General features: G+C 44.3%; 62 protein-coding genes (2 of these 62 only partly in view). 27 read left to right on the top strand and 35 right to left on the bottom strand.

Features of this window, described 5'->3' with window-relative positions; genetic code table 11:
- A protein-coding gene (lldD, locus tag J4N40_RS23645; protein WP_115386802.1) for an FMN-dependent L-lactate dehydrogenase LldD crosses the window boundary here: on the top strand, positions 1–428 show its final stretch. The gene continues 712 nt to the left of window position 1, outside the view; only the last 428 of its 1,140 coding nucleotides appear in the window; the start codon falls outside the window, past its left edge; the stop codon is at positions 426–428.
- 90 nt (positions 429–518) lie between these two features.
- Here the strand turns inward: lldD and J4N40_RS23640 are convergent, their stop codons facing one another.
- Positions 519–866, bottom strand: a complete 348-nt coding sequence (locus J4N40_RS23640) for a helix-turn-helix domain-containing protein (RefSeq protein WP_005375109.1) — start codon at positions 864–866, stop codon at positions 519–521.
- A gap of 301 nt (positions 867–1,167) precedes the next feature.
- Between J4N40_RS23640 and J4N40_RS23635 the strand changes: the two genes are divergently transcribed.
- Positions 1,168–2,271: a mechanosensitive ion channel family protein gene (locus tag J4N40_RS23635; protein ID WP_005375107.1), complete on the top strand. Its 1,104-nt coding sequence runs from the start codon at positions 1,168–1,170 to the stop codon at positions 2,269–2,271.
- A 72-nt stretch (positions 2,272–2,343) separates the two neighbouring features.
- Here the strand turns inward: J4N40_RS23635 and J4N40_RS23630 are convergent, their stop codons facing one another.
- The 11 genes from J4N40_RS23630 to J4N40_RS23580 form a co-directional block, all read right to left on the bottom strand.
- Positions 2,344–3,063, bottom strand: a complete 720-nt coding sequence (locus tag J4N40_RS23630) for a carbonic anhydrase (protein WP_115386803.1) — start codon at positions 3,061–3,063, stop codon at positions 2,344–2,346.
- 141 nt (positions 3,064–3,204) lie between these two features.
- Positions 3,205–4,173: a Csu type fimbrial protein gene (locus J4N40_RS23625; RefSeq protein ID WP_115386804.1), complete on the bottom strand. Its 969-nt coding sequence runs from the start codon at positions 4,171–4,173 to the stop codon at positions 3,205–3,207.
- Entirely contained in the window at positions 4,170–6,596 is a 2,427-nt protein-coding gene (locus tag J4N40_RS23620) for a fimbria/pilus outer membrane usher protein (protein ID WP_372051726.1), read from the bottom strand. The genes J4N40_RS23625 and J4N40_RS23620 overlap by 4 nt, the downstream gene beginning before the upstream one ends.
- Positions 6,596–7,351 carry a fimbrial biogenesis chaperone gene (locus tag J4N40_RS23615; RefSeq protein WP_064369625.1) on the bottom strand — a complete coding sequence of 252 codons (756 nt, stop codon included), beginning with the start codon at positions 7,349–7,351 and terminating at the stop codon, positions 6,596–6,598. The genes J4N40_RS23620 and J4N40_RS23615 overlap by 1 nt, the downstream gene beginning before the upstream one ends.
- Positions 7,352–7,371: 20 nt before the next feature.
- Positions 7,372–7,905: a Csu type fimbrial protein gene (locus J4N40_RS23610; RefSeq protein WP_005375102.1), complete on the bottom strand. Its 534-nt coding sequence runs from the start codon at positions 7,903–7,905 to the stop codon at positions 7,372–7,374.
- 3 nt (positions 7,906–7,908) lie between these two features.
- The gene (locus J4N40_RS23605; protein ID WP_017635494.1) at positions 7,909–8,442 is read right to left on the bottom strand and encodes a Csu type fimbrial protein; all 534 of its coding nucleotides are present in this window, start codon (positions 8,440–8,442) and stop codon (positions 7,909–7,911) included.
- 401 nt (positions 8,443–8,843) lie between these two features.
- On the bottom strand, positions 8,844–9,875 hold the full coding sequence (gene tdh / locus J4N40_RS23600) for an L-threonine 3-dehydrogenase (RefSeq protein WP_005383983.1): 1,032 nt from the start codon (positions 9,873–9,875) through the stop codon (positions 8,844–8,846).
- A 44-nt stretch (positions 9,876–9,919) separates the two neighbouring features.
- Complete coding sequence (locus J4N40_RS23595; protein ID WP_115386805.1) at positions 9,920–11,113, bottom strand: glycine C-acetyltransferase; 1,194 nt, start codon at positions 11,111–11,113, stop codon at positions 9,920–9,922.
- A 212-nt stretch (positions 11,114–11,325) separates the two neighbouring features.
- Positions 11,326–13,656: a putative bifunctional diguanylate cyclase/phosphodiesterase gene (locus tag J4N40_RS23590; RefSeq protein WP_064354925.1), complete on the bottom strand. Its 2,331-nt coding sequence runs from the start codon at positions 13,654–13,656 to the stop codon at positions 11,326–11,328.
- Positions 13,653–14,585 carry a transporter substrate-binding domain-containing protein gene (locus tag J4N40_RS23585; RefSeq protein ID WP_005375093.1) on the bottom strand — a complete coding sequence of 311 codons (933 nt, stop codon included), beginning with the start codon at positions 14,583–14,585 and terminating at the stop codon, positions 13,653–13,655. Before J4N40_RS23585 ends, J4N40_RS23590 begins: the two co-directional genes overlap by 4 nt.
- Positions 14,586–14,647: 62 nt before the next feature.
- The gene (locus tag J4N40_RS23580) at positions 14,648–16,057 is read right to left on the bottom strand and encodes an aminotransferase class V-fold PLP-dependent enzyme (protein ID WP_005375092.1); all 1,410 of its coding nucleotides are present in this window, start codon (positions 16,055–16,057) and stop codon (positions 14,648–14,650) included.
- Between the two features lie 541 nt (positions 16,058–16,598).
- On the opposite strand from J4N40_RS23580, the gene J4N40_RS23575 reads away from it, so the two are divergent.
- Entirely contained in the window at positions 16,599–17,114 is a 516-nt protein-coding gene (locus J4N40_RS23575) for a superoxide dismutase family protein (RefSeq protein WP_115386807.1), read from the top strand.
- Positions 17,115–17,141: 27 nt separating this feature from the next.
- Here J4N40_RS23575 and J4N40_RS23570 read toward each other — a convergent pair whose 3' ends face one another.
- The 4 genes from J4N40_RS23570 to J4N40_RS23555 all read right to left on the bottom strand — a co-directional run bounded on the left by J4N40_RS23570 (position 17,142) and on the right by J4N40_RS23555 (position 20,896).
- On the bottom strand, positions 17,142–18,515 hold the full coding sequence (locus tag J4N40_RS23570; protein ID WP_005383993.1) for a sensor histidine kinase: 1,374 nt from the start codon (positions 18,513–18,515) through the stop codon (positions 17,142–17,144).
- Positions 18,516–18,629: 114 nt separating this feature from the next.
- A complete protein-coding gene (locus J4N40_RS23565; RefSeq protein WP_181881326.1) occupies positions 18,630–19,361 on the bottom strand; it encodes a response regulator transcription factor in 732 nt (243 codons plus the stop codon).
- Positions 19,362–19,507: 146 nt separating this feature from the next.
- Positions 19,508–20,203, bottom strand: a complete 696-nt coding sequence (locus J4N40_RS23560; RefSeq protein WP_115386808.1) for a spondin domain-containing protein — start codon at positions 20,201–20,203, stop codon at positions 19,508–19,510.
- 9 nt (positions 20,204–20,212) lie between these two features.
- Positions 20,213–20,896 carry a spondin domain-containing protein gene (locus J4N40_RS23555; RefSeq protein WP_005384002.1) on the bottom strand — a complete coding sequence of 228 codons (684 nt, stop codon included), beginning with the start codon at positions 20,894–20,896 and terminating at the stop codon, positions 20,213–20,215.
- Between the two features lie 551 nt (positions 20,897–21,447).
- Here J4N40_RS23555 and J4N40_RS23550 point away from each other — a divergent pair.
- From J4N40_RS23550 to gloA2, 3 genes are all read left to right on the top strand, one after another.
- A complete protein-coding gene (locus J4N40_RS23550) occupies positions 21,448–21,921 on the top strand; it encodes a hypothetical protein (protein WP_170889970.1) in 474 nt (157 codons plus the stop codon).
- A 77-nt stretch (positions 21,922–21,998) separates the two neighbouring features.
- The gene (locus J4N40_RS23545; protein ID WP_170889969.1) at positions 21,999–22,928 is read left to right on the top strand and encodes a LysR family transcriptional regulator; all 930 of its coding nucleotides are present in this window, start codon (positions 21,999–22,001) and stop codon (positions 22,926–22,928) included.
- Complete coding sequence (gloA2, locus tag J4N40_RS23540) at positions 22,921–23,304, top strand: SMU1112c/YaeR family gloxylase I-like metalloprotein (protein WP_005375080.1); 384 nt, start codon at positions 22,921–22,923, stop codon at positions 23,302–23,304. Before J4N40_RS23545 ends, gloA2 begins: the two co-directional genes overlap by 8 nt.
- A gap of 51 nt (positions 23,305–23,355) precedes the next feature.
- On the opposite strand, the gene J4N40_RS23535 is transcribed toward gloA2, so the two are convergent.
- The 6 genes from J4N40_RS23535 to J4N40_RS23510 all read right to left on the bottom strand — a co-directional run bounded on the left by J4N40_RS23535 (position 23,356) and on the right by J4N40_RS23510 (position 28,376).
- A complete protein-coding gene (locus tag J4N40_RS23535; RefSeq protein ID WP_250654556.1) occupies positions 23,356–24,795 on the bottom strand; it encodes a PepSY-associated TM helix domain-containing protein in 1,440 nt (479 codons plus the stop codon).
- 151 nt (positions 24,796–24,946) lie between these two features.
- Positions 24,947–25,306: a hypothetical protein gene (locus tag J4N40_RS23530; protein WP_063344780.1), complete on the bottom strand. Its 360-nt coding sequence runs from the start codon at positions 25,304–25,306 to the stop codon at positions 24,947–24,949.
- 218 nt (positions 25,307–25,524) lie between these two features.
- On the bottom strand, positions 25,525–25,914 hold the full coding sequence (locus J4N40_RS23525; protein WP_053307932.1) for a cytochrome b562: 390 nt from the start codon (positions 25,912–25,914) through the stop codon (positions 25,525–25,527).
- 156 nt (positions 25,915–26,070) lie between these two features.
- Positions 26,071–26,823: a phosphatase gene (locus J4N40_RS23520; protein ID WP_005375066.1), complete on the bottom strand. Its 753-nt coding sequence runs from the start codon at positions 26,821–26,823 to the stop codon at positions 26,071–26,073.
- Positions 26,824–26,906: 83 nt separating this feature from the next.
- Positions 26,907–27,353, bottom strand: a complete 447-nt coding sequence (locus J4N40_RS23515) for an SRPBCC family protein (RefSeq protein WP_170889967.1) — start codon at positions 27,351–27,353, stop codon at positions 26,907–26,909.
- 99 nt (positions 27,354–27,452) lie between these two features.
- Complete coding sequence (locus tag J4N40_RS23510; RefSeq protein WP_033906700.1) at positions 27,453–28,376, bottom strand: DMT family transporter; 924 nt, start codon at positions 28,374–28,376, stop codon at positions 27,453–27,455.
- A gap of 128 nt (positions 28,377–28,504) precedes the next feature.
- On the opposite strand from J4N40_RS23510, the gene J4N40_RS23505 reads away from it, so the two are divergent.
- Both J4N40_RS23505 and J4N40_RS23500 read left to right on the top strand, forming a co-directional pair.
- Positions 28,505–29,398, top strand: coding sequence for a LysR substrate-binding domain-containing protein (locus J4N40_RS23505; protein WP_033906699.1), 894 nt, complete (start codon positions 28,505–28,507; stop codon positions 29,396–29,398).
- Between the two features lie 73 nt (positions 29,399–29,471).
- A complete protein-coding gene (locus J4N40_RS23500) occupies positions 29,472–30,530 on the top strand; it encodes a S1 family peptidase (RefSeq protein WP_025768593.1) in 1,059 nt (352 codons plus the stop codon).
- A 16-nt stretch (positions 30,531–30,546) separates the two neighbouring features.
- On the opposite strand, the gene fliJ is transcribed toward J4N40_RS23500, so the two are convergent.
- Genes fliJ through J4N40_RS23460 form a run of 8 tightly spaced genes read right to left on the bottom strand, consistent with a single transcriptional unit; the run spans position 30,547 to position 38,570 of the window.
- Complete coding sequence (gene fliJ / locus J4N40_RS23495) at positions 30,547–30,987, bottom strand: flagellar export protein FliJ (RefSeq protein WP_005384016.1); 441 nt, start codon at positions 30,985–30,987, stop codon at positions 30,547–30,549.
- A 24-nt stretch (positions 30,988–31,011) separates the two neighbouring features.
- Complete coding sequence (gene fliI, locus J4N40_RS23490; RefSeq protein ID WP_005375057.1) at positions 31,012–32,358, bottom strand: flagellar protein export ATPase FliI; 1,347 nt, start codon at positions 32,356–32,358, stop codon at positions 31,012–31,014.
- Positions 32,351–33,106: a flagellar assembly protein FliH gene (gene fliH / locus J4N40_RS23485; RefSeq protein ID WP_005375050.1), complete on the bottom strand. Its 756-nt coding sequence runs from the start codon at positions 33,104–33,106 to the stop codon at positions 32,351–32,353. Before fliH ends, fliI begins: the two co-directional genes overlap by 8 nt.
- Positions 33,107–33,110: 4 nt before the next feature.
- Complete coding sequence (locus J4N40_RS23480; RefSeq protein ID WP_005375048.1) at positions 33,111–34,124, bottom strand: flagellar motor switch protein FliG; 1,014 nt, start codon at positions 34,122–34,124, stop codon at positions 33,111–33,113.
- Complete coding sequence (gene fliF / locus J4N40_RS23475; RefSeq protein WP_005384024.1) at positions 34,093–35,844, bottom strand: flagellar basal-body MS-ring/collar protein FliF; 1,752 nt, start codon at positions 35,842–35,844, stop codon at positions 34,093–34,095. The genes J4N40_RS23480 and fliF overlap by 32 nt, the downstream gene beginning before the upstream one ends.
- Before the next feature lie 3 nt (positions 35,845–35,847).
- Positions 35,848–36,204, bottom strand: a complete 357-nt coding sequence (fliE, locus tag J4N40_RS23470; protein ID WP_005375045.1) for a flagellar hook-basal body complex protein FliE — start codon at positions 36,202–36,204, stop codon at positions 35,848–35,850.
- Positions 36,205–36,219: 15 nt separating this feature from the next.
- Entirely contained in the window at positions 36,220–37,551 is a 1,332-nt protein-coding gene (locus tag J4N40_RS23465) for a sigma-54 interaction domain-containing protein (RefSeq protein WP_017820535.1), read from the bottom strand.
- On the bottom strand, positions 37,551–38,570 hold the full coding sequence (locus J4N40_RS23460; RefSeq protein ID WP_170889966.1) for a MotY family protein: 1,020 nt from the start codon (positions 38,568–38,570) through the stop codon (positions 37,551–37,553). The genes J4N40_RS23465 and J4N40_RS23460 overlap by 1 nt, the downstream gene beginning before the upstream one ends.
- A 379-nt stretch (positions 38,571–38,949) precedes the next feature.
- On the opposite strand from J4N40_RS23460, the gene J4N40_RS23455 reads away from it, so the two are divergent.
- The 9 genes from J4N40_RS23455 (at position 38,950) to lafA (ending at position 47,160) form a co-directional block, all read left to right on the top strand.
- The gene (locus tag J4N40_RS23455) at positions 38,950–39,768 is read left to right on the top strand and encodes a FliM/FliN family flagellar motor switch protein (protein WP_005375039.1); all 819 of its coding nucleotides are present in this window, start codon (positions 38,950–38,952) and stop codon (positions 39,766–39,768) included.
- A complete protein-coding gene (fliN, locus tag J4N40_RS23450; protein WP_005375038.1) occupies positions 39,765–40,136 on the top strand; it encodes a flagellar motor switch protein FliN in 372 nt (123 codons plus the stop codon). Before J4N40_RS23455 ends, fliN begins: the two co-directional genes overlap by 4 nt.
- Before the next feature lie 18 nt (positions 40,137–40,154).
- A complete protein-coding gene (gene fliP / locus J4N40_RS23445) occupies positions 40,155–40,913 on the top strand; it encodes a flagellar type III secretion system pore protein FliP (RefSeq protein ID WP_005375037.1) in 759 nt (252 codons plus the stop codon).
- Positions 40,914–40,925: 12 nt separating this feature from the next.
- The gene (gene fliQ, locus J4N40_RS23440; protein WP_005375036.1) at positions 40,926–41,195 is read left to right on the top strand and encodes a flagellar biosynthesis protein FliQ; all 270 of its coding nucleotides are present in this window, start codon (positions 40,926–40,928) and stop codon (positions 41,193–41,195) included.
- Complete coding sequence (fliR, locus tag J4N40_RS23435) at positions 41,195–41,971, top strand: flagellar biosynthetic protein FliR (RefSeq protein ID WP_005375027.1); 777 nt, start codon at positions 41,195–41,197, stop codon at positions 41,969–41,971. The genes fliQ and fliR overlap by 1 nt, the downstream gene beginning before the upstream one ends.
- Positions 41,968–43,095 carry a flagellar biosynthesis protein FlhB gene (flhB, locus tag J4N40_RS23430; protein WP_005375025.1) on the top strand — a complete coding sequence of 376 codons (1,128 nt, stop codon included), beginning with the start codon at positions 41,968–41,970 and terminating at the stop codon, positions 43,093–43,095. Before fliR ends, flhB begins: the two co-directional genes overlap by 4 nt.
- Positions 43,096–43,126: 31 nt before the next feature.
- Complete coding sequence (gene flhA / locus J4N40_RS23425; RefSeq protein ID WP_005375024.1) at positions 43,127–45,217, top strand: flagellar biosynthesis protein FlhA; 2,091 nt, start codon at positions 43,127–43,129, stop codon at positions 45,215–45,217.
- A gap of 19 nt (positions 45,218–45,236) precedes the next feature.
- Complete coding sequence (locus J4N40_RS23420; protein ID WP_005375023.1) at positions 45,237–46,007, top strand: EAL domain-containing protein; 771 nt, start codon at positions 45,237–45,239, stop codon at positions 46,005–46,007.
- A gap of 301 nt (positions 46,008–46,308) precedes the next feature.
- On the top strand, positions 46,309–47,160 hold the full coding sequence (gene lafA / locus J4N40_RS23415) for a lateral flagellin LafA (RefSeq protein WP_005375019.1): 852 nt from the start codon (positions 46,309–46,311) through the stop codon (positions 47,158–47,160).
- A gap of 70 nt (positions 47,161–47,230) precedes the next feature.
- Here the strand turns inward: lafA and J4N40_RS23410 are convergent, their stop codons facing one another.
- Entirely contained in the window at positions 47,231–47,518 is a 288-nt protein-coding gene (locus J4N40_RS23410; protein ID WP_250654555.1) for a hypothetical protein, read from the bottom strand.
- A 416-nt stretch (positions 47,519–47,934) separates the two neighbouring features.
- Between J4N40_RS23410 and fliD the strand changes: the two genes are divergently transcribed.
- The 9 genes from fliD (at position 47,935) to J4N40_RS23365 (ending at position 54,566) form a co-directional block, all read left to right on the top strand.
- Positions 47,935–49,281, top strand: coding sequence for a flagellar filament capping protein FliD (gene fliD / locus J4N40_RS23405; protein ID WP_250654554.1), 1,347 nt, complete (start codon positions 47,935–47,937; stop codon positions 49,279–49,281).
- Positions 49,282–49,313: 32 nt separating this feature from the next.
- Positions 49,314–49,700 carry a flagellar export chaperone FliS gene (gene fliS / locus J4N40_RS23400; protein ID WP_005375014.1) on the top strand — a complete coding sequence of 129 codons (387 nt, stop codon included), beginning with the start codon at positions 49,314–49,316 and terminating at the stop codon, positions 49,698–49,700.
- Entirely contained in the window at positions 49,684–50,004 is a 321-nt protein-coding gene (locus J4N40_RS23395) for a hypothetical protein (protein WP_005375013.1), read from the top strand. Before fliS ends, J4N40_RS23395 begins: the two co-directional genes overlap by 17 nt.
- Positions 50,001–51,074 (top strand): flagellar hook-length control protein FliK, encoded by a 1,074-nt coding sequence (locus tag J4N40_RS23390; protein WP_017634432.1) that lies wholly within the window; start codon positions 50,001–50,003, stop codon positions 51,072–51,074. Before J4N40_RS23395 ends, J4N40_RS23390 begins: the two co-directional genes overlap by 4 nt.
- 22 nt (positions 51,075–51,096) lie before the next feature.
- On the top strand, positions 51,097–51,597 hold the full coding sequence (locus J4N40_RS23385; protein ID WP_005375011.1) for a flagellar basal body-associated FliL family protein: 501 nt from the start codon (positions 51,097–51,099) through the stop codon (positions 51,595–51,597).
- Positions 51,598–51,609: 12 nt separating this feature from the next.
- On the top strand, positions 51,610–52,338 hold the full coding sequence (locus J4N40_RS23380) for a FliA/WhiG family RNA polymerase sigma factor (protein WP_005375008.1): 729 nt from the start codon (positions 51,610–51,612) through the stop codon (positions 52,336–52,338).
- Between the two features lie 10 nt (positions 52,339–52,348).
- Positions 52,349–53,206 carry a flagellar motor stator protein MotA gene (gene motA, locus J4N40_RS23375; RefSeq protein WP_005375006.1) on the top strand — a complete coding sequence of 286 codons (858 nt, stop codon included), beginning with the start codon at positions 52,349–52,351 and terminating at the stop codon, positions 53,204–53,206.
- Positions 53,206–54,201 (top strand): flagellar motor protein MotB, encoded by a 996-nt coding sequence (locus tag J4N40_RS23370; protein ID WP_115386813.1) that lies wholly within the window; start codon positions 53,206–53,208, stop codon positions 54,199–54,201. The genes motA and J4N40_RS23370 overlap by 1 nt, the downstream gene beginning before the upstream one ends.
- A gap of 77 nt (positions 54,202–54,278) precedes the next feature.
- The gene (locus J4N40_RS23365) at positions 54,279–54,566 is read left to right on the top strand and encodes a hypothetical protein (protein WP_250654553.1); all 288 of its coding nucleotides are present in this window, start codon (positions 54,279–54,281) and stop codon (positions 54,564–54,566) included.
- Here J4N40_RS23365 and J4N40_RS23360 read toward each other — a convergent pair.
- The 4 genes from J4N40_RS23360 to J4N40_RS23345 form a co-directional block, all read right to left on the bottom strand.
- Positions 54,563–54,733 (bottom strand): DUF6500 family protein, encoded by a 171-nt coding sequence (locus J4N40_RS23360; protein ID WP_250654691.1) that lies wholly within the window; start codon positions 54,731–54,733, stop codon positions 54,563–54,565. The genes J4N40_RS23365 and J4N40_RS23360 overlap by 4 nt on opposite strands.
- A 58-nt stretch (positions 54,734–54,791) precedes the next feature.
- Positions 54,792–55,169 (bottom strand): PH domain-containing protein, encoded by a 378-nt coding sequence (locus tag J4N40_RS23355; protein WP_005386881.1) that lies wholly within the window; start codon positions 55,167–55,169, stop codon positions 54,792–54,794.
- A gap of 112 nt (positions 55,170–55,281) precedes the next feature.
- The gene (locus J4N40_RS23350) at positions 55,282–55,497 is read right to left on the bottom strand and encodes a TIGR02450 family Trp-rich protein (protein WP_005374999.1); all 216 of its coding nucleotides are present in this window, start codon (positions 55,495–55,497) and stop codon (positions 55,282–55,284) included.
- A 138-nt stretch (positions 55,498–55,635) separates the two neighbouring features.
- Positions 55,636–56,109: an HPP family protein gene (locus J4N40_RS23345; protein WP_115386814.1), complete on the bottom strand. Its 474-nt coding sequence runs from the start codon at positions 56,107–56,109 to the stop codon at positions 55,636–55,638.
- A gap of 98 nt (positions 56,110–56,207) precedes the next feature.
- On the opposite strand from J4N40_RS23345, the gene J4N40_RS23340 reads away from it, so the two are divergent.
- Positions 56,208–56,734 carry the 5' portion of a TetR/AcrR family transcriptional regulator gene (locus J4N40_RS23340; protein WP_115386815.1) on the top strand. 19 nt of this gene lie beyond the right edge of the window, so the window shows 527 of its 546 coding nt (coding positions 1–527); the start codon lies at positions 56,208–56,210; its stop codon lies off the right edge, out of view.

Below are 56,734 nucleotides of genomic sequence, written 5' to 3'. Positions count from 1 at the left end.
AGTGGATTCGTGATTTTTGGGATGGCCCAATGGTTATCAAAGGCATTCTAGATGAAGAAGACGCGAAAGATGCGGTACGTTTCGGCGCAGATGGCATTGTGGTATCTAACCATGGTGGCCGTCAGTTAGATGGCGTACTTTCAAGTGCTAAAGCACTGCCAAGCATTGCGGATACGGTAAAAGGTGATCTTAAGATCTTCGTAGACTCTGGTATTCGTACTGGTCTTGATGTCGTTCGTATGCTCGCACTTGGTGCAGACTGTACGCTTCTTGGCCGTTCATTTGTGTACGCATTGGCAGCACAAGGCGGAGCAGGCGTTGAAAACCTACTGGATCTGTACGATAAAGAAATGCGTGTAGCAATGACGCTGACTGGCGCTAAGTCTATCGCGGATCTTTCACGCGATTCGCTAGTGAAAATCCCATAATCTTTGCAAGCGAGCAAAACAGAAACGAAAAAACGAGCCAACAGTGGCTCGTTTTTTATTGCTCTTCAACCCGATAATTTGACGAGCAAGCTAGCTAACTTGGTGGACGTACTCGATCACGACTTGGTTTCCGTCGATAAACACGTTACTGATATCGCCATCCACCGTCACACGATTTTGTAAATAAACGGTACCAGATGCAGATAGGTCACGCTCCGTCAAAGACGGAATCACCTGACCAGGACGTACATGTAGCTGCTCGCATAGCTGTTTTACAAAACCTAGCGTCAGTGGAGAATTACCACGTAACAAGCCAGAAAACTCGTGTAGACTCAAACCAAGGCGCTTCGCCATTTCCATTTGAGTGATGTGCATTTTGGCTTTTTGTGACATCCAGATGTCGTAGAGCGCGTTTCGATCCAGCTCTGTAAATTCCATATCTGCCTCCGCTAATTCAAGAGCCAATACACTCTCACACTTACTTAAGATAAATGTTAGCGATAAGTCAGAGAAGTTATAATTGATCGTCCAAATATCAACCCTCAATCATTGGTAGCGTACCTCTGAACATGCATGAGGCGGTCGCTCAACAGAACATTGAGGTGACTCTCTTGTCATCGGAAGGAAAAGTCCATCTCGGACGGTTTAGACATAAGTAAATGATTTAAAGGAAATCACTGGGGTGAAGGAGTAATATCTGCTACCTTTCCTTCCATGGTTCACTAGAAATAAGTTACATATGCCACAGTGGTTTACCGAATTACAAAGCTACATTGAAACGTCTCATCAAAATTGGAGTGGGAGCGTCCTTTTCATTACGCTCGCTAGCTTTATAGCTTGGATAGCTTGGCGACTGATCCGCTCTCGCCTCGCTGCGCTCGTAGAGAAAACGCCCTTCCACTGGGATGACATGTTGCTTGATGCGCTAAAAGCGCCAGTCAGTACACTCATTTGGTGTTGGCCAGCAACCGTCTCTATCGGCATCATATTAGAGAGCGAGCTCAACGATAAAATAAACTGGTTAAGTACGCTGAAACTGATTTTAATCATCAGCATCTTCGTATGGACCGTTATGCGGCTCATTACCAATGTTGAAGAGCATGTTCTCGAACAAAAGAACCGAGATGAAACAACAGTACAAGCGATAGCTAAGGTCGCGCGCCTGTTCTTTATTACCGTCGGAATTCTAACCGTAATGCAGGCATTTGGTCTGTCACTATCGGGCCTACTTACCTTCGGTGGTGTTGGTGGTTTGATCGTCGGTTTAGCGGCGAAGGATTTGCTGTCTAACTTTTTTGGAGGTCTTATGATCTACTTCGATCGTCCATTTAAAGTTGGCGATTGGATCCGTTCTCCAGACCGACAAATAGAGGGGACGGTAGAACGCATTGGCTGGCGTATGACCATTATCCGAACTTTCGATAAGCGTCCACTGTATGTGCCAAACTCAGTGTTTAGCAGCATTGTCGTAGAAAACCCATCTCGCATGCTGAACCGACGTATCTACGAAAAAATTGGACTTCGTTACGACGATGCTGAAAAAATGCCGCAAATTATCACCGCGGTAAAAGAAATGCTGAAAAATCACAAAGACATTGATGCACGCCAAACACTTATCGTCAACTTCGATACATTCGGTCCATCATCATTGCACTTCTTTATCTATACCTTTACTAAAACCGTGAATTGGGTGAGATACCATGAGGTTAAGCAGGACATACTGCTTAAGGTAATCAACATCATTAAAGAACACGATGCAGATATCGCGTTCCCTACTCAGACGCTTAAGCTTGATCCTATACAAATGGTAAAAGCGGAAGAGCAAGAAGATCACGGCTTCTAGTTCTCACCAATACCCAAATAATCAAGCCCGCTGTGTTTAAGCGGGCTTTTTATTTTTCTTCGCATGAAGTGGTTATTGTTGCGTTAACACTATACGTGCATTCAGCGGTTGGATTGGGCGATTGTTTTTCCCCATTACTTCCGAAAAAGATTTTATCTGCTCAGGAGAAATAGTTTGTGCTTCTTTCATCACGAACCAACGTACACCTTCAGAGCATGGCGGTGTCGTTAGTGAGCCGTTAAAGCGGTAGTAGTCTTTATCACTTGGGATAAGGGCATCAGCATCAAATGGAACCTTGATGGTAACATCTTGATCTTTAGTTGGAATGTTAGCTAGCATCTTAGCTAGATCTGGGTTCGCGTCACCCAGTTTAAAGAACACCGCGACAACAGCTAGATGACCTACTTTGTCGGCATGCACAAAGTGTGCTTCTAGAGGGTATTCTTTACCGTCCACATGGTTTTCAGATGGCGTATGGAAGTGGAACTGTTTCAACGTAAACTCTTTACCATCAATGGTGAGTGTGTTTTTACCTTCTAAACCAGTCTGTAAAGTGTGACCGTTGTTCAGCAGTGTGATTGCCTTACCTTCGTAGTCGAAATTCAATTTTTCTAGCTTCGCTTCGGTCGCCGATTCAATGTTGATTGGGCTCTGGTTTTGACCTTTTGCGCACTCAGATGCAAACTCACCCCAATGAGCTGGCCCATGGTTTCCCTCGTAGCCCCAGCTTGCTGCATAAGCTGTTCCTGTAAATACCAGTGCCAAACCTAGTGTTGTTAGTGACTTCTTCATCATTTTCCTTATTTCTGAAAGTTAAATTCCGTGAGAATAAAGCCATACTAATCTCACAAAATTAAGCAGTGACAGAGTGAAAACTATGATTACAAAAGATTTTTGGAATAGAAGCCTCTAATGATGTAATTGACATGATGCTCAAAATTGAACGTCAACGATTATTGAATCGGTGTAAGTACCTGCAGGAGGGGTCGTTTGGCTGGTTAGTATCTGCGCGCGATAATTATAATTCTGTGGAGTGATACCATCCGGAATGGAGCCGCCAGTATCGACGTCACCGTGTTCACGACGTTCAGAACTGGTGCCTCCCCAGCGCTCCATCGTTGATGACTTATAGATTTCATACTCCAAATAGTGACCACTAGAAATCATTCGCCGCTGACCGCCGGACGCATTTAGGCCGTCATTCAAGCCAATGGAGAAGGAACTATTCTTGGTACAAGTTAACGATATAACCTGACTGACTGGTTCAAAACCGGCCACTAATGGGGACGAACCAAAATCAATATCTGGCGCTGTGATCATACAATCAGGGGTCACTTGCAACTCAACCGTAATCACGCTTTGAGCGCTGCCATTGGCGCGGCCAATGCATACCCCTAGAACCCCGATACCCTTACAGTAATCCCAAATCCAGGATACGGTGATTTGGTCTTTATAAGTCCCAGCGGAAAGATTACTACCCACTCCCGTCCGAGCATAGAGCGGAAACTCGGCTTGAGTGCCAAACAACCCGAGTAAATCGAGTAACCCGATTTCAAAAAAATTGTAAGTTTGGCCGAATACATACTCTTGTGAAAGCCCTGGATCGCCAAAAATCTGATAGCTGAGCTCCGAACTCGGATCATCCTCATTTAATAGCAAACCATTATTTATACTGTTAAACGTTGCTGATACGTAGTCGCCACTTAACAAAGACACAAGTGTAGAAAAGTCACACGTAATCCCCGCATGAGGCTGAGCTGAGCTTTGCTGCTGAGAGCTTGAAACAGTAAACGAAGAAACATTGCCAAACAAGATTAAAGGTGCTGCCGCCGTGAGCTGACAAGCCATTGTCGAGCACGAGAAAAAGAGAAGTAGGCTAGCAAACCAGCTGCGCAAAATCATAGTGCGGTCTCTTCTTCGGCTTTGATACAAACCTGCTCAGGCAATGTTTGTATTTTTTGACTGTCACGCTGATACAACCCCTCAATAAACACTTTACATGGCGACTGTCCTTGAGGATAAAACTGAATATAGCGGCCTGGGTCAACGCCTTCAAAGTACGTAAAACCATCCCAACCAATTTGGCTTGTTAAGCCCGTTTCTGAGCGGCCATATGTACCAATCGGAAGGAACAAATGATTTTCGTCTACCACCGTCATGCTCAGTGCAATTTGTAGCTCTATTGGGAACTCTAACAGGTAGCCGTAGCCCGAATGTATCGAAGCAAACTGCTCTGTTGCAGAAAACGCAGCATTGGCAGGTAAATTAAGTGGATCGATTTCATATTTGGCGGTGTAATACGCCGTAGCCCAAGGAACAAGTAAGTAACCTTCATCATCTGTCACTCCGACAATTTGATTTTCATATTTAACCGGAATACCTTCAAAACCACTGGTGCTCACCACAGCGAAGCTGTCATACACTTCATTCGCTGGGAATATTTCTCCATCCAACGTAGAGACCGAACCTGCCATTTCCGCAAAATAATCATAGTCGCCACTGGTGCCATTTAACCCCGCTCTGAACTGCGCCCATGACGCACGGTAGGTCAAATCAGCCTGTTTACGGTTTTCTGGGTGTTCGTTAATATCATGCGCTAAATTGACGCCCCATCCACCTCGTATTGGCGCAAGGCGGCTGTAACCCACTCGCCCTCGCACATCGCCATCATCCTCTCTTTTCAGCGTTAGCCCCGAACTTCCCCCCAAAGAACTGAAAGGTAGAGAGAATTGCGCCAACGTAACACTCTGACCACCAATACTATGGTTGTAAGACAGGGACATATTGATATTAAAAGGCAGAGCGTAGCTATAAGTAAGATTTAGGGTACGTGAATCTGAGTCGGATTGTTGAATATCAAAGTACCCACCAGAAAGTGAGCCCCAATCTCCCAAACGGACTCCCATATTGATTTGTGATAGATGGCGCGACGCGAGTGAAGCGTCCTTGCCGTCATCGAGCATTTCGTAATTTGGTAAATGAGATAAGGTATAAAAGTCGGCTTGTTCTACTTGAGTTCGAGCAGCGAAGCTAAACCGCCGAGACTGATAACTATAACCTAGCGCATATGAGGTAGATTGATCCTGAAAATTACTCACACGAAACGAGGCATCCACCGTACCTAAATTGACAGCATTGGTGACAAAGCCCAGCCCCGCAACGATCAGGTCATCTTTTGCTTCGGCTTGAGCTTCTAATGTTAACCAATCAGTCATGCCATGACGCAGAGCGGTAACCACGCCACCGTCTCCATAGTCGTTAGATGCATTACCGAAATTTTCTCTGATCGCACCAATACTCGCACTGTAAGATGTAAATCCGGTCTTGAGTAGATCGGAAGAGAGAAAAAATGGGCTGGTCATGACCGTTTGCTTACCTTGAGCATCCGTTGCAATTACCGTTGCTTCCCCAGCACCAGAGAGCATTGGAATATCGTTAATAATGAAAGGACCGGGCCCAACATTCATTGAGTCAGTTTTAAAGCCATTGATAAACAAATCTAACGTAGTGGGCGCTGTGACCTCACCGTAAAATGCAGGTAACGGCGTCGTCACGACATCCGGACGCATAGAGAAATCATGCGACAACTGAATACCCGCCAGTCTTACTGGTTGGCTCCAAGATAAAGGGCGAACAATATAGTCCCCTACCTCTATACGAATTCGCTTCTCTTGATTGACGTACTCGTAACTCGTATCAAAACGAGTGTACTGGCTGCTTTGCTGGGACTGAACATCGCGATGAAAGTTAGATTTAAATATCCCGGTAGTAGAAAAAACGCCAAACTCAGAAAAGGCTCTGACTTCATGATTGATAGAAACCTCCTTTTGTCGGCTTTCGTTCTCGTACACACCAAATACGTTGTAGTTAAGCAGGCCACCACGCCCAAACTGAGCCGGGGAAAATCGCCCCATATCCTGCGCTGATAAATTCTGCATCGGTAACCAATTAGGCGGTACGTCAATTGCGAGTTGCAATGACGATTGCAAGTAACGCACGTTAACACCTGGGATAGACGTAACCTCAAGTCTCTCTTCGGTTCCAGGCAACGACTTGGCGGTAACCCCAACTGAAATGAGGTCCTCCCGGAGCAAAAAGAACTGATCGCCAACTCGCTCAACTTTCGCAACAAGCCCGGTTGCTCTTTGATTGATCACCAACTCCAGATTGAGGCTAATATTCTCAAACTTTTCTAATGAGAAATTTTCAGGACTCGGTAGCTCAGAGAAGTGGTTTGCTGAATTTGCACAAAGACCAATACTGCTCCACGTTACGCTAAGTAATACCAACCAAAAGAAAGCATTCATTGTATTAAATCTATTCATTATTGCTTCAATGGTATTTGGTAACGTTTACCTCCAATATTCGCGCTCAAACTCAAGGGTCTGACATTACTATGGGGAATAGACCAAACCTTATACTGTTCAGGAAGAATATAGCCAGCTAGTCCATCGGAAATAACGACAGGATCTTTATTTGGTAGGTTCAATTGTAAATTCACTAAGCGAACATGGTGTTTTCCTGAATTTTTAATGTGAACAAAACGCTGATTATTTTTCTTAATAAACTGTGCCTGTAAATCACCCCATAATTCACTGTCACGGTTTGGTTTTTGAGTATCAGTCAGCCCTTTCCCGTAAATAAACAAAGGTATCGAGTAACGCATTCGGACTTTTACAGCGAGTTCATTTTCCGTCAATTCTGTTTGAGGGTTTTGAGTTGGCGGTAATTCATCTATGATCACTCGGTATGCATACTCCTTACCTGCAGAGGCCTCATCTTGGTTGATGATGCGGATTAACTGCTTTTCACCTGGTTCAATTTTGACAAACGGAGGGGTTGCAATTAACTGGCTTTGACTTGAATAACTATCTTCTCCTTCGTTTTGTTCCCACTTAAAAATTCTCACCTGTAAATAAGAATCAACACTGCCTTTATTTACCATCCAAAGTGATGTTGCATTACTCTCCTCTGATATTTTGGGGTAAATTGGCCAAATTAATAATGAGTTAGCGTTGGCATTTGAGAAAAAAACAAAAAGGAAGGCTATTAATAATAGTTTTTTGAGTATGAATTCCATTTCACCCCTCCAAAGTTCACTTACCACTCTAATGTCAGCGTAAGCGTATCCATATAAATTCCAGCCATTTCATTCCCATTTATTGTCGCCTTTGCCCAGATAGGAAACTGAATATTATCTGGGTCTTGGTCAGTATCGACGGAATATTGCGTGTCAATATCAAGCACCTGCGTGTAATTTAGATCCTGGAACAAAAAGTAATCTACCGTTGTCGCTTCTTCACTGTGCTTTAGCTTACGTACACCATCCGATGCATTCATCCCGCCATTTACGGAAACATTCATCGTAATACCCGGAGTACAGCTTAATGTGAGTGATGAACTGTAAGTGATGCTGCCTTGTACTTCCGTCGCGTAAACTGAAGAATGCTCACCAAAATCTAACGTGCCTATTTGCCCGGCTTGGGTTGCGCTTTCTTCTTGTACTGCGCCGTTAATCAAACAACCTGTATCTACGGTGGCAGACACCTGAAAAGTTTGTGTCGCATCAGCCAGCACAGTTAAAGAGCACAAACTCATCGCGACAAGTGAAAAGCCCCTAACAACCAGCGTCACGTTTTACCAGCTTAGCGTCACACTGATGGTATCGGAGTATGTGCCGGCAATGCTGCTCGTACCGTAAGCTTTCGCAAAAAGCTCAATAGTTTGCGATGTTGCACTAGTAAATTCAGACAGAGCTACCGTCCCACCTTGTATAATTTGTGTGCTTCGGTCTGAGTCGGTAAACAACGTATAATCAATAAATTGCGCGCCATTTGACATCGCGTAGGTACCAACGGTCGCACTTGCATCATACAATCCGGTGCCCAATGTAAACGTCGGTGTCACACCGTTACTACAAAGCACTTCAATACCCGTCGCACTACCACCATTTACCACACCATCTTGTTCACTGAAGATTGCAGGCACGTCTCCAAAGGCAAGTGAGCCAAAGCCAACGCCAGAAGCTGCATCTACCGCATTATTTCCATTAATCACACAACCTTGTACAAGGTTAATTGAAACATCAATCGTACCGCTCACTGACGCTCCATTCGCTTGCCAACTAAATGAGGTTAAGAGCAGAGGCATCATCAGATAAAATCTTTTCATATAAAGCTCCATTTTTACATTCCACTGTATATCGGTAACCTTTTTATTAGTTATAGCTCAATTATGACAAACCAAATGCATATAAAATGTAAAACAATAAAAAGAAGCAGGATAAGGATAAAGACGAACGGAAAATAAAAACATTAAACTTAAAAATGACGATTTTTAAGCATGTAATGCTAAAAAATAACCACTAAAAACAAATGGTTATTATCTTATTCCAAATACAGAATCGACAATGAGTTAGAAGGTAGGGTGAAGTTGAGTGGAAAAAATCTAAAAAAAGTAGCAGAACGATACGAGAAGTTTAGAAAAGATTGGCGACCATTTCTTCCCGAAACAAAAATCTTCATGAAACAAAAATGCGCCCCAAAAAGGAGCGCATTTCTTACTTGAATAAGTTATTCCCAATCAAGAATAACTTTGCCTGACATACCGCTGCGCATTACGTCGAAGCCTTCTTGGAAATCGTCAATCTTGTAGTGGTGCGTGATGATTGGCGATAGATCCAGACCAGATTGGATCAGTGAAGCCATCTTGTACCAAGTTTCGAACATTTCACGGCCGTAGATACCTTTGATCACCAAGCCTTTGAAGATAACTTGGTTCCAGTCGATACCCATGTCTGATGGTGGAATACCTAGTAGTGCAATACGACCACCGTGGTTCATTGTGGTTAGCATTGAGTTGAATGCTGCTGGGTTACCAGACATTTCTAGACCTACATCGAAGCCTTCTGTCATGCCTAGCTCAGCCATTACGTCTTCTAGCTTCTCTTCTGCAACGTTTACTGCGCGTGTTACGCCCATCTTACGAGCAAGTTCTAGACGGTATTCGTTCACGTCTGTGATCACTACGTGGCGAGCACCAACGTGTTTTGCTACTGCAGCTGCCATGATACCGATTGGGCCAGCACCTGTGATAAGCACGTCTTCGCCTACTAGGTCGAAAGAAAGCGCGGTGTGTACTGCGTTACCAAACGGGTCAAAGATAGACGCTAGATCGTCAGAGATGCCTTCAGGGATCTTGAACGCGTTGAACGCTGGGATCACTAGGTATTCTGCGAATGCACCTTCGCGGTTAACGCCCACACCAATCGTGTTACGACATAGGTGAGTACGGCCGCCACGACAGTTACGACAATGACCACACGTGATGTGACCTTCGCCAGATACGCGGTCACCGATTTCAAAGCCACGGACTTCCTGACCAATCGCAACCACTTCACCCACGTATTCGTGACCGACAACCATAGGCACTGGAATGGTTTTTTGTGACCATTCGTCCCAGTTATAGATGTGTACGTCTGTACCACAGATAGCGGTTTTCTTAATTTTGATCAGAATATCGTTATGGCCGACTTCAGGTTTATCAACCTCAGTCATCCAGATGCCTTCTTCAGGCTTTAGCTTTGATAATGCTTTAATTTTCATAATGTAACCTTAATTAAAGGCCCTATTGTCTAAGGCCTAGAATCTTAAATAAGACCCATGTCCTTACCAACTTGGATGAACGCGTCGATTGCACGGTCTAGTTGCTCGCGAGAGTGCGCCGCAGACATTTGAGTACGGATACGTGCTTGACCTTTTGGTACTACAGGGAATGAGAAGCCGATTACGTAGATGCCTTTCTCCAGCGCACGCTCTGCAAATTCTGCTGCTACTTTTGCGTCGCCAAGCATGATTGGGATGATTGCGTGGTCAGCACCACCCATTGTGAAACCAGCGTCCTCCATACGAGTACGGAAGTGTGCTGCGTTTTCCCATAGACGATCACGTAGGTCACCGCTCTCTTCTAGTAGATCTAGAACGCGGATAGAAGCGCTTACGATTGCTGGTGCAACAGAGTTAGAGAATAGGTATGGACGAGAACGCTGACGTAGCCAGTCAATCACTTCCGCTTTACCAGATGTGTAACCGCCTGAAGCGCCGCCCATTGCTTTGCCTAGCGTACCAGTGATGATGTCGATACGGTCAACCACGTTGTGGTGCTCGTGCGTACCTGCACCTGTTTTGCCCATGAAGCCAACAGCGTGAGAGTCATCAACCATAGTCAATGCGCCGTACTTCTCTGCTAGGTCACAGATAACCGGAAGGTTTGCTACTACGCCGTCCATTGAGAACACACCGTCCGTTACGATAAGAATGTGGCGAGCACCTGCTTCTTTCGCAGCGATCAGTTGTTGCTCTAGCTCTTCCATGTTGTTGTTTGAGTAGCGGAAACGCATCGCTTTACATAGACGAACACCATCGATGATTGACGCGTGGTTTAAAGCGTCAGAGATGATTGCGTCTTCTTTGCCTAGAATAGTTTCAAATAGGCCCGCGTTTGCGTCGAAACATGATGTGTAAAGAATCGTATCTTCTTTACCTAGGAACTTAGAAAGCTTCTGCTCAAGCTCTTTGTGGATGTCTTGCGTACCACAGATAAAACGTACTGAAGCCATACCAAAGCCGTGCTCGTCCATGCCTGCTTTACCCGCTTCGATAAGTGCCGGGTGGTTAGCAAGACCAAGGTAGTTGTTCGCACAGAAGTTTAGTACTTCTTCACCAGTAGAGATTTTAACAGCCGCTTGCTGTTGAGACGTAATGACACGCTCTGATTTGTAAAGGCCTTCCGCCTTTACTTCTTCGATTTGCTGCTGAATCTGTTGGTAGAATGCAGAAGACATTTGAAATTCCTTCCTAGTTATTTTGGCGAGTATTTACTCGTTTAGAATTAGGCTTAGCCTTTATGTGACGGGCGTCACGGGCTATCACTCATCAATTAATTGTAGTGTAATTCAAGGAAGGAGGAAGGATTATACCTTAAGGTGGAAAAGCATTAATGAATCCTAGGCATAAATTCAATTAATGCTTTTCTATGAGGTTGTTATAAAAGGAATTATAGCCAGGTAGGCTTAGCCAAAAGTGCTTCAAAGTCCTTAGCAGGTAATGGTCGGCTATAGTGGAAACCTTGTCCGAACTCACAGTTTAGGTTTTTCAGGTAATCCACATGACGCTGTTCTTCGATGCCTTCTGCGACGATCTTAAGATCCAGCGCTTTCGCCATTGCTATGATTACGTTCACAAGCTCGCGGTCTGAGTCGTTCTCGAACATATTTTGCATAAAGCTACGATCAATCTTTAAGCGGTCGAACGGAAACTTCTGCAAGTAACTCAGCGCAGAATAACCAGTACCAAAATCATCAATAGTAAGTTTGGTGCCTAACGCTCGTAAGTTATTAAGCATGTCTAATAGCTCAGAATCGTGATTGAAGAGGAGACTTTCTGTCACTTCAATATCGAACTTATCTGACGGAAGACCAGACTCCTCAAGGCTGTGTTTAATAAACGTAAGTAAGCGCTCGCAATACCTAAATTGAACACTAGAAAAGTTTACAGAAACAAACAACGGAGTCAGACTTTGCCATTGTGCCGCTTGTCGACACGCTTGTTGAATAGCAAACTCACCAATTTGATGAATTAAACCATTTTTCTCTGCAATAGAGATAAACTCTTCAGGGTTTACGAATCCGTACTTGTCATCATTCCAACGCATTAGCGCTTCTGCCCCTACGATTTTACCACTACTCAGCTCAATAATTGGCTGATAATACAGTTCTAACAACTGATTGGAGATCGCACTTCTCAGACGATTTTCCAGATCCAAATAGCGTTGCAAATCTTGGTTCATATTATGGTTATAAAAACAAAAGCCATCACGCCCATCTTGTTTCGCCCGATACATTGCCATATCTGCACATGCAAGAAGCTGCTCAGCGTTGTCTCCGTCATCCGGGAACACAGACATTCCGACGCTACTACTCAAGAAGAATTCATGGTTGTTCCAAACAAACGGATCGTTAAACGCCGAAAGTACACTTGAAGCAACTCGCTTTGCAGTATCATTATCAGGCAAATCAGGGATGACGAGTAAAAACTCATCCCCACCAATTCTCGCCAATAAGTCTGTTTTTCTTGCGACTTGATACAGTCGCTGAGCACTGAGTTTAAGGATTTCATCCCCAACAAAGTGTCCCATTGAATCGTTAATCTGCTTAAAGTGGTCTAAGTCGATGAACATCACCAAAACTTTAGACCCACTACGCGATGCCCTAATTAACTCCAAAGCCAATCGCTCGGAACCATAACTACGATTAGGTAAATTGGTTAATGTGTCATATTTAGCTTGGAAGGCGAGTTCTTTTTCAGACGCTTTTCGACGTTCAATTTCGTTCGTTAATTTTTTATTCTGTTTAGAAAGAATATCTTTACGCTTTTTTTCTTCCTCAAGCTTAATTTTCAATTCAATCCTATTATTGTTCGTGATGAATGCATAACATAAAGCAATGACGATCATAACGGCGAGAATACTCAAACCAATAATAAAGAGCCGTGATGTAAATATATCTCGTTCACTCAAAGGCTCGAACCACGCCATCAATTTGAAGTGATGTTTATCCACAGGCACTTCAAAGTAAATTTTTCCGTCTATAGCCTCAGAAACGAAATAGTTCTCATCCTTATTGTGAGAAGGTGTTTTATTTATGGTATCCCATACAACCATTTCCACGTCTTTTATTTTTAGCACCATTCGGCTATAACTATCTTCATGTTCTTGGTTAGTAAGTTGGTCAATAACAATATTCTTATTAAGATCGGCAATTAAAAAGGCAACAGGCTTTCCGGAGAACTTAACTTGCTTAATGACTTGAATGCGAACGTCATCATTGTATCGCGTCGCACAAACCTCTTCGGGATGCCCGTGTTGAGTCATTAAGGTTTGTATGTCCATTTTGTGCTCGGCAAGGTTTTCAGATCCAGTGGTGACAATGGTGACTCCATCACTGCCTACCAGCGTGAGCTTCTTATAGATTTGGCTGCTATTAATTAGCTTACTGTCTATCTTCTCATCGAAGCGACGCTTTAAATTAATTAAACTTGCACCTAACCCATACTCCATTGACATGCCAGAAGCTAAATTACCAAAGAATGTTTGTATTGTTTTATCTGTAGCTAGATTATCAACATCTTCACTCGCTATGGTAAATAAATTATCGAGTGTGCTTGCATAACTTTTTACTTTTAAATCTAGTTCTCTGTATTGAGATTCTTTTAACTTATTTTGACCTACGCTAGTCACAGTAATAAGCATAGCTAAGTAAATTGAAACTAATATTGCGCTTATTGTAATAAATCTTTTACTGGAAAATTTTTTAACGGCCTTATTCATCGGACTTTCTTTTTATCTTCTATAAAGTAATCGTTATAAAAGTAGTAAATAGATGGATAGTATTTTTTTACTAGTTTTTCGTATGAACCGTCTTTTTTTATCGAGTCTAAATAACGATCAAATGCTTTGCGTAATTCAGGGGAATTTTTACGGAATGCAACAGCCATTTTTTGATTTTCAGATATAGGGCCAATGACTTTTATTTCACCCGGCCATTTTTCGAGGGCAATTAGCGTATCCGCAACATCTAATAATGTGCTTTCCGCATCATTTTTCATTATCGCTGGAACCATCTCATTAAGGAGACGCGCCCCATCAGGTAATATAACTTTTGCACCTGTGTCATATAAGTCATAAAGGTTAGGATCCAAGCAAGAATGTTCTAAAGCTAACACTTCGCGACCATCGATCAGCTGCTTGACGTTTTTAACATCTTCATCGACTGACCCACTTGGTTTAATCGGGCTCAGACTAGAGTCGGATCTGGAAACCAACCATACACCTGAAGGAAAATAATCTTGTGAAAAATCGACAACCTCAGAACGCCAATCAAGAATAGTAACGCCATTTGCGATCAAATCGCCTTCAATTGGAACACTTTCTCCGACAACAGCCTGCTTGTTGTGATATTGCACATTTTGCCCTGTCAACTTACCAACCACGTCGCTCCACTGTGCTGGAACATACTGGTACTGAACACCTAACGACTTGGCAAAACCTTTTATTATCTCTACATCCAAGCCAGTCAAAGTTTCCACTTCACCTTGTTCAATATAGGAGACAAAGTTAGCGTACGGGACACCAATGTGACGCAGTACACCGCGTTCACGGATTTGTTGTAAATCGTCTGACCAAGCGGCAGACGACGCAACAGAGGTAACCATGAGCGCCACCGTCGCTAAAGTTCTTTTGAATGTTATGACTGACATAATAATATCCTTACCTTTCACAAAGCGCCCAATAATGGGCGCTTGAGTGATAAACAACGATGTTAGAACGACGAGTAATACAAATTCGTCATCGCCACTACGAGCCCTTCCACATCTTGTTCGTCATGGAACAAATGCGTAGAGATACGCAGCGCGTAAGTATCAAAGTCATCATCCTTATGCAGCTTAAAGCTAGTCGTACGGATGATGTAACCATACTCTTCACGTAAACGATCTCGGAATTCCGTCAGTATCTCTTCATTAGTTACATCGGAGAACGGGTTAACCGTCGTTAAGCCACTGGTTAAGCCTTCCACGTTTGGTGAATACATTTTGGCTTGTGGCAAGTACTCTTGAAGCAAGGTTTTACATAAACTACCAAGGCTTACAACTCGCTCTTCGATACGGTCTCGACCAATCTCATCCCACATTTTGCAACTATCAACTAGTGCTTGTTTCGCAGGATAGTTATCGTTACCAATGTATTGCATTTGCAGCTGTTTACCTAGGTAATCAGCATGAGAAAGTGAGGAGTTGATCAACCATAACGGGTTCTCTCGGTCACTCCAATACTCATTCAAACGGTTACCGTTATCACGAACATACAGAATACCTGTCGCGCCCGGACCACACTGCCACTTATGACCAGATCCTGCATAGAAATCACAATCCATATCGTGGAAATCAAGGTCAAACATACCGACCGTATGCGCGCCATCAACAAGAGTAGGTACACCATACTCTTTTGCTAAAGCACAAATGGCTTTTGCTGGTAGCGCGGTTCCTGTTTTGTATGTGATATGAGAGAAAACAATTAGGCGAACGTTTTGATTCGCATCAAGCGCGTCTCGGAACGCTTGAATGTAATCTTGCTCAGAAACGTTTTCGGTACCAGTAAATACTGGTAGTTGAATTTCTACCACATCCACACCAAAACGATGTTTCGCTACGTTCATAGGTGATGTTGCAGCAATATGTTCATGGTGTGTCGTTAGAATCACATCACCTGGTTCAAAGTGTAAGCCATTAATGATCGAGCATAAGCCATCAGTAGTGTTGCGGCTGAGAATGATCTCTTCTGGGTTAGCACCAAAACCTGGCGCGACGTCTTTAACCATCTCTGAAACATAAGGCCAAGAGCCAAATTTGCCTTTCATATCCCAAGGGTATTTAGCCACCAGCTTGTTGTTATGCTCGTAATCTTCAAGAACATGTTTTGGCATTGAACCTGTTGTACCAATGTTCATGTAAGTGGTTCGTTTGTCCAAAACGAACTGTCTTCGCACTTTACGCCAGAAGCGCTTATCGTGTTTTCTACCTAGCCCGCGGCTGCTCCAATCAATTTTCTGTTCTCGTGCTTGAGCTACGCCTGAGAAAGCGGAAGCACTCACACCAGCAACAACAGCTCCTGTTGCGCCTTTCAGAAAATTACGGCGGCTGCTATTAGTCTGAATAGATTCCTTGTCTTTCATCTTTTTCAATCCTTGTCGGAAATTAGCCATATTATTAATTTTAAGTGCGTAACTATCTGTTACTAAAACATTATTACCCATTACAATCAGAGTTTAATTTTTTCCTCTGCCATTAAGTGACTTTAGTTCCAATTTTTTATCTTATTTGATGATATAAGCAACAGTTTGACCACAAATCTATAAACAACAATGTTCACATTAATATATTCGTTAATTTGATTATTCTTTATTGCGGACAATTCCACCAAATTCTTTATAAAACAATTATGAGCTTTGTTATAAAGTCATTAAAAATTTAACTTTGCGTTAATTTAAAAATATTCAGGCTATTTTAAGATTGGCGTCTATTCTTTTTATATCTTAACGATCTCAACATGTTAAGACTAAATAAAAGAAAGCTGATTTCGGATCGAGATATCAGTTTAAGACCATAAAGTGATACACATCACTCTATGACATAAACTCACCGCTCAACATACATAAGTAAAACAGGTTTTCACTAATATGTGCTTGAGCGTACACCCTAAAAGAAGGAGGTCCCATGTTAAAAGGATTGCTATGCATTTCAGTTGCATCCGCTCTTGTCGCCGCACCTAACGTGCTAGCAAAAACGGTAGAAATGACTGCTCTCAACACCAATGAGAGTGCGGGTACCATTGAGATTTCACAAAGTGATTTTGGCGTTGTTTTTACGCCTCAATTATCAGGTTTGTCAGCAGGTGTGCACGGTTTCCATGTTCACACTAATCCATCTTGCGATAGCATAGAAAAGGATGACAAAACCGTATTAGGCGGCGCAGCAGGTGGCCATTATGATCCTAACAACACAGGGAAGCATGGCTATCCTTGGACCGATGACAATCATTTAGGCGACTTGCCTCCACTCTATGTGGACATGGACGGCAATGCCAATCAGCCCGTTGTCGCGCCTCGCCTAAAATTATCGGATTTAAAAGGTCGAGCGTTAATGATCCATGCTGGTGGTGACAATCACTCCGATCACCCAAGTAAGCTAGGTGGTGGCGGCGCTCGCGTCGTATGTGGTGTTATTGAATAAACATTAACTTATGTCTCACACTTCTCTTTAGATTGCGAGAAGTGTGAACTTCTGTTGATACTGAGAGGATGTCGCATTGGTCTCAAGGTAGCTGTGGTGAAGCATTAAGATCGATTGGACAATCTTCGTCCCGATCCCCAAAGAACCGCCCTCCGCTTCTTCCTCAATGTGATTGACGAAGGTAAAGTGGATACGCGACTTATCCTCACTCAAATGCGCTTGGCAATGCACTTCTGAGCCGATTGGGCTGTGGCGCAATGCATTTTCAAGCAGGTTCAATACCAACCGCTCTAAGAGTCCTTTATCACCCACGGTTTGGATTTCACTATCGATATCCACTTTCAACACCACTTCTTTACGAGAAAACTGGCTCTGCATCGTTTCAGCACATTCTGCCATCAACGCTCCCAAATCCACGGGGCGGTACTCGTAGTTTGGCATTGGTGCTTCTTTGCGCGCGGCGTCTAATAAAGAATGCAGTTGAGTTGAGAGCTTCTCACAATTTCGGAAAGCGACGTCAATCAAAGGATCGGATTCCGGATGTTGCAAACGCCAGGTTTCCAAATAGCCCAGCACGCTCGATAACGGCGTTTTTAAATCATGACTAAGCTGCAACAAGCTTTGACGACGATGAGACGATTGATACTCCAACTGTAAAAATTGCTGCTGAATATGCTTCGCCATCATCTGATAAGAGTGCGCAATCGGTACGAGCTCCGGCACTTGGTGAGTAAAATCAGGTTGCAGGCGGAAATCATGTTCAGCTTGCTGTTGAAGTTGTTTGGTCACACGCTCAATCGGGTTCAACAGACTACGTTTGACCAGCACATAAGCCCCAAGAGCAAAACCTAAAATGGATACTAAGACCAATCCTGCCAGCGCGATATAAGGAGTATCGACTTGAGCATTGGCAATGGCGTCATGTCGGGTACTGCCAATCACCACGTAGAGATAACCGACCGTAGAGCCTAATTCCTCTATCGCCGCAACAGAAAAGACTTTGTGCTCACCACGATTACGTGGGTCTTCACCCAAAATAGGAAAGGGTTGGTCATTTAAGAATTGCTTAATGGGATTGAGATCCACCTTACCCATGATCTCCGCCCCTTCTGGTGCTGCATGGGTGGTGATATTGCCTTGGCTATCGAGGAAGTAGATTTCAAAATCAGGGCCGATCAGCATGAGCGTGTGAAAGATCGACTTGAGTGCTTTAGGGTTGTAATCCGTGCCGATCATTAGCGGATTATCGTCACGCATATGGCTAGCTAGCTCTTTATGCAGGCTTTGCTTAGTGCGTAACTCAATGGTTTCTTTTTGCCAATTGTAAGTCAGTGCAATCACCACCGCCGCGAGGCAGAACCACAAGCTAGTAAATACTACCAAGCGAGATTTGAAGCTCATCCTATCGCCTCCTTAAACAGCGGTGTTTTTGAAACACCCGTGATGATTAAAAAATGACGGTGAAAACAACTGCCGACTTACTGTTGGCTTGATGTTTTGACTTACTTTCTTGCATTAGTGTCTTGGCTGAAACTTATATCCAACACCCCACACGGTTTGAATGAAGTGATGATCAGAATCAGACAACGACAATTTGCTGCGTAAACGGTTAATGGTGCTACACACCGTATGGTGATAACCAGAATGACTGGTGTTCCAAACGTGATCGAGCAGTTCATCTTTACTGTAGACTCTGCCCGGACGAGTCGCGAGAAACTGCAGCAAAGTAAACTCTGTCGCGGTAAGAGTGACGTCTTTGTCGTTTAAGGATACTTGGTGCAACTCCGGGATGATTCTCAGCGGACCAAAATCCATCGCATCGTCTAGGACTTCATCTGCTACTTTGACTTCTGCGGTTTGGCTGACTCTGCGTAGCACGTTTCGCACTCGTGCTTGGAATTCTAATACGCTAAATGGCTTAGTGATGTAGTCATCAACGCCCGCTTCTAAACCGTCAACCTTGTCCATTTCACCGTCTCTGGCTGTCAGCATGAGCACTGGGCTCCAATCTTGTTGCTGACGCAAATAATGGCAGATGTCTAGACCATCACCATCTGGCAAACCTCGGTCAAGGATCAATAAATCAAAGGGTTGTTGCTGATATTGCGCTTTAGCATCGGCGACATTTGTGGCTCGCGACACTTGGTGTCCTTGAAACTTGAGATGCATCTGAACCAGTTCTGCCAAATCATCGTCATCTTCCACCAACAAGATGTTCGCGACTAAATTGATTGCCTGTTGTTCCATGGTCCTTTCCTTGCCTTCGAGTATCCTCACTTTGCACATGACCGGAACAAATTAGAAATTCTTTCAAAAAAGGTTCCGATGACGCCATGAGGGATAAAGCGCTCGGCTACAAGCGCTTTGGAAAGGAGACGTCATCGGAGCCTGTGTTACTCGACTCGAGTGATGGTGACTTTCGCACCTGGGTTCAAGAAACGATGGTTCGCAGAAAGTGCTGAGTTTGTTAATCCATCATCTTGGCTAACTACCCCCGCATGAAAAGCAACAACGTCATTGCTGTCATTACGAGCGGCATTGAAACCCTCACCGCCACCTGCTGGGCCCGGAATGGTTGCGGCAAGCTCATCGTTTAGCTCTGTACCGGAATCCCAAACGTTCATGCTCATTTCATAGCTTTCACCTACTGCGAGCGATTTGAGCGATAACCCCGTTTCGCCAACAAAGGCATCATTGGTATTCACAAACATAGACGCCACAGACAAGTAACCGTAACGACTAGGGTCAACCGTGATGGTGACTTCGTCCGATGCACCCGGCAACACCAATCCATTACCCGAAATACCTTGGTAAACACTGTCATTGCTGTTCATCAACTCAATCAGCTCAGCGTTACTACCGCCTTCGGCAAGATGCTCAAGTTCAACAGATGCAGCTTGGCCAATTTCAAACAGTTGGTAGTCACCATTGTGAGTGAGTACCGCAAGCGGAGACATAGGTTGATTCGCAGTCAAGTTCGCAACGTTGACGGTGTAGCGGTACGATTTCACTACATCGTTATCATCATCGCTTGGACAACCGGCGAGCAAGCCGACTGAAGCTGCTACTAGTAAGATTCTGTATTTCATACATCCCCCTTACTTCACAACGATTGTGATGGTTGCGACTGGGTTTAACCAACGATGGCTGCTGCTGTCTAAGTCACTGATGCCGCCAGTTGGATCGCTATCACCAAGGTTACCCGGATGCACGTGAACTTTATCGTTAGTTACTGTTGCTTCAACGCCTGTGCCGCCAGTACCAAAGGTAATGAAAGGTGGGTTTGGCATGCTAGACGCAAGTTCATCGTTCGCTTCTGTACCGGCATCGTAACTTCTTAGCGTTGCTCGGTATGTACCCGCTTCCGTTGGAATCTTCCAGCTATCTAGACCGACGAAACCGTCATTGGTTGGCAGCAGCATCGCGCTCAAAGAAAGATAACCGTGGTCGCCACTGTCCAAGGTGAAGGTGGTTGCAACACCCGGATTCAAAATGCCGCCAGCAGGATTCTCAACCACCGCACCACCAGCGTTACCAATCACACTAGCAAGCCCAGAGATATCACCACCTTCTGCCATTGCTTCTAGTTCTGGCGTTGCTGCTTGACCCGTTCTAAACATTTGAAGATCAGAGCCATGCGCCGCAACAATAAGTGGCGTAAAGTAGATGCCTTTGGTTGCGTTTGTCACGGTGATTTCCAATTCCGCCGCATTCACTGATGCAGAGCCTAGTGCCATAGCGACTGAAGTCATGACGAGTCCGAGTTGGGTACGTTTTTTCATTGTGATTCCATCCTTTAATGAGGGTTGAACTACCCAAGCCCATCTGTACGGCTTTACTTCTTTGTTCGTGACTTGAGTAGGTTAAGCATTACGTTTCGAACGTTTTGCGTTCTTGCCTCTAAGAATGACGAGCAAATCTATCAGCAACTTCATCGAATTCTCATAAAATTCTCACAAGTTCTGTTCGAATTCTGTCAGCAGCACTTTTTTATTTATACTCAAGTAACCTCGAGATGCTTGGTTCAGCGAGGATGACTTGGTTTGAAGGCGAGGCAACAATTTGAAAATCTAGTGGTTCTAAATCGAAAATTGTTAACGAAGCATGCGAACCAAGGCAACTCGCCCTTCGGGAGCGTGCCACTGAAGCAATTTCTTCGTCAAACAACTTGGAAAGAGCTCGCTATTCCGCTTCGTTGTTTTCCTTGAACTTGAATCAGTGACAACGCTCTGAACCATGTATCTTGAAGTCACTTGAGTATATTCAGATATTTACACTTCGCGCTTTCCCCTCCTACAATGCGGTATTCTCTGTTTAAATCACGATTCTCACCATGATTCATAACGTTCTGTCTGCCTACTATGGCGAAATCTACGGCATCGCTTTTTTCAACCACTACTTGAGCCATTACGCCCAAAGTGAACAACAAACGCTGTGGCAAACCTTGATTGAAGTGGAAGAACTCACCGCAGAAAAGCTCAAACCTGTACTGCTGACAAATGGCATGGATATCGAAAGTCGACACCAAGAGATGTTGGATAAAGGCTTGGCAGATGCAACCAAGTGGATTGGTTTACCATGGCAAGAGTTGGTGGCGACTCTTCTGAAGTGGGTGGAGCCTTATGAGGTTAAGTATCGAGAGTGGCATGAAGAAGTGAACGCTTCACAACAATATTCAATCGCTGAGCGAGAAGCTATCGAGTTAATTGCAGACCATGAAACGGCCATTTATCACTGTTGGCAGCAATACCATACTGGTGAATCTGGCTTGCCTGTACTCAATGCATTTTTGGCAAAATATCGTTAAAGCGAGACGGTGACACTTGAACCTCGTGAAACCGTACCAGACAATATCGTTATTCCGCTGCGAAGAACTGAACAATTATGGTTAATCCAAAACTCATAGCCCTACTTCCTGATCTTGCTTCGTTTATCTTGGTGGTAAACGAAGGCAGTTTTACCGCTGCTGCTAAACAACTCGGCGTAACGCCATCGGCTTTAAGTAAGTTGATCACACGGTTGGAACAAGCCCTCTCGGTCAAACTGTTTGAGCGCACGACCCGTAAGTTGATCATCACTCAAGCTGGGCAAAAGGTTTACGACCAAAGCATCGCAATGGTGAATGCCGCGCAGCAAGCCGTTGAGCTATCTGCGGAAGATCATGCTGAGCCAACAGGCGCACTCACAGTAGCAGCCCCTGAAGCATTTCTTAATTCGGTGCTTCAACCGTTTGTGTTGCCATTCCTAGAACGTTATCCAAATATTCAGCTTAAGCTGCGTGCAGCAGATGGTGAGATCGATCTGTTCCGCCAAGGAATTGATGTCGCATTTAAGCTCACCGACAAACCCGATGAGAATCTGGTACTCAAAGAGATCAGCAAGACCAATCTCGTTTTATGTGCCTCTCCAGATTACCTCACCAAACACGGTATGCCTGAGCACCCAACCGAGCTTGAGCAGCACGACTGCATTTACCTTGCCGAGAACGACAAAGACAACATCTGGTCGTTCTTTAAAGAGGAAGCCTTTCATTCGATTGCAGTAAGTGGACGCTACGCCGTCAACCACTCTCAAATGCGCTTGAACGGGGTTAAGTCTGGCTTGGGAGTTGGGATCTTCCATGACTTCGTGATCAAAGACGCGTTAGAGCAAGGGGAAGTGGTGGAAGTATTGCCGGATTGGATGATCAAGAGTAACTACCACGGCGCTATCGCGATGCAGTATGCGCAAACCAAATACATGCCTGCTCGTCTGCGCGTGTTCATCGACTTCGTTAAGGAGCATTTAGTCTCCGAGGACACTAACCATGTTTAATGCCATTCATCACGTCGCGATCATTTGCAGCGATTACCCAAGGTCAAAACGCTTTTACACTGAAGTGTTGGGGTTAAAAGTCATTGCTGAAAACTATCGTGAAGCCAGAGACTCATACAAGCTTGACCTCGCTTTACCTGACGGCAGCCAAGTTGAACTGTTTAGCTTTCCGGGCGCACCAGAGAGACCGAGCTTTCCTGAAGCACAAGGGCTACGACATCTCGCGTTTTTGGTTGATAATGTTGAGCAAATAAAAGCCTACCTAGAATCGAATGACGTTGAAGTTGAGCCAATTCGTATTGACGAATTCACAGGCAAAGCCTTTACCTTCTTCCAAGATCCAGATGGCTTACCGCTGGAGATTTACCAGAAATAAAAAGAGCCAGCACGTCGCTGGCTCTTTTACTATTCCATTCTTTGTCTGTTACTAATTCAACGCCGTTTTCAGCTTCTCGACGCGGTTAAACAACAACCAATCCAGTGCGAGAACCGTAACAATTGCCAAACCACCCATCGGAAACGCCAGACACAATATCACCAACGTTACTAAGCCTAGCTTCCAAATACCGTCTTGCTGAAACTTAGGTGGCGCACCCAATGCAGCACTGCGACTTGGTCTACGAATCCACCACATCACCACACCTGTGATTGAGATTAAGATGAACGCCAAACAGAACACTACGTTGAGTACTTTGTTTAATATACTCACATCACCTTGATGCAATGACACACCTGCCGCCATAAACTTGGCAAATAGACTGTAATCTTGCCACGTTACATCCACCAACAAGCGACCGGAATACTGGTCAAAGTGGCTGGTGCGATCTTGTCTTGGGTCGGGAATATCGCCGCCCATAGAGTTAGCTGCAACGGTGTAAACGCCCGTCTCAGAGCGTGGCAAAAACAGCTTATAGCCAGCGAAGCCCAACATTTCAGCCTTGAGGATGATATCATCAATGGAGAGCGCATCATGGTTGCCTGCGTATGCCATCTCTTCCTTCATATTGGCATGATCATGAGCGGGTTTGTCTTTCGATTCAGGCACAGCAGCAAGCTCTAAGTTCCATGGCATCTCTTCTGATGCACCATGATTCAGGTCTTTGTGTGTCAGTGTCGACTCTGGTTTCTCACCCCATGTGTAATAGGTCGGGAAGGTATTCCAAGCTTGCACCATTTTCGCGCCCCATATCCCAGCCCAAGACAGACCTGAAATCAAAAAGAACAACAGAACAATTGATAGCACACCGCCTAAATTCGCATGCAGGTCACGCATCAAAATTCGAGGGCCATTGTTAAGGCGAATTTTCAAAAAGCCGGCGCGGCTGGCGTTGTCTCTAGGTAGCCAAAGGTACAAACCAGACACCAACAGCAAAATCCCCAGACTTGCGGCGATTTCAATCAAACGGTCGCCTAGGTCGCCGATGAGCAACGTGCCGTGAATGCTGTTCATCAGTTCATAGATGCTATCACTACGGTTAATTGTGCCTTGTACGTCTCCTGTGTAAGGATTTACTGCAACAATCAGCGAGCTGCCCTCTTGGTTTTGAATCGAGAATCGGTTAGCAATATCGGCCGTTTTAGCAGGTACAAATTGAGTGACATTAAAATCGGGATACGCCTGCTTTACGGTTTCTAATTGTACAGAGACAGGAACCATTTGCTCTTGTGGTGAAACTTGTAATGTCGCTTCGTATCGAGTCAGTTCGATTTCGTCATCAAACAACATCACCAATCCCGTGAGGGAAAGCATCAGCATAAATGGAATGACGAACAAACCTGCGTAGAAGTGCCATCGCCACGTCATAAAGTAGATGGATTTTGCGCGTGAGGCTTCCTTGAGTTGAGGCTTTGCCGAGTTTCTCAACATGTGTATTTTCCTTTTTTCATTGTTGAACACCCAAATTCAGTCAAACGCATCCTGCACATACACATTCGTATGCGGCGCTAATTGACTTAGATTCGGGAGTACCACTGCTCGAAGTGGCAGTGCTATGTGACTTTACTTGTTATGGTTTTTGTTATGAGAAAAGGGAAACTGGCGGCGCTCGAGGAACTGGTGTTTCAAATCGCACACTTAGAGCCAAATAAGCGTAGCTGTCAGAAATCACCAAGCTCAGTCTTGAGAGTATTGGTGTCGTTGGAAGTGTATCGTGATGAAAAGTCGAGAAGTGGCTAAAAGGACAAGGCTTACCTTTGTGGCTGACAGAATTGTCGCCCTCTTCTATTTGAACCAACTCAAAACCGTTAAGCGTACATAACGTCGCCCACACGCCCATGCTGTTACCATGAGCATTGATAACAGGCATCAGCGTCACTAGCACCCAACTGAGAGCACTAGCAAATAACATCGAGCGGTAAAAAGGAATTAATCTACGCATAACGGTGACTTAACAAATTTCACACAGCGTAACCAATTCTGAGTGGTAGCTCAAAAACAGGATCAATAAGTGGTTGCTACCTCACAAGTTTTCTTGAATGCATCGATTGACAGGCGCAAAAAAGCCCGCCGAAATGGCAGGCTGATAATGTGTTCATTCATTACTTAGAGATAACGCGTAATCCACTGCCACGAGCAAATGCTCCGCTCAGTAGATAATTAGCCGAACAACTTGCTCCAAATGCTTGGATTGCGCTTGCCGTGGTACTCTTCACGAAGACTATCGATTTCACGCAGTTGAGCTTTTGCTTCTTGTAGCTTGCCTGCATCAAGATCCGCTTCAATCTTATCTAGCGTTACCGTCAGCTTGTTAAAGCCTTCTAAGTAAGTATCAAACTTCTCTGGTGGGTAATTACCACGCTTAGATTGTTCAACAATCGCTTGCAAGCTATCAATCGCAGATTTCATGGTTTCAACATCAGACGCTTCCGCCGCCTGTTTGAATTCCATCTTCATCTGTTTCATGTTTTGTTTTAAATCAACCGCTTCTGCCATTGCGTATGTTGAGCCAAACGCAATCGCACACCCTAGGACTAAAGGACGTAACATTTTTCACTTCTCCATTTATAGTGCCGAATTCTGTGTCGGCTTTATTCACCCAAATAACCTACGCCATAAGAGGCGAAAAACTAGCTTAGTTGAGTATTTCCGGGTCGCAGTGTAAAGCAATCTGGCGTCGGGTGCATACCTTAAATGTAATCAAGTTTATGCGTTGAGAATGCTGTCATATTCTGCAATTGGTTTACGGCCTCTCAAAGCTAAGAAAGACAAAAACTGCTGAGCGGTGTGAGTAATCACTTTCTTGCTATCAATACCCACTTTGTCCATTAACTCTCCAACCAAATCCAGATTACCAACATCGTGACAGAAATGCGCGTCACTGCCCGTGGTGAAGAAAACACCGAGATCTTTCCCGATTTGTGCAATCTCGTGGCAACGGTCTACGCTGCCTACTCGGCTGTTGCCTTTCAGCGTGGTGTTATTAATTTCAATCGCGACATTGTGCTCTTTCGCGCACGCTAAAACGGTCTGAAAATCAAAGTCGAAATTTGGATTACCAAGATGACCGAGCGCATCAATACGACCACTCTGAATGACATTAACAAGTGCTTCCGTGTGAGTTTGCTTGTTTGCAGGACGAAAAACGGGTTCATGAAAACTCGCGATCACCCAATCTAAGTTGCGGTCCACACTCAGTGGAATATCAATGTCGCCTTCGGTATTCATAATGTTAGATTCAACGCCACGAATAATCGCAACGCCTTCAAGAAAGCGAGGCAGAATTTTCTGGTTCGAGAAGAACCAGTAATGAGGCGCACCCGGCATTGATTCTGCGTGATCGGTCGTGCAGAACATATCCAGCCCGTTCTCTTTTGCCAACTTTGCATTTTCAATCAAGGTACTGTACGCGTGACCACTGGCGTACGTATGTGTATGGGTATCAACTTTAAATTCCATCATCCACTCTCTTAGGTGCGCTATCTTGCGTGCTATTGTATACCTTCAGGCAACGCATCGTCAGCCCAAGATAAGCAAGAACCCTAAGCTTGCTCTTCACAAATGGCTTTTATCAAGGGTAAGGCTTTTTCCCATCCGTGATTAAACATAGAAACAAAGTCATTGTGAGTATGAATGGTAACATTGAGTAGTAAACGATCGTTGTTGGTATCGATCTGGTAGATCTCTCGCGATCCGATCCACCTAGATGCTAGGTCAGCATCGAGTTGTTGACGATTATCCGGATTAAAAATGGCAACATGATGAAATTCAAGTTTTTGAAGGGGTAGCACCGTATCTATGATCGCCCTTGTCCCGCCCATATCTGGATCAAAAAAAGTGATGCCACCTCCTTCTTCCCAAGCTCCTTCAAATTGAGACTGCGGTGAAAAGGCTTGCGCCCAACGTTTATACAACTCAACATCGGTTAGCACTTCCCACACTCGTTGCGGTGTCGCCGAAATTTCGACGTAATAATTTAGCGTAAGCATGATTTCTCTCCCTGAACCTTTCTTGACGCTAGCCCATACTCAGGAAAAATCAAACCACACGACCAATTTATCTACCTGCCCCCTTCATTTTCCGACAGACTAAGAAGTTCTCGCTTGTAAACCGCCACTGCGATGCGCCTTAAAGCGAACCCAACATGTGTTCAGTATGATTGCGAGCACTATTAAACTCATCCCAACAATTTGACTTTGACTCATTCGGTCTTCAAAAAACAGGCTCTGCCAAACCGCAGTGAACAATAAGTTAGTAAAAATGAGTGGTGCAAGTTGAGAGCCACTGCTTGCCAGTTTATATGCTTTGGAGCGAAAAACTTGGGTGTTAATGATCATCAGAGACATCATACCGATCCACAGCGTATTTGAAGAAATCTCAGGCGCCATAACACTCATATTAAGTAACACGTCGAAGTCGTTAAACAAAGTTAGCGGCAACAGAAATACGGCAGCAAAACCAAACGCCCAAAAGTTGATTTCTAGCGGCGACATATTTGTTTTACTCACTTTATATAACGTAAGCTGAGAACCAGAATTGAAGAGTCCACCAGCCAAGCCGAGCAATAAATCCGCTCGCCATGTGATCTCACTTCCACCGCCCGCCAACATAACCACACCAGTGAACGCCATTGCTAATGCCGCCAATGTTGAAACACGAATGCGCCCCCTCATGAACAGCTTTTCAACCAAGGGAATAAATAATGGGCCAGTAGCAAACAAAACGACCCCCTCAACGAGCGTTAACGTTTGTAATGACGCGATAAAGCAAAGTTGTGACAAACCGATACAAAGAGCACGCAATAAAATAGGCTTTAGCGTGCCCGCTTTAGGAAAGGTAAGGTTTTTCACACGAAGTAAGATAAGCAAGATAAGCGCAGGCACCAAAAAACGTAAGAAGCTAAATAGTGTGACGGAAAGTTCGCCTGACAACTGCTTTGCTAACAGTCCAGTAACAGATAAGCTTAACGTAGACATCAACATGAAAAGGATAGATTTATTTACAGCATTCATTCAATACTCCTTAATATATGGAGCATTTTAAAAGACATCACTTATCGTAAATAGCGAGTAATATTAACCATTGATGTAAGAAAAACTTACAGTTTAACTTATCTATCACCAGCTACGGTTTTTAAATTATGCGGAAACTAGTCCCCTTAAAGTCCATCTACGCATTTGTTGCAGTAGCTGAGTCTGGCAGCATGACAGAAGCAGCACAGATATTAAGTGTGAGCCACTCAGCCGTAAGTCAGGCAATTAAATCGCTGGAGAGTCAAGTCAACAAGCCTCTATTTGATCGCATAGGCAGACAAGTTCAACTCAACGCGGACGGTAAAAAGTATTACAGGAAGGTGGCACCCGCTTTAGAGCAAATTGTCGATGCAACGGAAGCACTCATCCAAGATCAGAACTTGCAGCGTGTTACGCTCAATATGGTGAATTCATTGGCTCTTCACTGGTGGATTCCTCGAATGTCAGATTTACAAGGGTTTGCTCCTCAATTAGACGTTCGTTTATCAAACCTGTCTGGCAGATTCAATTTAGAACAAGAAGGTATCGACGCGGCCTTGGTGCATGGAAATCCCGAAGAATGGCAGGATTACTACTGCGAAAAGCTCAGTGAAGATGAACTGGTTTTGGTGTGCAGTCCTGAATTGATAGCGAAGACCAAGGACTCAAACATCACTCAACTCTTAAAGCAGTATCCCATCATTGAAGTTACTAACGAACGAAGAAAAAATGACTGGAACGTGTGGCTGGACGCGACGGGTATCCAGCGACCTAAAAATAAAAAACCAATCACTTTTAACATGTCGATACAAGCCGTCCAGGCCACAACTCGTCGTTTGGGGTTATTGGTCACTCATCGCTTGTTTGTGAAGGATGACATCAAATATGGTCAGCTAATCGAGCTGGGTGAACCCGTCATTAATCCTCATCAACAGCTTTACTTTGTATGCCCGCCACACAAGCTAAAGCTTGAATCGTTTCATCTGTTGCGATCTTGGCTACAACAATCATTCAACTATTAGAAACTTTTGTTAAGCACATTCACTGAAAAACTAGTATAAAGTTAGAAGAGCACTTTTCATCCAAGGATGGTTTATGAAGCAGTATCAAATATGGCTAAGCGCACTCTGTTTTGCAGTATCTTTGAGTACGACCGCTGAAGTAGAAAATGATAACCGCCTTTCAGAACAAGGGATCTCCACGGCAATTATTGGGGGTCAGCAGGCCACCCAAAACCAACTTCCTTTTTTTGCACGTCTTATTCTACATAAAACTGGCGCTAATCAGTTTGCCAATATTTGTGGGGGAACCATTGTAAACGACCGCTTCATTTTAACTGCGGCCCACTGCGTAGAACCAAGCGTTTTTACTGATGGCTGGACAATCAACGATCTACGAGTGCTAGTCAAAAACCCTACGATGAATGACGTGTTTGTTGAAGAATTCAAAGATGTTCGCTCTATCACGATTCATCCTGATTATGTGCCTAGCGATTTATGGATTAATGACATCGCTGTCCTTGAATTGACTAGACCTATCACCGATAACGTCCAATCCATCACTTTACCGCAAGACTTTGGAGACTACAGCAGCAAGTCAGTTTATCAGATATTCGGTTTAGGTCAGACCTCAACCAATGATGAAAGCCCCCCTAACTATTTACGCTGGGCAGAAGTAAAACCCCTTACCGACACCCAATGCGCTTCGTTGGTAACAGGGTTTAACGCTCAGGAAAGTTTATGTGCGAATGGATTTCCTGAACGAAGCTACACTGGCATCTGTCGTGGTGACTCAGGCGGTCCTCTCACCTATCAAGACAATAATGGCATGTATCAGCAAATTGGCATTGTGAGCTACGGTTCTTCAGTTTGCGAATCCGCTGCGATTCCAAGTGTGTTTACCGAGATTTTGAACTATGCAACATGGATTGAGACCCAAACCAGCTCAGGTGTAAAAACCAGTTATAACGCCCTCTTAGCAAGTTCGGAAGATTATCATAGCGAAGGGGACTCTGGCTTTGAGCCTGTCGATACCAACACATCTGGCTTTGGTAACAACGGCAGCAGTGGCGGCGGTGCTCTCGGATCAGGGTTGATCATGCTTGGAGGCTGGTTTGGTTGGCTAAGACACCGCAGAAATTATTCGCGCTCCTAGTAGCGTCAACAAGACATCATAATATCTTGCGCTTAACGCGAGAGTTAATGATGTCTTCAATCATCTTTTGCTCTTTTTTCGCTTTTTCATAGTTCTGCTTAGTACGCCAACGTTCAAGCACTTTTTCTAACCCTTGAACGCGTGCGTGCTTGTGTTCTAGCGTTTTCTGTACAGATGCACATTCCGCTTGCATAACGGCTTGCTCTTGCTCGTGGTGACGAAGCATTCTTTGTAGCATTTGGTCAACACGATTAAAGTTCATCAAAGCCGCGCTCGTCAGCGTCGGGCCGGTTCGGGTTGATTGTCCAGCGTGGCCTTTCAACGCCGACAACTGTTCCAATTGCATTGAAAGATGGGAGTGACGCTGACGCATGGCATCAAGTTGTTGACCCACACGGTCACGCTGTTTTTCTTCCATTTGCTGTAACTTGCCTACGGCTTTTAACTTGGATTTCATTTCAGCCTTGTCACTCCCATTTGATTAAGCACTTTGAAAAAGCTGCGCGAGCTCGGTCAAACTGGTTGGGTAATCTACAGACTCGTTGGCAGCTTGTTGTAGATATGCACGCAAATTTGGATACATAGCAACAGATTGATCTAACTCAGGATCTTGTCCTGGTTGATAACCCCCTAATGGCAGTAACTCTTTAACCTGAAGGTAGTTGGAGTACATTTGACGGAAGTTATTCGCAATCGTGCTGTGTGCGTCCTGCGTACAAGTATTCATACAACGGCTAATAGACGCGTTGATATCTATCGCGGGATAATGCCCTTGCTCAGCCAGTTGACGCGATAAAACGACATGCCCATCTAAGATGGCGCGCGCGGAATCCACGACAGGATCTTGTTGGTCGTCCCCTTCTGCCAATACGGTATAAATTGCCGTTAAGCTACCATGTTGATTTTCACTGTTACCCGCTCGCTCTAGGAGTTGAGGTAACACGCTGAAGACTGAGGGCGGATAACCACGAGAAGCTGGAGGCTCACCGAGCGAAAGAGCGATTTCGCGCTGTGCCATGGCGTATCGGGTTAGAGAGTCCATCAGAAGTAGAACGTCTTTGCCTTGGTCTCGGAAATACTCTGAAACGCGATGACAAAGTAGTGTCGCTCTTAACCTCATTAGCGGGGATTCATCAGCAGGAGCCGCGATAATGATCGCTTTCTTGCGCGCTTCTGGGGTTAAGTTTCTCTCGATAAACTCACGTACTTCTCTGCCTCGCTCACCGATAAGCCCGACCACAATTACATCGGCCTCCGTGTTTTTGGTGATCATCCCCATTAACACACTTTTACCGACGCCACTGCCAGCCATCAAACCAATACGTTGGCCTTTGCCTACCGTCAATAGTCCATTAATCGCTCGCACGCCTACGTTGAGTGGCGTATCAACTGGGCGTCGCTTCAGTGGGTTAATCGGTTTTGGTTCAAGTGAAACTCGATCACCCCCCTTAAGCGGTGCCCCGTCATCTAACGGCTCACCTAAACCATTCAGTACGCGTCCTAACCACTGAGAGCTTAGCTGCACGGTACTGTCACCATCAAGAGGGATGACTTTTGCACCTGCAAACAGACCGCCTAAACGGCGGATAGGCATGAGGTAAGCAATAGTGTGTTCAAAGCCCACAACTTGCGCTTCGATCATATCGCCTTCCGCGGTTTCTACGAGACAACGCTGCTCAAGCTTAAACCGACACCCTACGGCTTGTAACATTAAGCCGTTTACTTTTATCAATCGCCCTGTTACGCGAGCAACAGGGATTGAATCGAGCGAAGCCAAGGCTTCGCTCAAACGCTCACTTAATAGTTCATGGCTTAGGGTATTACTCATGCTCAGACTCTACCTGTGGAATACTGACTTCATCCAAAAGGTGTTGCTTTACATTGTCCATACAGGCTTCCAAACGAGAGTCGCAGCTCGCATCCGCTTCTGCGTCATCAGTCACTAACTGACAGCCACCAATAGGAAGCTCCGTATTAGGGACCAGTTTCCAAGATTGCGGCAAATCAGCATTGATGTGAGTAATGCGCTCTAAATCTTGCGGATTTAAATGCACAGTTACTGTTTCCGCTTTACCAGGCATGGCAGACAATGTCTCGTCCACCAAAGCTAGGATCTGCTGAGGCATTAAAGTGAGCTCGGCACGAATCACTTGCTGAGCTACCTTTTGTACCAGTTCACAAATCATATGGCGTTGTTGCTGTTCTTTTTCATCTTGCCAACGAGAAAGGGCGTGAAAAAGTTCATTGACAGGCTTCGCCGCCTCCAAAAAGCCTTGCTTTCCAGACTGCTCACCGGAAACAAAGCCTTTTTGGAAACCTTCTTTTTGGCCTTCCAACAGACCTTGTTGCTTGCCCTGTTCGATGCCTTGGCGTAAGCCTTCCTCATGTCCTTGTTGCAAACCTTGTTGAAAACCTTCTTCAAGTTGCTGTTGGATATCTATTTGAGGTTCTTGCCAGCCTTGGTTATCTAGCCCGAATTCGTCTTCGATAGTCTTAGGTTGCGCTAAAGGCGGAAAACGGTGTAAACGATACCCGCTCGGAGGCAATCGCATAGTACTTGATTTTGTCTCTAGCATGACCTTACTCCACCGTTGGCTCTTCATAGAGAAGCAGCTGAACTTCACCAGATTCATCCAGCTCACGTACCATTTGCATGATGTCTTGACGTGCTTTTTGAACTCGACTTAACGCAACAGCGCCGCGTGCGTCCATGTCATCTTCTAGCGCTTTCACCATACGTTGCGGCATTGAACGCTTAATAGCTTGTTGTAAGGTAATATCGGAACCTTTTAGCGCAACTGCCCACAACTCTAGCGGGATTTGCTGCACCAACATGTCCATAGTTTCTTCGCGTTGTCGGCCAAGAACCATAAAGTCGAACATGTTTTCTTCGATTGCATTAACAACATCTTCATCATGCAACTTCAGCATTTCCATCAATGAACCACGGTCACCTTCAAAGCGGTTAATGATATCTGCTGCTTGCTTAACACCTGATAACGGCGTGCTTTGACTTGCGGATACTTTTTCGATGCAACGCTCAACGAGTTCATGCAAATCAACGGCAACTTGATGATCGATATCTTGCAATTGAGCAATACGGAACAATATTTCGTCATGGTAATCTTGTGGCAAGTGCTTCAATACCGCTGAAGAGCTGTCCGCTGGCAAATACGCTAGAAAAATTGCTTGCATTTGTGGGTGCTCATTCACAATGAAACGAGCGAGAGTTTCTGCTTCCACCCACTGTAAGCGCTGCATATTGTTGCGAATTTCATCGCCATATAAGGTATTTAATAACCCTTTTGCCAAATCGTTACCCAACGCTTTGCGCAATGTATTAGATAGGTATTCCTTAGAGGCTCCTCGAATACCGCTGTGCTCACGGAAATCTTCAAAGAAAGTTTGAATAACACCACGAGCAGAATCGCTCTTAATGCCATTTAACTTCGCCATTGCACGAGTCACACGCTGGGTTTCATCACGGCTAAAGTGTTGCAAAACCTTCGCTGCGGCATCCTCGCCCATGCCTAATAGCACGAGCGCGGTTTGTTCAACATAACTAAGCGTCTGCTTTGATAGAACTGTGTTCATTGATGTTTACCCATTGTTTCAGTATTTCGGCTACGCGCTCTGGCTCTTCATTAGCAATAAGCTGTAGGTGTTTCAATTGAATTTCTAATGGCGAACCTGCTGGTGGTAGCATGTCGCTGTTTACATCTAAACCTGAAGAGGCTGAGATGCCTTTTTCAGATAGGCGGCGATCAAGTACTTCTTCATGCTCGCGTTCTTCACGCGTTTGCAAGTTTTCGTAGTCAGGTTCTTCCTGAGGCTCAGCAAAATTTAGCTCAGGCACAGGTTTATCAACGCCAGTTAGGTGCATGATTAATGGACGCAGTACGAAGAAGATCATCGCCAAGCCTAACAAGCCACCAATAACGTAGCGTATTGGCTGCTGTACTGTAGGGTCTTGCCACCACGGCAGTGCAGGAGGAGCATCAATTTCGATTGGGGTGAAGTTGAAACTCATTAAACTTAAGCTGTCACCTCGTGTGGCAGAGATACCAACAGCATCCATGATCATGTTTGAGATTTGCTCTTTATCGGCTTCACTCCACGCCACACCATCTGGCGAAGCTTTGGAGTTCAACAGAACCGAGACACTAAGCTTTTCTATTTGGCCTTGTTGGTATTGAGTACGACGAACACTACTACCTACAGCATATTGACGATTCACTTCAGATCGCGCATTCGTGTTTTGGCTATCGTTCGTTTCCACTTCACCAGATCCTGTCACTGGCGGTTGGTTACTTAGAGAACCAGGAACACCCAACGCAATTTGATCAACCGAGTTGTTATGAATGGTGTGCTCATTACGCACAACCGGCGCGTTATCCAAAATTTCTTGTGTTTCTTCAACTTGGCTAAAGTCCAGATCGGCAGCGACTTGTACGCGGAAGTTACTCGGCCCCACAATCGGCGTAAGCATATCTGCTGCGCGTTGGATGATCTGTTTTTCAACACTCTTCTGGTATTCAAGATATTTCGCGTTTACTTTGCCGGCTTCCGCAGAAGCGACATCCGCACTAAGAAGACGGCCATACTGGTCAATGACAGAAACAAATTCTGGCTTCATTGCCGTGACACTGCCGACCACTAGGTTAATGATCGCTTCAACTTGTTCAGGCTTTAAGTCTTCACCAGGTTTGAGCTCAAGCATGACAGATGCTGAAGGATTCTCACTGTTTTGGCGGACGAATAGAGTTTGACGAGGTATTGCTAAATGAACACGCGCGTTCGCTACTGAGTTCAAAGACATGATAGTACGTACTAACTCACCTTCTAAACCATGACGATAACGCGCTGTTTCCATAAATTGGCTCGTACCAAGAGAGCTATCTTCCTTGAGCGAATCCAAACCTGTCGGCAGCTTAGCTTTAACACCTTTTGATGCAAGCAACATGCGCACCTTCGCAACCTCACCTTCTGGTACAAGAACTTGTCCATTTTGCTCTTGCATGCGGTAGCTTACGCCTTCGCTTTCTAATACCGACACAATTTCGCCGATATCAAAACGCTCTTGCTGGCTATAGAGCGGACGAAAGCTCTGCGAGGAACTCCATAGTGCAACCACAATAATCGCTGCAACAATCGCAGCTAACACCGCAGATAGCACTAAGTTTCTCTGACTGCTAGACCAGATTTGCTTCAGCTTCGTTGTCACATCGTCCATGCCGTTGGCAGTAGAAAATGTCTGTGCTGTGCCGGTAGCCATAGCTGTGTTTCCGGCGACTTGGGGGGTTAGTTCTGACATGAATTACACCGGCATCTTCATAATATCTTCAAATGAGGTCACGACTTTGTTGCGCACTTGCATCAAAGCATTAAAGGACAAGCTGGCTTTTTGGCTCGCGACCATTGCACCAACTAGGTCATCACTTTTTCCTGTTTCTACGGCCGTCATTTTTTGACTAGCCACTGATTGATGTTGATTCACTGTATCCAACACATTTGTCATCGCTTGTGAGAACGATAAAGGTGCGTTTAGTGATTGTTGATCTAAAGGATTTGCACTCACGATAAACTCTGGCGGCTGCACTTGTGCCTGCATCGCCTGCATTTTTGACAACATAAGTTGCTCTGCCGAGACCGCATGAGTAGGTTGACTTGCCATCTATTTTTTCTCCTATTAGGCAGCCGAGCCTAGTGCCGACTGTAAATCAATACCATGTTCTCGCATTGCTGCGAGCTTGTAGCGTAGCGCTCGAGTAGAGACTCCAAGCGCGTTTGCGGTTTTCGTTCGGTTTCCACCAAACTGACGTAACTTTTCCAAAATAAACTGATATTCAGCTTGCTTCTTCGCTTCTACATGACCAAAACTTGCAGTTGGCTCTGCTGTAGGAACTGACGCGACAAGCTCAATAGGCAGCATCAGGTCATGGGCTGTAATGTAATCACCATGACGCATGACCAAAGCGCGTTGAATGACATTTTCCAACTCACGAATATTGCCCGGCCAGTGATACTGACTCAGCGCACTAATCGCATCTTGGGATAGGTGACAGCGGCTGCTATCTTGATACTTTTCAATAAAGAATTGGCTAATTGGTAGAATGTCCTCTTTTCTTTCACGCAAAGGCGGCCAGTGCAGAGGCAGCACATCTAATCGATAATAAAGATCTTCACGGAACGTGCCTTTTTGAACTTCCTCACGTAAGTCTTTGTTGGTTGCCGCAATAACACGAATATCGAGCTGAACGGCTTTATGGCTACCAACACGTTCTACTTCACGCTCTTGAAGGACGCGTAACAATTTCGCTTGAACCGCAGGTGACATTTCACCAATCTCGTCAAGCAGAATCGTCCCGCCATTTGCTTCTTCAAACTTACCGCTTTGAGAATTTGTCGCTCCGGTGAACGCGCCTTTTACATGACCGAATAGCACAGCCTCTAACATTGACTCTGGAATGGCGGCGCAGTTAACCGCCACAAATGGACCATTGATACGCGGAGAGTGCTCATGCACATATCGCGCCAGCACTTCTTTACCCGTTCCCGATTCACCTGTAATAAGCACACTCGCGTTAGTACATGCTGCACGATGCGCCAATTGCAGAACTTGTTTGCTTCTCCAAGACTCCGCAACAATGTTGGCCATTGGCTTACCTAACGCTTCAACACGTTTAAGCAGATTAACCAACTGATTAGATTCAAATGGGCGTAATAGATAATCAGTAGCGCCCGCTTTCATCGTCTCAGCAGCCAAGATGCCTTGTTCTTGATCGACAATCGCAATAACAACACCCGAATTTCGCTGCTTTTGGTGACACGCGACAAACTCACGAACACACATATCCGGCAGCGTAGAGCTCACTAAAGTGATTTCTGCTCGCTCTTCAAGCAAAGCGCCTCGACCAGTACGAGTGTGTTTCGCGGTGTAACCTGCATTTTGCAACACATCCAATACTGGTTGAGCAAGAGCTTCATTTGGCTCAACCAACAAAATTTTCGTTTTCGTCATCATTGAACCTTAACTTTCGTTTGTTGATTTTGTGATTGTAGATCTGGGTGGTGTTTCGTAGCCGTATACTCGTTGTCCCTCACTAAACGCAGGGTGACACGTCGGTTTTTTGCTTGACCATTAACCGAGTTATTGCTGGCAATTGGGTAACGTGAACCATGAGCTCGTGTTTCGATCATCGACTCGTCGACCCCAAGCTCAATCAAAGCATTGGTGACTTGCTCTGCTCGAGTACGTGACACAGAAAGGTTCGTTAAACTTGAACCAACGTTATCGGTGTGACCGTCGATGAGGATTTTGGTCACTCGATCATCCACAGATACATAGCTATACAGCGCTTCTAGTGTTGCTTTCTGTCCACGACTTAACGTCTTCTGACCAAACTCAAATGAGAGCGCCATATCCCTTGCCTCTGAAAAAGACAATTTAGGCAATCGCGCGCGACACGCATTAAATGATTTCAATGCGTTTTGAATTTGAAGAGTAGGAATCACAATCTCTGAAACAGAGGAAGCATTACTTCCTTTAAGTGACAGCGTCACCCAACTACCCGAAGCAATTGAATCCATGAATTCTTCAGCGCCTTTATTAAAGATGAAACGCTGAGACGGCTTAGTAAGTTCAAGGGAGCCAAATTCTTTTCTATAAAGCTCATTACTCCAAGGAGCATTTTGAGTTGTTAAAGCAATCGTTTTCCATTTATTGTTTTCATATTCTATATCGGAAATAAAATAGAATTTATTATTAGGTTCCGCTAGGAAATAAAACTTCCCATAGTCATTATTTGATTGCAACAAGTTGCATTTGAATTTATTTCCCTCATATGTCCATTTAGAGAGGTCCATAGGGATTGTTAAGACTTCTTCTGAATATGACACTTTTGAAAAAATAAAACTGATAACAATAATTGTGTTACAAATTATCAAACGGACATGATTCATGTATATCTTACATTCCCATGACTTAAACCGTTTAATTAAATATGCCACCAAGCCGAGAGAACTGGCATAGCTAATCATTTTAATTACCTATTCTGAATATTAAAATTGGTTACAAAACGCTCAAGAGAGCACGCTTAGCCTCCAATGGAAACTTTAAGCATAAAAAACAGTATCTTATAATTTATTTGTTTGAAGTTGTTGTTACGCCATAAAGGCAATTTAAAAAATCTATAACAACTAAAACGCTCAACATTGTTATTTTATTTATTAAGCGATTTATAAAGAAAACTAACTCTTTTTAAATTTCATTAAAAGATTATGACTATATGAACAAAGCAACATGTGAACTAAAGTCACAATCTTAGAGTTTGGAGCTAAAAGATCATTAAAATTTCTGTGTAGACTACACGCCATTAAGTTAAAACACTTTCGATTGTTAACGCACGGTAAAATATAAATGGAAAATAGAGTTAGCGAGCCTATTTCTGATAGTCAACTACTTGATGTAGAATTATTAGGCAAACCTATTCATATCATTCGTGAGAAGCTCGATAATTTAATTTCAGAATCTTGCTCAAACCTTACGACTGAATTACAAAATTGGCTCAGCACAGGAAAAGTGGAAGCTAGCTTAACCTCAGTAGACTTGCACCGCTTTACATCGGTTGAGATGGACAAAGAGCAAACGTCGACCTATCAACATCAGGAAGGCGGCATGGTATTCATCCATGGTAACCCTCACACGCTAATAAAGTTGGCTGATAGATTTTATGGTGCAAGTGCAGAGCGTTCAGCCGCTACTCTGACGGCCAGTGACTTACGTTTACAAGAGCGCATCAGTCGAATCATCATCGGTTGGCTTGCTCCTGGTGAAATGTGGGACACGGGTGAGTATGAGACCCCTAGAGGAATTGGCATTAACGTTCAATTAAACATTGCGTTTGACGATCATCAAGGCTCAATTCATCTCAAGCTAGATGGTCATCTTATTCAAACGCTGATCGAGCAGCTTGAACTGCAACCTGATACCGATTTGTTTCAACCTTTCTGTCGTTCTTTAGAGACGACCCCCGTTCGACTGAACGTTGTTCTAAGTAAAAAGAAGATGCCTTTAAGTGATGTGGTTGGCTTACAACCCAACGATATTTTACCTATTGAGCTTCTTAACACGGTTCCAGTAAGCATTGGCAACCAATCTCTATTTACAGGTCGTATTGCCGAGCAAGACGGCCAACTTGTTTTGATCTTTAACCCTGATAAGGAACCGCAGCGATGAGCGAAGCGCTAGAAACTAATGCATTCGACGCAGAAGAACTGAACTTTGATGATTTTCAATTAGAAGACTTTGAAGCCGAAGATACGCTCCAACAAGAACCAGCCACTGCGGAACGTGACCTTAGCTTTTTCAAAAGCATTCCTGTCACAGTCACGCTGGAAGTTGCGAGTAAGGAGATCCCACTTGGGGACTTAATGAAAGCGGGTGAAGGCACGGTTATCGAGTTGGAAAAGCTCAATGGCGAGCCTTTAGACGTGAAAGTAAACGGTTCTCTTATGGGCCACGCTGAAGTTGTCGTTGTCAATGATAAGTATGGACTTCGTCTGATCGATGTACATGACTCTGCATTGAGTGGCGTTGGTCAATAATCTTAGGTAGGCATCACAATGAAAAATCTGAGCGCTTGGCACCGTTGGTTACCTCTTTTGGTATTGGTGTCACTTTTGTTTGCTTTCCCAACAATGGCGGCTGACAACGGCTTAACTATCTTGTCCGTTTCTGATGGCGACACACAACAAGAATACAGCGTTAAACTGCAAATTCTGTTGTTGATGACGGCGCTCAGTTTTCTTCCAGCATTTATTTTGATGGCGACGAGCTTTACTCGAATTGTCGTTGTCCTTGCGATTTTGCGCCAAGCTCTTGGTCTTCAACAAAGCCCACCTAACAGAGTGTTGGTCGGGATCGCTCTCGCATTGACGTTACTGATTATGCGCCCTGTCTGGAGCGATATTTATGAAAATGCGTTTCAGCCATACGACAACGGCGAAATCACGCTAATACAGGCTTTTTCTGTTGCAGAGAAACCAGTGAGAGAGTTCATGCTGGCACAGACGCACCAAAGCTCTCTTGAACAAATGTTACGTATTGCCAATGAGCCTCTCGACCAAAACGTTGAGGATATTTCATTTGCCGTTGTCTTGCCTGCATTTGTCATTAGTGAACTAAAAACCGCCTTCCAAATTGGTTTTATGCTTTTCATCCCGTTTTTGGTCATCGACTTGGTTGTCGCCAGTGTCCTGATGGCAATGGGTATGATGATGCTATCACCTTTAATTGTCTCACTTCCCTTTAAGTTGGTGGTATTTGTACTCGTGGATGGTTGGGCAATGACAGTTGGCACCTTATCTGCCAGCTTCGGTTAACTAGGAGCAGTTATGACCCCAGAACTAACCGTAACGTTATTTTCCGATGCAGTATGGCTGATCATTTTGATGGTTGCCGTATTGGTTGTTCCAGGCTTAATTGTCGGTTTGTGTATCGCCGTATTTCAGGCTGCCACACAAATCAACGAGCAAACACTCAGCTTTTTGCCACGTTTGCTCGTTACCTTATTAATGGTGATTTTTGCAGGTCACTGGATGCTACGTAAGATCATGGAACTGTTTGATTTCTTGTTCCACAACATACCAGGGATGATTGGCTAATGGCCATCACATTTGCAGAGCTCTCGGCGATACTCGGTCAACTCTGGTGGCCGTTTTTTCGTGTGGGAGCCGTATTTATTTCAATGCCTTTCTTTGGTGATGCCATTATTCCTGTTTGGGTTCGTACTTTACTGGCCCTCTCGATCGTTGTCATTACTGGACCGTTAATGCCACCCATGCCACAAGTCGAGTTATTCTCTATGACTTCCCTGTTCCTTGCTTTTGAGCAAGCTATTTGGGGAGTAATGTTTGGGTTAATTTTGCACATGCTCTTTAACGTTTTCACCATGCTTGGCCAGGTGATTTCTCTGCAAATGGGCTTAGGTATGGCGATGATGAATGATCCTATTAACGGGCTTTCTGTCGCCATTTTGGGACGCATATTTCTGATTTTCTCAACCTTGTTGTTTCTTGCGCTAGAAGGACACTTACTCGTCATAGATATCGTGATTCAAAGCTTTGTTGTTTGGCCAGTCGGATCTGGTATCACATCGCTTTCTCTGCAAGGTGTTGTCAATATTTTCGGTTGGATGTTTGCCTCTTCACTAGCTTTGGCTTTACCCGCTATTGTTTCCATGCTTCTAGCCAACATCAGTTTTGGTGTAATGAACCGAGCCGCACCATCACTTAATGTCTATGCGTTAGGTTTTCCTATGACGATGCTGCTGGGTCTATTCAGCGTATTAATCTCAGTTTCTGGTGTTCCTGGTCGCTACACGGCGCTCGTTCACGACACCATTAGACACTTGAGTAACTTTATGTTGGGGGGAGCATGAGCGATCAATCTTCTCAAGACAAAACTGAAAAAGCCTCACCGCAGAAGGTAAAGAAAGCCCGCCAGGAAGGACAAATTCCTCGCGCGAAAGAGTTTACTACTGCGGTTATATTTCTAGCGGTGGCGCTCTACTTTTACTCTCAGCTTAATAGTATTTGGGAAAGCATGTCGGGGATCTTTCGCTACAACATGATGCTGACGCGAGCCGACCTAGAAAATCCTAAACAACTTGTCGAGCAATTGGGACAAAGTTTAGCGGTCATCATCGACATGCTATTACCATTGTTTACCGTCATTATTATCGTGACCTGTGGTAGTAGCCTTGTGCTAGGCGGCTGGATGTTCCGTCCAGCGAACGTGATGCCAAAGCTGAGCAAAATTAATCCTTTGAGCGGGATAAAGCGCATTTTTTCGACACGTTCGGTGGTTGAGCTCTTAAAGTCGACGTTCAAAGTAGCCGTCATCTTCGGCATCTTATATGGCTACTTAGACAACCACTTACAGCCATTACTTGGCATGCAAAATCTCCCGCTCAGCCAAGGTTTTTCTCTAGTAATGTCAATTCTGTTTGAAGGCTTACTCTTAATGGGCTTTGCATTGTTGTTATTTGGGGTTATCGACATTCCTTATCAGCGTTGGGAACACCTAAAAGAACTCCGCATGACGAAACAAGAATTGAAAGAGGAATTTAAAAATAATGAAGGTCGTCCGGAAGTAAAGCAACGTATTCGTCAAATACAGCAACAGTTTGCGCGCCGTAAGATCGATAAAATGGTGCCGACGGCTGACGTGATCATCACAAACCCAACGCACTACGCAGTCGCACTGAAATACGAGCCTTCGCTTTCTGACGCGCCCTTTGTCGTCGCAAAAGGCGTAGACGAAACTGCTATGCACATTCAACGTATCGCCCGAGAAAACAAAGTGGAAATCATTAACTCCCCGCCACTTACCCGTTCGATTTATCACACGACGGCGATTGAACAAGCAATCCCAAGCCAACTGTACATCGCAGTGGCACATATTCTTACTTACGTTTTGCAATTGAAAGCCTTTCGTAAAGGTGAGGGAAAAGAGCCAATTCCTTTACCTCATTTTTCGATTCCAAAACATTTGCAGCACTGATTAACCCGCGTTTATCCAAGGACACGAAAGTATGCTTAACCGGTTAAAACAACTTCAAACATCAACCAAAGGCTACGTTGGCATTCCAATCGTCTTGCTAATGATATTAGCAATGGTGATTCTTCCTTTGCCTCCTCTGCTACTGGATGCGCTGTTTACCTTTAATATCGTCTTAGCAATTCTAGTATTGCTCGTCAGCACAACCGCAAAGCGACCATTAGATTTCTCTGTTTTTCCAACTATTTTGCTGGTCGCAACATTATTACGTCTCACATTGAACGTGGCTTCTACGCGAATTGTACTCCTAGAAGGACATAATGGTGGTGACGCAGCGGGTAAGGTCATTCAAGCATTCGGTGAAGTCGTCATTGGCGGTAACTACGTCGTTGGTATGGTGGTGTTCGTCATCTTGATGATCATCAACTTCGTCGTAATCACCAAAGGTGGTGAACGTATTTCTGAGGTTTCAGCCCGCTTTACGTTGGATGCTTTACCAGGCAAACAAATGGCAATTGATGCCGACTTAAACGCTGGCCTTATCGATCAGGAAACGGCTCGCTTACGCCGTAAAGAAGTCGCCAACGAAGCCGATTTTCATGGTTCGATGGATGGTGCATCAAAGTTTGTGCGTGGCGATGCCATCGCAGGTTTGTTGATTCTGTTTATCAATATCATTGGTGGTATCAGTATTGGTGTCTTCGAGCATGGACTCGCTGCGTCTGACGCCTTTAAAACTTATGCCCTACTCACAATCGGTGATGGTCTAGTTGCTCAAATTCCTTCACTACTATTGGCAACGGCTGCCGCGATTATCGTTACGCGAATTAATGATAGCGATAATGGCATGTCGGAAACCATGCAAAAGCAATTACTGGCAACTCCTGCAACGCTATTTACTGTCGCAGGTATTATGGCGGTAATCGGTATGGTACCGGGTATGCCACACCTAGCCTTTTTTGCGTTTGCTGGCGCATTAGCGTTCGCAGGGTGGCGTCAAACCAAGAAGCCAGTGCAAGACTCCCAGATTGAAGAGGTCGAAGCACTTTCACAAGCAATGCAAGACGATGATACACCGCTGACATGGGATGATATTCCTCACGTCCAAACATTATCACTTGCGCTTGGTTACCGACTCGTCCATCTAGTCAACAAAGAACAAGGAGCTCCTTTATCACAACGTATCCGCGGTGTGCGTCGAAACCTTTCTGAACAAGTTGGCTTTTTATTACCTGAAGTTCGTATTCGTGACAACCTGAGCCTCAAGCCAAACCAATACACAATTTCTCTAAATGGCGAAGTCATTGAGCAAGGTTTTATTGAACCAGAGCGTTTAATGGCGATAGCGGTTGGCGAAACTTACGGTGAGGTAGATGGCATTTTGGGTAGCGATCCTGCTTATCAGTTGCCAGCTGTGTGGATTGAGCATCAAGATAAAGCAAAAGCACTTAATATGGGTTACCAAGTTGTCGATGATGGCACTGTTATTGCCACTCATATTAGTAAAATCATGAAGACAAACCTTGCAGAATTGTTTACGCACGACGATGTGGAAGCAATAACCCAGCGTTTGACACAACAAGCCCCGAAACTAGCAGAAGCATTAGCAGCAGCACTTAATCCAGCGCAGCAGCTGAAAGTATATCGTCAGCTTTTATTAGACCAAGTGCCACTAAAAGATATTCGCACGATTGCCAACACAATGTTGGAATCCGCGGAAAATACAAAGGACCCGATCCTACTTGCATCTGATGTGCGCTGTGCACTAAAGCGTACGCTTGTTAACTTAATTGCAGGGCAAAAGAACGAGTTAAATGTCTACGCACTGTCTGATGAGTTAGAACAAATGCTACTAACTTCACTGCAACAAGCACAATCTTCTGGTACGGTAACACTAGATAGCTTCCCAATTGAGCCAAACATTCTTGGTCAGTTCCAACAAAACTTGCCATTGATCAGACAACAGCTTAAGCAACAGGGGCTACCTCCGATCCTTCTCGTTATGCCACAGCTGCGCCCTCTTCTAGCGCGTTACGCTCGTACATTTACACAAGGGCTGGCAGTATTGTCTTACAACGAAATCCCAGAAAACAAACAAATCAATGTGGTAGGAAACCTTGGTTAATCTTATTTCAACACATGCGATGTACGAACATTTGGTTGGTCTCGCAGTACAACATATCGTCACGGATGACGATCAATTAGTCTTTGATGCTTTAAAACACAATGATGTCCAACACGCATGCCAAGCAATTAGGGAAGCTCAATCAGGAGAAGTAGAATTCCAACACCTGACGTTGAGATTTGGTATGCGTGGAGAACAAAGTGTCTATCAATTCAAACTCTCTGAACAAATGCAGTACTGCCTGGATTTGTTCAGTCTTTACCTTGCACTAAGACAAACACAATTTCAGTTAGAAGCCTTTCATCACGACTTGATTAGTAATGTTGTCGTGCCGATTCGCGTGGATGCATTACTGTGGGAGCCTGGGGTTTATTTTCTCGAACAGACGATTCAATTCCACTCTTCTGCTTTTCAACATGTGATTCCTTCTCTTCAAGCTGATGAAACGTTATGTGATCGTGATAAAGTCGCCACACTCACCAAAAAGTTAAAAGAGAATGCATATTCACTTTGGTTTGAAGTCGCGACATCGCAAGTGAACTTCGAGCGCGTCGCAGACTTTAGTCCCGATATGATCAAATTGTCAGTCACACTAGAAGATAAAGAAGAAAGACACGCTTTCCTACCTATTGCTAAGTTCTTAAGAAAGCATAAATATACTTGGGTTGCCGGACGTGTAGCGAGTCAAACGGAACTTAACCGCTATCGTTTATTGGGTGCCAGTTATTATTTTGGTTATTTCAGCGATATCCCAACCTCTCTCTCCTTTCAGTCTTTTGATGAGGAATAGTTGAAACTCAACCATTTATATTTAAAACAGCACGATTTATTCGTGCTGTTTTTTTATTTATAACGGATAACCACAAGATCATTGGGCAATAGTTTCTTTAACTTAACTAAAAAATTTAGGCTTATATGATGATTTTCCCGGTTTTCATGGAATACAAATCACTAAAAATCATCAATTTTTATCTTTTTTAGAAATTTTTTAATTTTCAAATTAATCATTAAAGCCGACCGACCGCCTCTAGTTAGTGACAAGGGAATATCCCGAGGCCTGAAAGATATAGTGACTAACTAAGGAGACTAAGATGGCTTTATCAATGCACACTAACTACGCTTCGCTTGTAACTCAAAACACAATGAACACAACAAGCGGACTTCTAAACACAGCAATGGAACGTCTAAGCACAGGCTACCGTGTGAACTCAGCTGCTGATGACGCTGCTGGTCTTCAAATTGCTAACCGTCTAGAAGCGCAAACACGCGGCATGTCAGTAGCAATGCGTAACGCACAAGACGGCATCTCTATGATGCAAACTGCTGAAGGTGCGATGGATGAAATGACAAACATCGTTTACCGTATGAACGACCTTGCTACACAATCGTTGAACGGTTCAAACAGTGCAACAGACCGTGCGTCTCTTAACAAAGAGTTCACACAGCTTACTGCAGAACTAAACAACATCGTAGACAACACTAAGTTCGGTGGTCAAAACCTTCTTAAAGGCGGCGGCTTCGGTGCAGGTGACGTAACATTCCAAATCGGTGCATCTTCTGCTGAAACATTGACTGTAAGCGCAAGCGCAGGTATCGGTGAAATCACTACTATTCTTGCTGATGCAGCAATTACAGATGGTATCGATGACGCGACTAAAGCAAAAGCAGCACTAGACAAAATCAGCGGCGCTGACGGTCTAGTAGAAAAAATTGGTAGCTCTCGTGCAGACTTCGGTGCGAACATCAACCGTCTTGAGCACACTATGGCTAACCTTGGTAACATGGTAGAAAACGTTACAGCATCTAAAGGTCGTATCATGGATACAGACTTTGCAGTAGAGTCTTCAAACATGACTAAGAACCAAATGTTGATGCAAGCAGGTACAACTGTTCTGTCTCAAACTAACCAGCTTCCAAGCATGGCAATGTCACTACTACGCTAATTACTTAGTTAATAGTGCGCTTAATTTAAATCGTCTTAATTATAAAGCCTTCCTATGGAAGGCTTTATTTTTATCTACGAATATAAATAGAGCTCGTATTATCTTTGTGAGATTCAGGCACTCTGAATCCGAATTTCAACATAATATTAAATAAAACCTTATTAAACAGTTCTAATTCTATCGTCTCTAATTTGCTTCCTATTTTACTATCTCTAATTTCAGGAAAATTGAACTTAGCTTCCTTTAAGATACTAGCTATCTCATCAGAATTGATGCTCTGTTTACTTAATAGTTTTTTGTTAATGAACTCTTCATATGCACGAGCACATTTCATCAATCGCAACGCAAATTCATTCATAACTGACATTCTTTGAAACGTAAAAAATTTAATTTTTAGTGAGAACACTTGCACTTCGCACTATCAAAAATAATATCAGAACGCAATTAATGCACTCTGTAAGAATTATCTGAATCAAGCTGAAGTAAAGGCTGAATATAACGTCCAATTAAAACATCTCTCCTAATTAGAACCGTCAATACAATTAAATATTTTCTTTGTTTAGGTCGCCTTTTCTTATAAGGAAATTACTTTTTCCATGGAGGAAGGCGGAACAAACAAGGTGGAAACACCACTTCCTCCCAAGAAAACAAAATAGCTTTAAACCTTTGTTTTAATTGAATTTAATATACGGCACGTATCTTGCCACTGATAATTAAACTAAGGCGTAGCATTCAAAGTATTCAAGCCAATAAGAGATGAGAGGAGCACACCTCATGAGTTCTTTAGACCCAGTAAAAATGGCAACCCAATTCGCACAATTGGACACAAACCCATTCAAAAACCGTTACCAAGCGCAAGCTAATGTGTACCAGTCACAACTGTCAGCTTTTAATAAAGTTGAAAGCGCACTACGTGATTTTCGTACTGCAATGAAAGAGATGAATAACAGTACAAACAGCATCATCAAAAACAGTGCGACACTCTCTCAAGAAGGTAACTTTACTGCAAACGCGGATGCTAAAGCGCTAACGGGTAACTATCAGATTTTTGTAGAAAAAGTGGCAACGGCGCATCAAGTATCTACAGGTATGCCTGCAGACCTTGAGGCAACGACAGAAGTACCAACAACTGGATCTTTAGAATTCACCATCAACGGTGAAACAATGACTCTAGACTTGTCCTCCGTTGATGTTAATGGTGACGGCACTGCAACGATCAGCGATTTAGCCAGTGCGATTAACAATCACACGGATAACCCTGGCGTTAACGCCACTCTAGTTCGCTCGAATGGTCAAACACACTTTATGCTATCGAGCACTGAGACTGGTGTCGAAAATAAGATCAACGTATCTGCATCGGGTACTGGCCAAGCGTGGTTTGAAGACGCCTTCACCAACCTCAAGCAAATTAACGCTCCGCAAGATGCGGTTATGTGGCTAGGTGCAAAAGACTCAGGCCTGAAACTAACCAACGCAAGTAATACTTTTGAAGGTGTCATCGACGGTGTTGACATTACCGTATCTAAACCGCAAGCCGCGGGAGATGCGCCAATCGGTTTAAAAATTGGAGCTGATAGCGAAGGCACTAAAGAACAACTAGATAAGTTTGTGGAAACCTACAATGCCCTTGTTTCGACTATCGATCAGTACACCCAAATTGGCGGCGAAGATCAGAAACGCGGCGTGCTCGCTAGCGACTCGACATTGCGTTCTATTGAGAGTCAGTTAACGGGGTTAATCCGAGGTGAACACAATGGTATGCGCCTAAGCGAAATCGGCGTGAGCCTAGACCGCAACGGTAAAATGAAAGTTGATCAAGAAAAGTTCAAAGAAGCTCAACAAACAAACAGCGCAGGCTTAGAGGCGTTGTTTAATGGGGATGACGCTTTGCTAGATTCTCTTGACGCGATGGTAGAGCCTTTCTTGAAGTTCTCATCAGGTACCTTCAGCACGCGTAAAGACGCAATACAGTCAAGCTTAGACCGAATCAAAGATAAACAAACCAATTTAGAGCGTAAGTACGAAATGTCGTACAACCGCTATCTCAAACAATTCACTCAAATGAATTCAATTATGACCCAAATGAACCAAACCATGTCCATGTTTAATGCTCAAAAATAAGACATTTGGTTCCAAATTTAGGAGAAATATTCATGCTTATGGATTCTGGTTACGATTCGTACCAACAAGTCGATCTCGACGCTCAAGCGGCAGCAGCAAATCCACACCAATTGGTCATCATGTTAATCGATGGCCTACTCGATGAAGTTGAACGTATTCGCGGCCACCTAGCCGCAAATCGTTTGGCCGAGAAAGGGAATGGAATCAACAAATGCATGAACATCTTGATTGGACTAACAAGTGCTCTAGATGATGAAAACGGCGGTGAAATTGCGGAAAACCTACGCCAGCTTTATGACTTCTGCCAAGTCGAACTTTATTACGCTAGCGTGCAAAACGATGCAAATCGCTTGGTTAACGTTGAGCGTGTAATGGGTAACATTCGTGAAGGTTGGATGAATTTTGGACAACAAGCATAAAGTATCGCCAGAGCGATTCCGTCATTTATCTCAGCTCATCCAGTTCGCCGCAAAAACGGCCGATTGGCATGCGCTCAAGCGGTACGACTTGCAGTTGCGAGAGCTTTTGATCAGTCACAAGCCTTTTTTGAAAGATCCTAAGCTTGCACCTGAAATCCAGCGAGCGAAAACAGTGCACGCTAATGCCTTCGCAGTATTAGAGAAGTCGACCAACGAGTTGAAAAAAGAGATGAACATGGTCAATGACCATCAAGAACGCGCTATGGCCTATCAATTAGCAATGACCATGGAGCTAACTCAATGATCATACCTTCTTCAACTCAGCACTCGGGTAATTCGCCAGCTAACAATGAGGGTCACATCAAGCAAGCGAACTCGGTACACGGCTTTTCTCATGGTTTTAAATCAGGGAACAAGCAGAATGGTGAGCAAGACTTTAACTCTGCGTCAGCGGTACCGAGTTTTCACCTTACGGCCTCTACTTTGAACAACGCAAACAAAGTACAAAGTCATGGTTTTGATACTGATGACCGCTCAGCTTCAGATCCGGATGCCAACTTGACCAGTACACCAGGGTTAACAGAATCGACTGATCTTGCAGCGCAAGCTCAAGCTTTAACCCAGGGTATGATTACCATGGCAGAGAAGCAGGCTGAGAAACTAGGAAAAGCGTCATCTTTAATGACTGCGAGCGAAGTTAAGTCTGTTACTCAAGATTCGTCTAACGCTATGTTAAACACATCATCAAAACAAGATGTGAAGCAAAGTCTGCCGACTTCATCGAGTTCGCGTTTGCCTATCTCCGGTGCTGAGTTTCAAACTCTTTTGAATCAACCTGTTCAAGGGCAACCAACCGCATCTCTACTTCAAGCACAAGCTCCTACAACACAATCTGCACATTCACCGGTTGCGACGAGTCATGTTCAAGCTCAAGGCTCTGAGTGGGCAGCGGTGCGTGTTGATACCACTGCCGGAAAGTGGGGCGAGCAAATGATGCAAGTATTACATGATCGCGTGACGCTCCAAGCTCAACAAAATGTACAAGAAGCAAAAATCCGCCTAGACCCACCAGACTTAGGGAAATTGGATTTACTTGTACGTGTTGAAGGTGACCGATTGAGTGTCCACATCAACGCCAATGCCGCAGCAACACGAGAAGCTTTAATGCAAGTTTCGGAACGATTGCGTACTGAGTTACAAGAGCAAAACTTCGTTCATGTCGATGTCAATGTTGGCTCTGATCAAAACCAAGGTCGAAATGACCCACATGCAAACGAAGAAGACGCCAATATTTTCGCCGCACGAGAATCTGGTGCATTCCAAACCACGACAACAACTAACTATTCAGAACACTGGCTAAGCACTCAAGCTTAGTAAATCTTCGAGGAAAAAGGTTATGACCAAACAACAAATGATCGCCCTGTTTATCGCCATGATCATCACCAGTGCCCTCGTTTCGGCCGTCACAATTATGGGCGGAATCTGGTACTTAAACAAACACGCTCAAGAGTCACCTGACTCTGGTTCACTGATCGAAGACTCTCCACTGTCTTTTTTGGTCACAGAACAACCGACAAGTAAAGGTCCTAGCTTCCATCCTTTGGACAAAGTCGTTTTGACCGTTAAAGGCAAGAAACAGACTCACTTTGTGATGCTAGAACTGGCAATTGAGACACGCCGTCCAGAGCGTATCAAAGAGATCGATGAATACATGCCTATGGTACAAAACTCTCTATTAAAACTGTTTAGCGACAAAACGTTTGATCAGTTACAGCAAGCGGGTGCCATCGATATTCTGCAAGACGAAGTGAAGCAAACGCTTCTACTCGCTTTTGCTAAAACAGACATCGTCCGAGAAATCGACGATGTTTTGTTGACTAAATATGTTGTGCAATAACGGAGCACAACCATGTTAGACATGAATGTACAAGACACTTACACCACAGAAGAGGAAGTGACAACACCGTCACGACCAATTGATGAAAACGCATTGCTACAACGTCATCAGGTCATGGTAAAACGCGTAGTTAACCAGCTGCGCGTTCATGCCACTTCTCACTGTAGTATTGAAGATATGCAGCAGATAGGCCTTATCGCTCTAGTCGAGGCTGGACGCCGATATGGCGATGTTGACGATCCTCACTTTCCTGCTTTCGCCGTTTGTCGAGTTCGGGGAGCTATTTTAGACGAATTACGCCGACTAGATTGGCGTTCACGTAAGACTCGTCAACAAGCCCACGAGCTCAACGACGTGACTCGAGATCTCACTCGAACGTTAGGTCGAATGCCAACGGATGCCGAAATCATCCAGGCTTTAGGGACGAATGAGCAAGATTATTACAACCGCCAAAATGCCGCTCTCGCAGGCGAGATGCAAAGCCTTGACCAACTGATGGAGAGCAGCGGTGATAGCTACATTGGCGGGCAATACGATGGCATGGAACATGAACATATTCGTCGTAGTTTAGACAGTGCTTTGGGTAAATTACCTAAGCGCGATCAACTGCTCCTGACTCTGTTCTATCAACATGAACTCAACTTACACGAAATAGCTCTGGTATTGGATCTGACACCACCTCGTATATGTCAGCTTCACAAACAAGCGCTGAAACAACTCAACCAATTAATGTCCTCTTAGGAGTCACAAGATGCAAAAGTTTTTTGGAGTGCTCACTATCCTGGTGTGCGTCTTCGGTGGATATATGTGGGCCGGTGGTAGCTTAGGTGCTATCTGGCAGCCAGCCGAATTCCTTATCATTATTGGCGCCGCTGCTGGTTCTCTGATCATCGGTAATCCGCCTCATGTACTGAAAGAAATGCGTCGCCAAGTGCCAGCGACCATTAAAGGTCCAACAGAAGAGCATGAGTACTACATGGAATTAATGGCACTACTCAACAACTTGCTAGAGACAGCGAGAAACCGCGGATACAAGTTTCTGGATTCTCATATTGAGGCTCCGGAGCAAAGCTCTATGTTCCTCGCTTACCCGACGATCGCAGAAGATCATCGCCTAATTTCTTTCATTACTGACAATTTACGTTTAATGGCAATGGGACAGATGTCGCCTCATGAATTAGAGGGACTGCTAGAGCAAGAAATCGAAGCAATACAGAACGAAATGCTTTTACCTTCACGCTCACTACAGCGTACAGCTGAAGCACTACCTGGCTTCGGTATTCTTGCAGCAGTTGGTGGCATCATTATCACCATGCAAGCTATTGATGGCTCAATCGCTATGATTGGTTATCACGTTGCGGCAGCTCTCGTTGGTACATTCATTGGTATTTTCGGTTGTTACTGTGGCTTAGATCCACTAAGTAACGCCATGGCTCAGCGAGTAAAACGTAATATGACTGCTTTTGAGTGCGTTCGTGCAACCTTGGTTGCCTACGTAGCGAAAAAGCCGACATTGCTCGCCATTGACGCTGGTCGTAAACATATTCAGCTAGACATCAAACCAACATTCAACCAAATGGAGAAGTGGTTAGCTGAACAGGAGGGATAATGCAAAAACAAGAGCATGTAGTGTTCAAACGTGCCAAAGTATACAGCCATGATGAGTCGTCTCATGGCGGCGCGTGGAAAGTCGCGTTTGCTGACTTCATGATCGCCCTAATGGCGCTGTTTCTTGTACTTTGGGTTATGCAGGTGGTAGACAAAGAAGAGCGTAAAGCGATTGTTGCCCACTTGCATAGTTCAAGCGTATTCGACAAGAGTTACGGCAACCCATTTGATACGTCACAAAGTATTTCTCCTATCGACTTGGCACAGGACTCTTCTGTGCCAAGTAAACACAACTCCAACCATGTGGTAAGCTCTTACTTTAAAGGTGATGGGGATGGACCAGAAATTGATTCTTTGATTCCTGGTAACTTCGATACTCAAGAGCAACTTGCCGCACTAGCGAAAGTAATTGAGCAAATGACTGCCCAAATTAATGCGCAGGGAAATGTAAACGTCACGGTGACACCACAAGGTTTGCGTATCGTCCTTCAAGATGATTACAAACAGCATATGTTCAGCCGTGGTGGTGCAGAACTTACTCCTTTTTTTGAAGATTTACTGCTCGCACTAGCACCTGTATTTCATCGTGTTAACAACCCTCTGATCATCAGCGGACACACAGATGCAATTCCATTTAAAAAGCGTTTTGGTCGTCAATCTAACTGGGCGTTATCAGCCTCTCGAGCAGACGTAGCAAGAAATACGTTAGTTGAAGGCGGTATGCCGGACGATAGAGTAATGCAGGTAACGGGTATGTCAGATAGAGCGCTGCTTAATCCTGATGAGCCAGATTCTAGCGAAAACCGTCGTATTGAGCTGTTTGTTTTAACGACTCCTGCCGCTAAAGTGCTTGAGACCCTTTTTGGCAACCACCAAGAAAGCGAACTGCAAAAAGCGAAAGAGAAGGCTGAATTCAACCAACCAGTCATTCGTCAAGAAGTCATCAATTACTCCGGCGATACCGCCACCAGCGAAGTAAAAATTCAAGAATTATAATCTTAAAAGGTCACCACTCTGATGGTGACCTCTCTAACCAAAGCCTCTGTTACTGTGACTTTTTAGTTGAGTTCTATATGCACATAACATTATCCGAAAAAAGAAAAAGCGACTTACTAAAGAAAGCCTTTTTATGGCTCATTGTCTTCGATTACCTTTTATTGGCGTTTTTCTTAACTCAGCTATCAAGTATGACACTAAACAGCGGAACCATGATCAGCTTGTTACTTGTTGTTTATAACGTCTTACTTGTTTCGCTATGTTTTCAACGAACCAACAAGCAGGACTCTTACATTATCTACCCTGTTTTGTCCGCAACGTTATTAGCATTTGTCTGCTTTCTTTACTTCTTTTTTTTAATTTAGCTCCCCGACTCGACCATTGATTTTACTTTTACTGCTTTTTCGAAGTGGTCGAGCTGATGAGTCTGAATCCACCACGTAGCCGCTTCCATCAACAGCTCTGGGTCGTCATTTTTATTAGCGAAAAACGCATAAAATGAGAGACCAACCAATTCACCTTTACTCGCGATCTTTTAGTCACAGACCTCTATAATTTTGTCTCTCAGCGAAGCTCTCATTTCTAATCCCTTAACCTAGTACATACTCACTAACCATACGGTTGAAAGAAATCAAATCAAACGAGCCTTTAATTTCAAAACGCACTCTTCCCACCTCACTCATGAAGAACTCGATTTCACAATCCAAATCAAAAGTACCAGAGGTCTCGATAGAAAATGCATTGATCTTACTGTAAGGCAAAGAAGTGTAATCCACTTTTGAGCCGGTAATCCCTTGCACATTTGCCGCTATCACTCGCTTGTTCGTAAACACCACTTGGTCACGAACTGTTTTAAAAGCAGCGAAAATAGTCTCACCATCAATCAAGAACTTAAGGAAGTCTTCTCTGGCATTAGAAACGTCAATCGGCTTAAGCTTAAATACAGAGGAATTGTCGAAATCAATCATAATTAATCCTTTGAGTGGGCGTTAGAACGAATTATCAACGTATCAGATAGCACCACTTTTGCCTACTCGCAACGCACGTTTCTGCTTGATTCGCCCAACAACGAAGCGTCACTCACTTCCACCCTTGCATCCATTGCTCAGAGTCTTTTAGGTCTTGCCAGTTCATCTCTCGGTCGCGTTTACTCATGACTGCCTCGATGACACATCTCACAACGTTACCATCTTCATCTAGTTCCATTTCTGTCACGACAAAATGCTTCTCTTTGTTTTTAGGTGAAATTGCCGTCCATTTACTGTGCAATAGTTTCTTAGGGTGGATTCTGTTCATCGCATTGTACCAATTTAACTACCATGTTGATGTATACGACTGAATACCAAGAGAGAATCAGATTTTGTTTTTGCAAACCTACAAAAGATAAAACCGCAAAAGAGATCACTCCCTTTCGCGGCCCTAACTACAACCCGACTAGGTCTTCTGACCATTCAATCGAGGGTTTAAGTACTGACTTTGGAGCAACTGTAGCCCTTTACCGACCAGAACAATCACTACCGCGCCAATCAGGACAGGCGTGAAGAGAAAACTCCATCCCTGCCCAGACGCCATGATCAAAATTGGATTTGCACCCGCAGGTGGATGAGTGGTCTTCGTAATCAGCATCGCAGAAACACCTAGCCCCGTCGCAATCGCGAGCGTGACCGGCGTGACGTCAACATACTGGCTAAACGCAATACCGATAGATGCCGTGATGAAGTGACCAATGATCACGTTTTTTGGTTGAGCGAGAGGGCTGCTAGACACCCCAAACACCAGTACTGCGGTAGCACCAAATGGTGCCATCAGGAGTACAACCTCCGTCAGTGATACCTCAGCGTAGGACAATACGCCAATAGCCAACGTAGCGCCAAGCCCGGCAACCAACGATAAAATTAAATTATTCATAAACACCTCAAAGTAGACCGAATTGTCTACAAAATAAAATAGACAAATCTGTCTACCTTTGTCAATATGTGTTTATGGAACTTTTTGAGGACGTAGTTATGAACAAAAAGAAACAGTTATTGATCGACACAGCTTTGTCACTGTTTTATAAACAAGGCATCAACTCTATTGGCATCAATGAAGTCCTCAATGTTTCCGGCGTGGCTAAACGCACGCTATATAACCATTTTGAGAGCAAAGAAGCGCTTATCATCGCCGCATTAGAACAACGCCACCAAGTATTTATGGAATGGTTGGAGGAAAAGCTTTCTTCAGCACAAACGTGCGCGGAGGTGATCGATCAGTTATTTACAGCACTCAACGGCTGGTTTCATGGCTCTGAAGAAAAGTTGGGCGAGTTTCGCGGTTGCTTTTTCATCAATACGTCCGCGGAATTCAGTGACGACAGTGGCGAGATCGCAACGTATTGCCGCTACCATAAGCAGCAAGTCAGAGAGCTAATTCAACACTATCTCAAATCAGACAACGCTGCATTACTCGATGCCATTTGCATCATGAAAGAGGGCGCGATCACTACCGCTTACATGACGAAAGAGTACGACAACATCACGAAGAAATGCGTGAC

Origin of the sequence: Vibrio sp. SCSIO 43097 (genome assembly GCF_023650755.1) — a bacterium.
GTDB lineage: Bacteria > Pseudomonadota > Gammaproteobacteria > Enterobacterales > Vibrionaceae > Vibrio > Vibrio alginolyticus.
The sequence above is the reverse complement of the archived record's forward strand: the minus strand, read 5'-3'. Positions and strand labels throughout refer to the sequence as shown.

Bases quoted from the DNA above. Each gene is read 5' to 3' on its own strand.
- J4N40_RS23640 (WP_005375109.1), bottom strand. From the start codon at position 866: ATGGAATTTACAGAGCTGGATCGAAACGCGCTCTACGACATCTGGATG.
- J4N40_RS23635 (WP_005375107.1), top strand. From the start codon at position 1,168: ATGCCACAGTGGTTTACCGAATTACAAAGCTACATTGAAACGTCTCAT.
- J4N40_RS23630 (WP_115386803.1), bottom strand. From the start codon at position 3,063: ATGAAGAAGTCACTAACAACACTAGGTTTGGCACTGGTATTTACAGGA.
- J4N40_RS23625 (WP_115386804.1), bottom strand. From the start codon at position 4,173: ATGATTTTGCGCAGCTGGTTTGCTAGCCTACTTCTCTTTTTCTCGTGC.
- J4N40_RS23620 (WP_372051726.1), bottom strand. From the start codon at position 6,596: ATGAATAGATTTAATACAATGAATGCTTTCTTTTGGTTGGTATTACTT.
- J4N40_RS23615 (WP_064369625.1), bottom strand. From the start codon at position 7,351: ATGGAATTCATACTCAAAAAACTATTATTAATAGCCTTCCTTTTTGTT.
- J4N40_RS23605 (WP_017635494.1), bottom strand. From the start codon at position 8,442: ATGAAAAGATTTTATCTGATGATGCCTCTGCTCTTAACCTCATTTAGT.
- tdh (WP_005383983.1), bottom strand. From the start codon at position 9,875: ATGAAAATTAAAGCATTATCAAAGCTAAAGCCTGAAGAAGGCATCTGG.
- J4N40_RS23595 (WP_115386805.1), bottom strand. From the start codon at position 11,113: ATGTCTTCTGCATTCTACCAACAGATTCAGCAGCAAATCGAAGAAGTA.
- J4N40_RS23590 (WP_064354925.1), bottom strand. From the start codon at position 13,656: ATGAATAAGGCCGTTAAAAAATTTTCCAGTAAAAGATTTATTACAATA.
- J4N40_RS23585 (WP_005375093.1), bottom strand. From the start codon at position 14,585: ATGTCAGTCATAACATTCAAAAGAACTTTAGCGACGGTGGCGCTCATG.
- J4N40_RS23580 (WP_005375092.1), bottom strand. From the start codon at position 16,057: ATGAAAGACAAGGAATCTATTCAGACTAATAGCAGCCGCCGTAATTTT.
- J4N40_RS23575 (WP_115386807.1), top strand. From the start codon at position 16,599: ATGTTAAAAGGATTGCTATGCATTTCAGTTGCATCCGCTCTTGTCGCC.
- J4N40_RS23570 (WP_005383993.1), bottom strand. From the start codon at position 18,515: ATGAGCTTCAAATCTCGCTTGGTAGTATTTACTAGCTTGTGGTTCTGC.
- J4N40_RS23565 (WP_181881326.1), bottom strand. From the start codon at position 19,361: ATGGAACAACAGGCAATCAATTTAGTCGCGAACATCTTGTTGGTGGAA.
- J4N40_RS23560 (WP_115386808.1), bottom strand. From the start codon at position 20,203: ATGAAATACAGAATCTTACTAGTAGCAGCTTCAGTCGGCTTGCTCGCC.
- J4N40_RS23555 (WP_005384002.1), bottom strand. From the start codon at position 20,896: ATGAAAAAACGTACCCAACTCGGACTCGTCATGACTTCAGTCGCTATG.
- J4N40_RS23550 (WP_170889970.1), top strand. From the start codon at position 21,448: ATGATTCATAACGTTCTGTCTGCCTACTATGGCGAAATCTACGGCATC.
- J4N40_RS23545 (WP_170889969.1), top strand. From the start codon at position 21,999: ATGGTTAATCCAAAACTCATAGCCCTACTTCCTGATCTTGCTTCGTTT.
- gloA2 (WP_005375080.1), top strand. From the start codon at position 22,921: ATGTTTAATGCCATTCATCACGTCGCGATCATTTGCAGCGATTACCCA.
- J4N40_RS23535 (WP_250654556.1), bottom strand. From the start codon at position 24,795: ATGTTGAGAAACTCGGCAAAGCCTCAACTCAAGGAAGCCTCACGCGCA.
- J4N40_RS23530 (WP_063344780.1), bottom strand. From the start codon at position 25,306: ATGCGTAGATTAATTCCTTTTTACCGCTCGATGTTATTTGCTAGTGCT.
- J4N40_RS23525 (WP_053307932.1), bottom strand. From the start codon at position 25,914: ATGTTACGTCCTTTAGTCCTAGGGTGTGCGATTGCGTTTGGCTCAACA.
- J4N40_RS23520 (WP_005375066.1), bottom strand. From the start codon at position 26,823: ATGGAATTTAAAGTTGATACCCATACACATACGTACGCCAGTGGTCAC.
- J4N40_RS23515 (WP_170889967.1), bottom strand. From the start codon at position 27,353: ATGCTTACGCTAAATTATTACGTCGAAATTTCGGCGACACCGCAACGA.
- J4N40_RS23510 (WP_033906700.1), bottom strand. From the start codon at position 28,376: ATGAATGCTGTAAATAAATCTATCCTTTTCATGTTGATGTCTACGTTA.
- J4N40_RS23505 (WP_033906699.1), top strand. From the start codon at position 28,505: ATGCGGAAACTAGTCCCCTTAAAGTCCATCTACGCATTTGTTGCAGTA.
- J4N40_RS23500 (WP_025768593.1), top strand. From the start codon at position 29,472: ATGAAGCAGTATCAAATATGGCTAAGCGCACTCTGTTTTGCAGTATCT.
- fliJ (WP_005384016.1), bottom strand. From the start codon at position 30,987: ATGAAATCCAAGTTAAAAGCCGTAGGCAAGTTACAGCAAATGGAAGAA.
- fliI (WP_005375057.1), bottom strand. From the start codon at position 32,358: ATGAGTAATACCCTAAGCCATGAACTATTAAGTGAGCGTTTGAGCGAA.
- fliH (WP_005375050.1), bottom strand. From the start codon at position 33,106: ATGCTAGAGACAAAATCAAGTACTATGCGATTGCCTCCGAGCGGGTAT.
- J4N40_RS23480 (WP_005375048.1), bottom strand. From the start codon at position 34,124: ATGAACACAGTTCTATCAAAGCAGACGCTTAGTTATGTTGAACAAACC.
- fliF (WP_005384024.1), bottom strand. From the start codon at position 35,844: ATGTCAGAACTAACCCCCCAAGTCGCCGGAAACACAGCTATGGCTACC.
- fliE (WP_005375045.1), bottom strand. From the start codon at position 36,204: ATGGCAAGTCAACCTACTCATGCGGTCTCGGCAGAGCAACTTATGTTG.
- J4N40_RS23465 (WP_017820535.1), bottom strand. From the start codon at position 37,551: ATGACGAAAACGAAAATTTTGTTGGTTGAGCCAAATGAAGCTCTTGCT.
- J4N40_RS23460 (WP_170889966.1), bottom strand. From the start codon at position 38,570: ATGATTAGCTATGCCAGTTCTCTCGGCTTGGTGGCATATTTAATTAAA.
- J4N40_RS23455 (WP_005375039.1), top strand. From the start codon at position 38,950: ATGGAAAATAGAGTTAGCGAGCCTATTTCTGATAGTCAACTACTTGAT.
- fliN (WP_005375038.1), top strand. From the start codon at position 39,765: ATGAGCGAAGCGCTAGAAACTAATGCATTCGACGCAGAAGAACTGAAC.
- fliP (WP_005375037.1), top strand. From the start codon at position 40,155: ATGAAAAATCTGAGCGCTTGGCACCGTTGGTTACCTCTTTTGGTATTG.
- fliQ (WP_005375036.1), top strand. From the start codon at position 40,926: ATGACCCCAGAACTAACCGTAACGTTATTTTCCGATGCAGTATGGCTG.
- fliR (WP_005375027.1), top strand. From the start codon at position 41,195: ATGGCCATCACATTTGCAGAGCTCTCGGCGATACTCGGTCAACTCTGG.
- flhB (WP_005375025.1), top strand. From the start codon at position 41,968: ATGAGCGATCAATCTTCTCAAGACAAAACTGAAAAAGCCTCACCGCAG.
- flhA (WP_005375024.1), top strand. From the start codon at position 43,127: ATGCTTAACCGGTTAAAACAACTTCAAACATCAACCAAAGGCTACGTT.
- J4N40_RS23420 (WP_005375023.1), top strand. From the start codon at position 45,237: ATGTACGAACATTTGGTTGGTCTCGCAGTACAACATATCGTCACGGAT.
- lafA (WP_005375019.1), top strand. From the start codon at position 46,309: ATGGCTTTATCAATGCACACTAACTACGCTTCGCTTGTAACTCAAAAC.
- J4N40_RS23410 (WP_250654555.1), bottom strand. From the start codon at position 47,518: ATGAATGAATTTGCGTTGCGATTGATGAAATGTGCTCGTGCATATGAA.
- fliD (WP_250654554.1), top strand. From the start codon at position 47,935: ATGAGTTCTTTAGACCCAGTAAAAATGGCAACCCAATTCGCACAATTG.
- fliS (WP_005375014.1), top strand. From the start codon at position 49,314: ATGCTTATGGATTCTGGTTACGATTCGTACCAACAAGTCGATCTCGAC.
- J4N40_RS23390 (WP_017634432.1), top strand. From the start codon at position 50,001: ATGATCATACCTTCTTCAACTCAGCACTCGGGTAATTCGCCAGCTAAC.
- J4N40_RS23385 (WP_005375011.1), top strand. From the start codon at position 51,097: ATGACCAAACAACAAATGATCGCCCTGTTTATCGCCATGATCATCACC.
- J4N40_RS23380 (WP_005375008.1), top strand. From the start codon at position 51,610: ATGTTAGACATGAATGTACAAGACACTTACACCACAGAAGAGGAAGTG.
- motA (WP_005375006.1), top strand. From the start codon at position 52,349: ATGCAAAAGTTTTTTGGAGTGCTCACTATCCTGGTGTGCGTCTTCGGT.
- J4N40_RS23370 (WP_115386813.1), top strand. From the start codon at position 53,206: ATGCAAAAACAAGAGCATGTAGTGTTCAAACGTGCCAAAGTATACAGC.
- J4N40_RS23365 (WP_250654553.1), top strand. From the start codon at position 54,279: ATGCACATAACATTATCCGAAAAAAGAAAAAGCGACTTACTAAAGAAA.
- J4N40_RS23355 (WP_005386881.1), bottom strand. From the start codon at position 55,169: ATGATTGATTTCGACAATTCCTCTGTATTTAAGCTTAAGCCGATTGAC.
- J4N40_RS23350 (WP_005374999.1), bottom strand. From the start codon at position 55,497: ATGAACAGAATCCACCCTAAGAAACTATTGCACAGTAAATGGACGGCA.
- J4N40_RS23345 (WP_115386814.1), bottom strand. From the start codon at position 56,109: ATGAATAATTTAATTTTATCGTTGGTTGCCGGGCTTGGCGCTACGTTG.